51 protein-coding genes and 1 riboswitch (2 of these 52 only partly in view) are annotated in these 56,841 nt (G+C 71.7%); of the genes, 16 read left to right on the top strand and 35 right to left on the bottom strand.

From position 1 onward, the window contains the following. The 5 genes from MM440_RS02895 to MM440_RS02875 all read left to right on the top strand — a co-directional run. On the top strand, window positions 1–215 hold the 3' portion of the coding sequence (locus MM440_RS02895; protein WP_241441674.1) for a universal stress protein. The gene continues 328 nt to the left of window position 1, outside the view; only the last 215 of its 543 coding nucleotides appear in the window; its start codon lies off the left edge, out of view; the stop codon is at window positions 213–215. Window positions 216–225: 10 nt separating this feature from the next. After that, the gene (locus MM440_RS02890) at window positions 226–1,209 is read left to right on the top strand and encodes an LLM class F420-dependent oxidoreductase (RefSeq protein ID WP_241441673.1); all 984 of its coding nucleotides are present in this window, start codon (window positions 226–228) and stop codon (window positions 1,207–1,209) included. Between the two features lie 143 nt (window positions 1,210–1,352). Further along, entirely contained in the window at window positions 1,353–1,796 is a 444-nt protein-coding gene (locus MM440_RS02885; RefSeq protein ID WP_241441672.1) for a hypothetical protein, read from the top strand. Between the two features lie 59 nt (window positions 1,797–1,855). After that, the gene (locus tag MM440_RS02880) at window positions 1,856–3,115 is read left to right on the top strand and encodes a sensor histidine kinase (RefSeq protein ID WP_241441671.1); all 1,260 of its coding nucleotides are present in this window, start codon (window positions 1,856–1,858) and stop codon (window positions 3,113–3,115) included. Next, window positions 3,112–3,843 carry a response regulator gene (locus MM440_RS02875; protein WP_241441670.1) on the top strand — a complete coding sequence of 244 codons (732 nt, stop codon included), beginning with the start codon at window positions 3,112–3,114 and terminating at the stop codon, window positions 3,841–3,843. The genes MM440_RS02880 and MM440_RS02875 overlap by 4 nt, the downstream gene beginning before the upstream one ends. Here the strand turns inward: MM440_RS02875 and MM440_RS02870 are convergent. Then, complete coding sequence (locus MM440_RS02870) at window positions 3,834–4,256, bottom strand: pyridoxamine 5'-phosphate oxidase family protein (protein WP_241441669.1); 423 nt, start codon at window positions 4,254–4,256, stop codon at window positions 3,834–3,836. The two genes, MM440_RS02875 and MM440_RS02870, sit on opposite strands and share 10 nt — an antisense overlap. Window positions 4,257–4,319: 63 nt before the next feature. After that, window positions 4,320–4,772: a hypothetical protein gene (locus tag MM440_RS02865; protein WP_241441668.1), complete on the bottom strand. Its 453-nt coding sequence runs from the start codon at window positions 4,770–4,772 to the stop codon at window positions 4,320–4,322. 166 nt (window positions 4,773–4,938) lie between these two features. On the opposite strand from MM440_RS02865, the gene MM440_RS02860 reads away from it, so the two are divergent. Next, entirely contained in the window at window positions 4,939–5,307 is a 369-nt protein-coding gene (locus tag MM440_RS02860; protein WP_241441667.1) for a nuclear transport factor 2 family protein, read from the top strand. Window positions 5,308–5,323: 16 nt separating this feature from the next. On the opposite strand, the gene MM440_RS02855 is transcribed toward MM440_RS02860, so the two are convergent. From MM440_RS02855 to MM440_RS02845, 3 genes are read right to left on the bottom strand one after another with little or no spacing between them, the layout of a single operon-like run. Then, window positions 5,324–6,268: a transglutaminase family protein gene (locus tag MM440_RS02855; protein ID WP_241441666.1), complete on the bottom strand. Its 945-nt coding sequence runs from the start codon at window positions 6,266–6,268 to the stop codon at window positions 5,324–5,326. A gap of 1 nt (window position 6,269) precedes the next feature. After that, window positions 6,270–8,900, bottom strand: a complete 2,631-nt coding sequence (locus MM440_RS02850; protein WP_241441665.1) for a circularly permuted type 2 ATP-grasp protein — start codon at window positions 8,898–8,900, stop codon at window positions 6,270–6,272. Window positions 8,901–8,917: 17 nt separating this feature from the next. After that, window positions 8,918–12,481, bottom strand: a complete 3,564-nt coding sequence (locus tag MM440_RS02845; RefSeq protein WP_241441664.1) for a transglutaminase family protein — start codon at window positions 12,479–12,481, stop codon at window positions 8,918–8,920. A gap of 126 nt (window positions 12,482–12,607) precedes the next feature. On the opposite strand from MM440_RS02845, the gene MM440_RS02840 reads away from it, so the two are divergent. Together MM440_RS02840 and MM440_RS02835 are read left to right on the top strand one after the other, a co-directional pair. Continuing rightward, complete coding sequence (locus MM440_RS02840; RefSeq protein ID WP_241441663.1) at window positions 12,608–14,227, top strand: nucleotidyl cyclase domain-containing protein; 1,620 nt, start codon at window positions 12,608–12,610, stop codon at window positions 14,225–14,227. Next, complete coding sequence (locus MM440_RS02835) at window positions 14,227–14,886, top strand: LON peptidase substrate-binding domain-containing protein (protein WP_241441749.1); 660 nt, start codon at window positions 14,227–14,229, stop codon at window positions 14,884–14,886. The genes MM440_RS02840 and MM440_RS02835 overlap by 1 nt, the downstream gene beginning before the upstream one ends. An 89-nt stretch (window positions 14,887–14,975) precedes the next feature. Here the strand turns inward: MM440_RS02835 and MM440_RS02830 are convergent, their stop codons facing one another. The 7 genes from MM440_RS02830 to MM440_RS02800 form a co-directional block, all read right to left on the bottom strand. Next, complete coding sequence (locus MM440_RS02830; protein ID WP_241441662.1) at window positions 14,976–15,818, bottom strand: transglutaminase-like domain-containing protein; 843 nt, start codon at window positions 15,816–15,818, stop codon at window positions 14,976–14,978. Next, the gene (locus MM440_RS02825) at window positions 15,815–16,540 is read right to left on the bottom strand and encodes an HAD family hydrolase (RefSeq protein WP_241441661.1); all 726 of its coding nucleotides are present in this window, start codon (window positions 16,538–16,540) and stop codon (window positions 15,815–15,817) included. The genes MM440_RS02830 and MM440_RS02825 overlap by 4 nt, the downstream gene beginning before the upstream one ends. An 82-nt stretch (window positions 16,541–16,622) precedes the next feature. Continuing rightward, the gene (locus MM440_RS02820) at window positions 16,623–17,441 is read right to left on the bottom strand and encodes a sirohydrochlorin chelatase (protein ID WP_241441660.1); all 819 of its coding nucleotides are present in this window, start codon (window positions 17,439–17,441) and stop codon (window positions 16,623–16,625) included. Window positions 17,442–17,562: 121 nt separating this feature from the next. After that, window positions 17,563–18,189: a PQ-loop repeat-containing protein gene (locus tag MM440_RS02815; RefSeq protein WP_241441659.1), complete on the bottom strand. Its 627-nt coding sequence runs from the start codon at window positions 18,187–18,189 to the stop codon at window positions 17,563–17,565. A 48-nt stretch (window positions 18,190–18,237) separates the two neighbouring features. Further along, window positions 18,238–19,674 carry a glycine hydroxymethyltransferase gene (locus tag MM440_RS02810; protein ID WP_241441658.1) on the bottom strand — a complete coding sequence of 479 codons (1,437 nt, stop codon included), beginning with the start codon at window positions 19,672–19,674 and terminating at the stop codon, window positions 18,238–18,240. Window positions 19,675–19,753: 79 nt separating this feature from the next. After that, window positions 19,754–20,479 carry a class F sortase gene (locus MM440_RS02805; protein ID WP_241441657.1) on the bottom strand — a complete coding sequence of 242 codons (726 nt, stop codon included), beginning with the start codon at window positions 20,477–20,479 and terminating at the stop codon, window positions 19,754–19,756. Window positions 20,480–20,683: 204 nt separating this feature from the next. Continuing rightward, window positions 20,684–21,493, bottom strand: a complete 810-nt coding sequence (locus MM440_RS02800) for a hypothetical protein (RefSeq protein ID WP_241441656.1) — start codon at window positions 21,491–21,493, stop codon at window positions 20,684–20,686. Window positions 21,494–21,772: 279 nt separating this feature from the next. On the opposite strand from MM440_RS02800, the gene MM440_RS02795 reads away from it, so the two are divergent. Continuing rightward, a complete protein-coding gene (locus MM440_RS02795) occupies window positions 21,773–23,062 on the top strand; it encodes an IS256 family transposase (RefSeq protein WP_241441655.1) in 1,290 nt (429 codons plus the stop codon). Window positions 23,063–23,931: 869 nt separating this feature from the next. Continuing rightward, window positions 23,932–25,980, top strand: coding sequence for an NAD(+) synthase (locus tag MM440_RS02790; RefSeq protein WP_241441654.1), 2,049 nt, complete (start codon window positions 23,932–23,934; stop codon window positions 25,978–25,980). Here the strand turns inward: MM440_RS02790 and MM440_RS02785 are convergent. Continuing rightward, complete coding sequence (locus MM440_RS02785) at window positions 25,956–26,882, bottom strand: LysR family transcriptional regulator (RefSeq protein ID WP_241441653.1); 927 nt, start codon at window positions 26,880–26,882, stop codon at window positions 25,956–25,958. The two genes, MM440_RS02790 and MM440_RS02785, sit on opposite strands and share 25 nt — an antisense overlap. A gap of 126 nt (window positions 26,883–27,008) precedes the next feature. Between MM440_RS02785 and MM440_RS02780 the strand changes: the two genes are divergently transcribed. Continuing rightward, complete coding sequence (locus tag MM440_RS02780) at window positions 27,009–27,728, top strand: aspartate/glutamate racemase family protein (protein ID WP_241441652.1); 720 nt, start codon at window positions 27,009–27,011, stop codon at window positions 27,726–27,728. Between the two features lie 618 nt (window positions 27,729–28,346). Here the strand turns inward: MM440_RS02780 and MM440_RS02775 are convergent. The 3 genes from MM440_RS02775 to MM440_RS02765 all read right to left on the bottom strand — a co-directional run bounded on the left by MM440_RS02775 (window position 28,347) and on the right by MM440_RS02765 (window position 32,330). After that, on the bottom strand, window positions 28,347–30,641 hold the full coding sequence (locus MM440_RS02775; RefSeq protein ID WP_241441651.1) for an immune inhibitor A domain-containing protein: 2,295 nt from the start codon (window positions 30,639–30,641) through the stop codon (window positions 28,347–28,349). A 155-nt stretch (window positions 30,642–30,796) separates the two neighbouring features. Beyond that, window positions 30,797–31,234, bottom strand: a complete 438-nt coding sequence (locus tag MM440_RS02770) for a PhzF family phenazine biosynthesis protein (protein ID WP_241441650.1) — start codon at window positions 31,232–31,234, stop codon at window positions 30,797–30,799. Between the two features lie 22 nt (window positions 31,235–31,256). Continuing rightward, entirely contained in the window at window positions 31,257–32,330 is a 1,074-nt protein-coding gene (locus MM440_RS02765; RefSeq protein WP_241441649.1) for an EamA family transporter, read from the bottom strand. Window positions 32,331–32,514: 184 nt separating this feature from the next. Between MM440_RS02765 and MM440_RS02760 the strand changes: the two genes are divergently transcribed. Then, window positions 32,515–33,060, top strand: a complete 546-nt coding sequence (locus MM440_RS02760; protein WP_241441648.1) for a CGNR zinc finger domain-containing protein — start codon at window positions 32,515–32,517, stop codon at window positions 33,058–33,060. Window positions 33,061–33,418: 358 nt separating this feature from the next. On the opposite strand, the gene MM440_RS02755 is transcribed toward MM440_RS02760, so the two are convergent. From MM440_RS02755 to MM440_RS02710, 10 genes are all read right to left on the bottom strand, one after another. Beyond that, window positions 33,419–34,411 (bottom strand): glycoside hydrolase family 26 protein, encoded by a 993-nt coding sequence (locus MM440_RS02755; protein WP_241441647.1) that lies wholly within the window; start codon window positions 34,409–34,411, stop codon window positions 33,419–33,421. A 220-nt stretch (window positions 34,412–34,631) separates the two neighbouring features. After that, the gene (locus MM440_RS02750; protein ID WP_241441646.1) at window positions 34,632–34,820 is read right to left on the bottom strand and encodes a hypothetical protein; all 189 of its coding nucleotides are present in this window, start codon (window positions 34,818–34,820) and stop codon (window positions 34,632–34,634) included. Window positions 34,821–34,827: 7 nt separating this feature from the next. Further along, window positions 34,828–36,003, bottom strand: coding sequence for a glycosyltransferase family 2 protein (locus MM440_RS02745; protein ID WP_241441645.1), 1,176 nt, complete (start codon window positions 36,001–36,003; stop codon window positions 34,828–34,830). 299 nt (window positions 36,004–36,302) lie between these two features. After that, window positions 36,303–36,698 carry a hypothetical protein gene (locus MM440_RS02740; protein ID WP_241441644.1) on the bottom strand — a complete coding sequence of 132 codons (396 nt, stop codon included), beginning with the start codon at window positions 36,696–36,698 and terminating at the stop codon, window positions 36,303–36,305. 39 nt (window positions 36,699–36,737) lie between these two features. Beyond that, the gene (locus MM440_RS17220) at window positions 36,738–37,769 is read right to left on the bottom strand and encodes a transglycosylase SLT domain-containing protein (protein ID WP_241441643.1); all 1,032 of its coding nucleotides are present in this window, start codon (window positions 37,767–37,769) and stop codon (window positions 36,738–36,740) included. 439 nt (window positions 37,770–38,208) lie between these two features. Continuing rightward, complete coding sequence (locus MM440_RS02730; RefSeq protein WP_241441642.1) at window positions 38,209–39,387, bottom strand: transglycosylase SLT domain-containing protein; 1,179 nt, start codon at window positions 39,385–39,387, stop codon at window positions 38,209–38,211. Window positions 39,388–39,741: 354 nt separating this feature from the next. Beyond that, a complete protein-coding gene (ribH, locus tag MM440_RS02725; RefSeq protein WP_241441641.1) occupies window positions 39,742–40,266 on the bottom strand; it encodes a 6,7-dimethyl-8-ribityllumazine synthase in 525 nt (174 codons plus the stop codon). A gap of 2 nt (window positions 40,267–40,268) precedes the next feature. Beyond that, window positions 40,269–41,510: a 3,4-dihydroxy-2-butanone-4-phosphate synthase gene (gene ribB, locus MM440_RS02720; RefSeq protein WP_241441640.1), complete on the bottom strand. Its 1,242-nt coding sequence runs from the start codon at window positions 41,508–41,510 to the stop codon at window positions 40,269–40,271. Continuing rightward, a complete protein-coding gene (locus tag MM440_RS02715) occupies window positions 41,507–42,211 on the bottom strand; it encodes a nicotinamide mononucleotide transporter family protein (protein WP_241441639.1) in 705 nt (234 codons plus the stop codon). The genes ribB and MM440_RS02715 overlap by 4 nt, the downstream gene beginning before the upstream one ends. Beyond that, window positions 42,208–42,822, bottom strand: coding sequence for a riboflavin synthase (locus MM440_RS02710; RefSeq protein WP_241441638.1), 615 nt, complete (start codon window positions 42,820–42,822; stop codon window positions 42,208–42,210). Before MM440_RS02710 ends, MM440_RS02715 begins: the two co-directional genes overlap by 4 nt. Before the next feature lie 116 nt (window positions 42,823–42,938). Next, window positions 42,939–43,066: riboswitch (FMN riboswitch) on the bottom strand. A 77-nt stretch (window positions 43,067–43,143) separates the two neighbouring features. Here MM440_RS02710 and MM440_RS02705 point away from each other — a divergent pair. After that, window positions 43,144–44,382, top strand: a complete 1,239-nt coding sequence (locus MM440_RS02705; RefSeq protein WP_241441637.1) for a glucose-1-phosphate adenylyltransferase family protein — start codon at window positions 43,144–43,146, stop codon at window positions 44,380–44,382. On the opposite strand, the gene MM440_RS02700 is transcribed toward MM440_RS02705, so the two are convergent. From MM440_RS02700 to MM440_RS02685, 4 genes are all read right to left on the bottom strand, one after another. Continuing rightward, on the bottom strand, window positions 44,324–45,382 hold the full coding sequence (locus tag MM440_RS02700) for a carbohydrate kinase family protein (protein WP_241441636.1): 1,059 nt from the start codon (window positions 45,380–45,382) through the stop codon (window positions 44,324–44,326). The genes MM440_RS02705 and MM440_RS02700 overlap by 59 nt on opposite strands. A 62-nt stretch (window positions 45,383–45,444) precedes the next feature. After that, window positions 45,445–46,269 (bottom strand): ATP-binding cassette domain-containing protein, encoded by an 825-nt coding sequence (locus MM440_RS02695; protein ID WP_241441748.1) that lies wholly within the window; start codon window positions 46,267–46,269, stop codon window positions 45,445–45,447. Between the two features lie 53 nt (window positions 46,270–46,322). After that, a complete protein-coding gene (locus MM440_RS02690) occupies window positions 46,323–47,333 on the bottom strand; it encodes an ABC transporter permease (RefSeq protein ID WP_241441635.1) in 1,011 nt (336 codons plus the stop codon). A 1-nt stretch (window position 47,334) separates the two neighbouring features. Next, window positions 47,335–48,357: a substrate-binding domain-containing protein gene (locus tag MM440_RS02685; RefSeq protein ID WP_241441634.1), complete on the bottom strand. Its 1,023-nt coding sequence runs from the start codon at window positions 48,355–48,357 to the stop codon at window positions 47,335–47,337. 187 nt (window positions 48,358–48,544) lie between these two features. Between MM440_RS02685 and MM440_RS02680 the strand changes: the two genes are divergently transcribed. Continuing rightward, on the top strand, window positions 48,545–49,546 hold the full coding sequence (locus MM440_RS02680) for a LacI family DNA-binding transcriptional regulator (RefSeq protein ID WP_241441633.1): 1,002 nt from the start codon (window positions 48,545–48,547) through the stop codon (window positions 49,544–49,546). A gap of 1 nt (window position 49,547) precedes the next feature. Here the strand turns inward: MM440_RS02680 and MM440_RS02675 are convergent, their stop codons facing one another. Genes MM440_RS02675 through MM440_RS02665 form a run of 3 tightly spaced genes read right to left on the bottom strand, consistent with a single transcriptional unit; the run spans window position 49,548 to window position 51,903 of the window. Continuing rightward, entirely contained in the window at window positions 49,548–50,045 is a 498-nt protein-coding gene (locus MM440_RS02675; RefSeq protein WP_241441632.1) for a GNAT family N-acetyltransferase, read from the bottom strand. After that, window positions 50,045–51,283 carry a multidrug effflux MFS transporter gene (locus tag MM440_RS02670; protein WP_241441631.1) on the bottom strand — a complete coding sequence of 413 codons (1,239 nt, stop codon included), beginning with the start codon at window positions 51,281–51,283 and terminating at the stop codon, window positions 50,045–50,047. Before MM440_RS02670 ends, MM440_RS02675 begins: the two co-directional genes overlap by 1 nt. Next, window positions 51,280–51,903, bottom strand: coding sequence for a nucleoside/nucleotide kinase family protein (locus MM440_RS02665; protein ID WP_241441630.1), 624 nt, complete (start codon window positions 51,901–51,903; stop codon window positions 51,280–51,282). Before MM440_RS02665 ends, MM440_RS02670 begins: the two co-directional genes overlap by 4 nt. 46 nt (window positions 51,904–51,949) lie before the next feature. Here MM440_RS02665 and MM440_RS02660 point away from each other — a divergent pair, with 46 nt between their 5' ends. After that, complete coding sequence (locus MM440_RS02660) at window positions 51,950–52,810, top strand: SMP-30/gluconolactonase/LRE family protein (protein WP_241441629.1); 861 nt, start codon at window positions 51,950–51,952, stop codon at window positions 52,808–52,810. 59 nt (window positions 52,811–52,869) lie between these two features. Here MM440_RS02660 and MM440_RS02655 read toward each other — a convergent pair whose 3' ends face one another. Then, entirely contained in the window at window positions 52,870–54,348 is a 1,479-nt protein-coding gene (locus MM440_RS02655) for an NAD(P)/FAD-dependent oxidoreductase (protein ID WP_241441628.1), read from the bottom strand. A gap of 194 nt (window positions 54,349–54,542) precedes the next feature. Beyond that, window positions 54,543–56,276 (bottom strand): arginine--tRNA ligase, encoded by a 1,734-nt coding sequence (gene argS / locus MM440_RS02650; protein WP_241441627.1) that lies wholly within the window; start codon window positions 56,274–56,276, stop codon window positions 54,543–54,545. 67 nt (window positions 56,277–56,343) lie between these two features. Between argS and MM440_RS02645 the strand changes: the two genes are divergently transcribed. Beyond that, window positions 56,344–56,841, top strand: the 5' portion of a protein-coding gene (locus MM440_RS02645) for a DHA2 family efflux MFS transporter permease subunit (RefSeq protein WP_241441745.1). It continues 1,005 nt past the right edge of the window; only the first 498 of its 1,503 coding nucleotides appear in the window; it begins with the start codon at window positions 56,344–56,346; its stop codon lies off the right edge, out of view.

The following is a 56,841-nucleotide window of genomic DNA, read 5'->3' as shown; positions in this document are numbered from 1 at the left end:
TCGTCGACGCCCCGCGCAGCGTCAACCCGAGCTCGGACGCGGTGTTCGCGCGGCGCCTGCTGGACCGGGCGCACTGCCCTGTCGTGGTGATGCCGCCGACCATCTCCGGCGAGCCGCCCACCTGGCTGGCCCACACCGCTCGGGTCCTCGGCGACAACGTGCTCCGGTCCGCCGGCACGGCCGGTCGCCCCGGTCTACCGCCCCTGCAGCCGTAGCGTCTGCGCCATGAGCATCCGCGTGGGCTACCAGATCCCGAGCTTCAGCTACCCCGGGGGCGATCCCCGAGCGATCTTCCCGACGGTCGTGCAGCAAGCCAGGGAGGCCGAGGACGCCGGCGTCGACTGCGTCTTCGTGATGGACCACTTCTATCAGCTGCCCGGCCTCGGGACCCCGGACCAGCCGATGATGGAGGCCTACACGCTGCTCGGGGCGCTGGCCGCCTCGACCGAGCGCATCCAGCTCTCCGCGCTCGTGACCGGCAACACCTACCGCAACCCCACGCTGCTCGCGAAGGCGGTCACCGCCCTCGACGTGATCAGCGGGGGTCGCGCGGTGCTCGGGATCGGGGCCGGCTGGTTCGAGCTGGAGCACCGCCAGCTCGGGTTCGACTTCGGCACCTTCACCGACCGGTTCAACAAGCTCGACGAGGCGCTGCAGATCCTGCAGCCGATGCTGCGCGGCGAGCGCCCGACCGTCCAGGGCCGGTACTACCGGACCGAGGAGGCCATGAACGAGCCGCGGGTGCGTGACGACCTGCCCATCCTCATCGGCGGGTCCGGTGAGAAGAAGACGTTCAAGTTCGCCGCCCGGCACGCCGACCACCTCAACCTCATCTGCGACGACACCCTGATCCCCACCAAGCTCGCGGCCCTCGCGCAGCGGTGCGCGGAGGAGGGCCGGGACCGCTCGACGCTGGAGACGAGCTACCTCGGTTTCGTGTTCAGCGACGACGACGGCGACCGGGCCCGCGCGATGCACGCCGACTACGCCCGGTCGCTCGGCATGGATCTCGACGCCATGCCCGAGGAGGCCCGCCGCGCGGCGACCGCGCGCCACTTCGTCGGCTCGCCCGACGAGATCGCGGCCCAGGTCAAGCAGCGGGTGATCGAGCCGGGCGTCGACGGCTTCGTCTTCAACCTCGTCGCGACGGGACACGTCCCGGGCGAGGTGGCCAAGGTGGCCACGGCGCTGCGCACAGTGATCGAGTGAACCGGTAGCGCTGCCGCCGCGGCCCCGCGGGTGGCAAGGTGTCCAGATGGACTAGTCCTGAGCGTCCATGATCCGAGACGAGCCGGAGAAAGATCCTCCCACGGGTGGATTCTCCGAGCCGTCGGTCATTGGGAGGCTGAGGCATGGTCAGAGATGACGCTCACATCCGGGTCTGTCACGTACGGGAGGACGGGACGACCGGAGAGCTCGTCGCACGGGGGTGGCTGGCCCGGGCTGATCTCGTCGTCCTTGCAGGGGGGACGGCGGGGTCACCCGCACTACCACTTCGAGTCCTCGTCCCGGGAGCCCCGGGCGAGGAGCCAGAGGAGCTCGAGGTCAAGACCGTCCACGCGGGGCAGGGGGCCGCGTGGACGGTCTTTGCCGTGGAGCTGTGGGACCCCAGCCACGCCCGTCCCGTAGACCAGGCGCCGGCCGCGCTGCTCGACCAGCTGCGACCGCACGCCCGCAACGCCTCGCTCGGCGTCGACTCGATCGATGGTGGCGGGGACGACCCGCAGCAGCCACAGCGCGCGGAGGGCAAGCCGTGGTGGTGCCAGGTCTGGCCCAAAGCACCCGGGTGTTCCTGACCGGCCGGCCACCGCGCCCCGGCCTGGTCCTGGCGGAGCGCCCCCGGCACACTGGTCCCGTGGTGGACCTCCTCGTCATCGTGCTGTGCATCGGCTTCGATCTCGTCATGTCGGGATTCCCCACCGAGCTGCGCGCCGGCGGCCACCTGCCGGTGTGGGTGGTGCCGGTCGCGACCACCGTCGTCTACGCGGCGCTGTACTGGCGCAACCGACGCCCCACCGCCGTGTTCACGGTGCTCTGGGCGTTCAGCCTGCTGAGCGCGCTGCTCGTCGCCGACTTCATCCCCTTCGTGGGGCTGTTCATGGCGCTCCTCGCGGCGGGACGCCACCTGCCGCGCCGGGTCAGCGTCGGGTTCGTGGCCATCGCGCTCGCCCCCTTCGCCGTCAACACGGTCAATGCCCAGCAGCACACCCACGCCAGCGTCGCGAGCAGCCTGCTCGTCTTCCTCGTCTGGGTGGTGCTGGCGGTCGGGTTCTGGCTCGTCGGCTATCGCGAGCGGCGGGTCCGGACGCGCCACCAGGAGGCGGAGGAACGGCTGACGGCCGAGGCGCACCGCGCGGTGGCCGCGGAGCGCCAGCGGATCGCCCGTGAGCTGCACGACTCGCTCGCCCACTCGATCACCGCGATGACGCTGCAGGCGGCCGGGGCCAGCTCGCTGCTGGCGCTGCCCGCGGCCACGGGCGCGGGGGGTGCGCGTGTCGCCGAGGCCCACCCTGCCGCCGCCCCCGAGAGCTCGCCCGACGCCCTGCCCGACTCACGGGTCACGGGGGCCCTCGGCTCGATCCAGACCACGGGGGCCGAGGCCATGCGTGAGCTGCACCGGCTGCTCGGGGTGCTGCGCACGCAGGGCACCATCGAGGGCGACGACGGCCTGGGCTACCTGGATCGACACCGGCTGGAGGACCTCGCACCGTTGCTCGCGGCCAGCCGGGCGGGCGGGCTGCAGGTCGAGCTCGTCACCGAGGGGACGCCCGTCCCGCTGGACCCGAGCGTCGACCTCGCCGGCTACCGCGTCGCCCAGGAGGCGCTGGCCAACGCCATGAAGCACGCCGGCCGGGGGGCGACCTGCGGGGTCTACCTCGTCTGGACGCCGGACACGGTCTCGCTGCGGGTCCGCACGACCGCCGGATTCGTGTCCGAGGGCGAGCGGTTGGCCTCGGGCGGCTTCGGGCTGGTGGGTCTCGCCGAGCGAGTAGAGCTCGTGGGCGGGACCTTCGAGGCCGGTCCGGTGGAGGGCGGCTTCATCACGTCCGCGACGCTGCCGACCCGCGACGCCGGATCTGGCGAGATCCCTGTCGTGCGAGAGGAGCTCGCGTGAACCCCCCGGTCGGTGGCGGGACGGCCGGCGCGCCGCCGGACGATCTGGGTGGGCCGATCCGGGTCGTGATCGTCGACGACCAGGAGCTCGTCCGGGCCGGCATCTCGATGATGCTGAGCATCCACCCTGACATCGAGTTGGTCGCCGAGGCGACCGACGGGGCCGGGGCCGTGGCGACGGTGCTCGCCGAGCGTCCCGACGTCGTCCTGATGGATGTCCGGATGCCCGGGATGGACGGGGTCGAGGCCACCCGGCGCCTCACCGCCGAGCAGGCTGACGACCCCGATCACCTGACGAAGGTCCTGGTGCTGACGACGTTCGCCGACGACGACGCGCTCTACAGCGCGCTGCGGGCCGGAGCGAGCGGGTATCTGCTCAAGCACGCCGCCCCGACCGACCTGGCCGCGGCCGTCCGCCGGGTCGCCGGCGGGGACGCCTGGATCGACCCCGTCGTGGCACCGCGGGTCATCACCATCCTGCGCGAGCTCTCGACGGGCTCGCCCTCGCAGGAGCGCGCGATCGAGGCGCTCACCGAGCGCGAGCGCGAGGTTCTGGTGCTGATCGCGCGGGGACGCACCAACACCGAGATCGGGCGTGACCTGGTCATCAGCGAGGCCACCGTCAAGACGCACGTGTCCCGGATCCTGATGAAGTCCGGCTCCCGCGACCGGGCGGCCGCCGTCGCGCTGGCCTACGAGAGCGGTCTGGTTGTCCCCGGTCAGGCCTGAGCTGGGGCGTCGGGGAGCCGGCCGAGCAGCCGGTCTACCTCGACGACGACGATCACGCGCTCGGGGTTGGCCCGCGGCTGCCGGAACCGCTGCGCGTAGAGCTCCTCTGCGGCAGCGAGCGTGGCCGCGTCCCGGGCGACGTGCGCCCGCCCTTCGACGCTCACCCAGTGGCGACCGTCGATCTCGCACAACGAGACTCGCGCGTCCCCGCCGGCCGATTCCACGTTGTGCACCTTCTGCGAGGTGCTCGAGGCGAGGACCAGCAGACGCCGACCGGCGCGGTCGACCACCGGCGCGACGGGCACCGTGTGCGGGGTGCCGTCACGGCGCAGCGAGGTGAGGCTCGCGTAGCGTCGCTCGCCCCAGAAGTCGTCGAGCCGCGGGTCCTGCCAGTCCAGCCGATGGGTGCTCACCGGCCTATCGTGCCCTGCGCCGGGGGTCGGCGGCCGGCGTCGGGTGCCGGCGTGCGGATCAGGTCAGCGGACGGGGAGCCCCTGGGCCACCCAGGCGGCGACGTCTCCGTCGACCACGCGGACGAGCAGCCGGTCCGCGGTGTGGGCCGCACGCAAGGTGCGCGCGGCCCGCTCGGCGAGCTGCGGCGTCGCGGCGAGGATGGTCACGTCGAGCGGCTGGTCCTCTTCGCGCAGCATCGTCTCGCCCGCCGCGACGGCGACGGCCGTGGCGAACCGGCGGGGCCAGTCGAGCAGCTGCTGGGGGAGCGTCAGCACGTCACCGGTCAGTGCCTCGTCGACCCGCGCCTCGCGGCCCTCGTGCACCTGCACCAGCAGGGTCCGACCGTAGAGCGCGCGCTGGAAGGCCATCCGCGGGCACACCGACTCGCTCGGCCGCGCCGCACGGGGGCGACGCGTGGTCGTGAACAGCGAGGTGATCTCGGCGGCAGAGGGGGCGAGGCCGGGCTGTGCGGTCATGGCACCACTGTAGCGTCGCAACGTTACCGTGTCCATAACTTAGTATTATGGGGTGCGTGGTTCGAGCGGACGCGGCCGCAATGGCAGGATGGGTGCGACGCACCCGATGCAGCACGCCATCAGCAGCGCGCTGCAGCAGCACGTTGCAGCACCCCCAGGAGGTCTGATGTCCGGCCAGCGCGACGCCCAGGCGGCCACCGTGGCGGCGTACTACACCTACGTCGACGCCGACGACGTGTCGGCGCTCGTCGACCTGTTCGCCCCCGACGCGGTCTACCGCCGGCCCGGCTACGAGCCGATCCAGGGGCACGCGGGGCTGCGGGAGTTCTACACCGGGGAGCGGGTGATCGTCTCCGGGCGCCACCAGGTGCAGACCATGGTCATCGAGAGCGACACCGCGGCGGTGTCGGGGACCTTCGAGGGCGAGCTGCGCGACGGGTCCAGCGCGAGCCTGGAGTTCGCGGACTTCTACACCTTCGACGAGACCGGCCGGTTCGCGAGCCGGCAGACCTTCTTCTACGCGCCGCTGGTCTAGCCGCTGGGGGGCGGACTCAGTCCGGGAGCCGGATGACGTCGACGCCGACCTTGAGCGTCGACTTCTTCGACTCGGTGAAGATCACGCCCTTGAGCGGCGAGACGTCCCGGAAGTCCCGGCCCCAGGCCGTGACGATGTAGCGCGAGTCGGCCAGGTGGTCGTTGGTCGGATCCAGGTCGACCCACATCGACCCGCCGCCGGGCCGCGGCACCATCACGCTCGTCCACGCGTGGGTGGCGTCGGAGCCGGCGAGCTTGGGCTTGCCGGGTGGCGGCACCGTCTCGATGTAGCCGCTGACGTAGCGGGCCGGCAGCCCGTGCACGCGCAGGCAGGCGCTCGCGAGGTGCGCGAAGTCCTGACACACGCCCTCGCGGGAGGTGATGATCTCGGGCAGTGTGGTCTTGGTGGTCGTGGCGCCCTTGGTGTAGCGGAAGTCGCTGTAGATCCCTCGCGTCAGCGCGAGGATCGCCTCGCCGAGCGGTCGGTCGGGCCACAGGTGGCTGCTGGCGTACTCGTGGACCTCGGCCTCGAAGCTGACCAGCGGCGAGGGCAGCAGGTAGGTCTCGGCCTCGACCGGGTCGACGAGCGGGTCGGTCCGCAGCCGCTCGGCCGCGGAGGCGACGGTGAACGCGTCGAGCTCGTCGAGATCTACTGCGGGCCAGTCGACCTCGACGACGCTCCTCTTCGTGACGACCAGGCTCTGGTGCGGGCGCAGGATCTCGACGTAGTGGCTGAAGTTGCCGAAGAAGTCGACGTGCTCGCCGAGCACGTCCGGCTCGGGCTCGATGGAGATGTCGTGCGACTGCACGGCCTGGTGCGGCGTGAGCCGGGGACGCAGGCACGCCCGACCGTAGGACGCGGTGACGTCGTCGTCGTAGGTGTAGGCCGTCTCGTGGCGCACCTCGTAGCGGCGCGGTGTGTGGTGCTCGGGACGCATCGTGGGGTTGGACTCGATGGCCATGTCAGCGCCTCCCCATCAGCTCGGCCACCATGAACGAGCGCTGCGGCGCCTGGTGGACGAAGTGCGTCGCCTCGATGTCGTCCGCGAGCGAGCGCAGCCGCTGCTCGAGCGCGATCAGCAGGTCGACCAGGTCGAGCCGGCCACCTTGGCACACCTCGTCGATGTCGACGGCGCGCAGCATCGTGACGATCTCGCGGATCTCGGTCGCGAGCCGCACGTCGGGGACGATCGACAGGTCCTCGCCGAGCCGGTCCATCTGGTAGGCCACGGACCGGGGGTTGGTGCCGTCGAGCAGCAGCAGGTCGACGGCCGAGCCGATCGGCGTGGCGGGCCCCAGGCCGGCGGCCATCCGCCGACGGTGCGTGATGACGCTGTCGCACGCGCGCAGCACGGCCTCGGTGAGCTGGCCGTCGACGATCGGCGGTCGCTCGATCGCCAGCGTGTTGCGCAGCAGTCGGGTGATGACCTGGGCACGCTCGATCCGGCGGCCGGCGTCGATGAAGGCCCAGGTCGAGTCGCGCACCAGCCCCTCGGCGACGATGCCGGACAGGGCCAGCAACGACTCGAGGCTCTTGGCGCCGACCGGCTGGATCTGGCTCTCGCTGCCCTCGGCGAGCGCCTCGGCCAGGGTGCGGTCGAGCCGGGACAGCACCGACCAGATGTCGGAGGAGAGCTGCTCGCGCACGTCGGAGGCGGTCTGACCCGCCCGCCGGGCGTAGAACGCGACCGACCCCACGACGTCGGGTGCGGTGAGCAGGGTGCGCAGGTGCTCGAACGGGTGGGCGAGCCGATCTTCGGCGCCCACCCCGGTGAAGCCCGGACGCACGGTGGTCACCTCGGTGACCGCCTGCAGCGTCGCGGTCATCGCGCTGAAGCCGGGGGTGCTCGGGCGGTTGATGTTGTCGGCGGCGAGGTTGTCGGCCACCACGAGCAGGCGGGTCGTCGCCTCGGCGCGCTCGGTGTAGCGGCCGCACCAGTAGAGGTCCTCGGCGCTGCGGGGGGCGAGGGTGATGCCGCGGGTCTGCGCGGGCTGCGGCGCGAGGCGCACCCGGCCGAGCTCACCCGCGTCGGTGCGGTCGCGCTCGCGGTGCTCGGCGTCGGGGGACGACAGCACCCAGACGTCCTTGGACAGGGCGCCGGTCTGGTTCGTGACGAGCAGCGAGTTCGCCTCGGTGGCGACGCGGCCGAGACCTCCGGGCATGACGTGATATCTGCCGCCCTCGGCGAGGGCGAAGGTGCGCAGCACCAGGCTGCGGGGCTGCAGCCCCGACGGCGTGACGATCGGGGCGGTCGAGAGCGGCATCGGCTCTTGCGCCGTCCAGGCCCACGGCTGCGCCTCGATCGAGCGGCGGTGGTCCTCGAGCTCGGCGGCGGACAGCTCCCACCCGAAGATGTGTGGTCGACCGGAGGCTCGCGAGATCGGGCGGAGCACCAGCTGGTCGAGCCGGGCGAGGACGTGTCGGCGGGCGACGTCGTCACCGCACCACCAGGTCTCGGCGTGCGGGAGCTCCAGGTCCTCGCCGAGCACCGTGCGGGAGACCTCGGCGAGGTAGGGCAGCAGGGCGGGGTTCTCCAGGACGGCGGCGCCGAGCGGGTTGACGACGCTGACGACCCCGCGGCGGGTGGCCTCGACCAGGCCGGGCACCCCGAGCCGGGACTCGGGCCGCAGGTCGAGGGAGTCGGAGTAGTCGGCGTCGACCCGCCGCAGCATCACGTCGATCGGCTCGAGGCGACCGGTGGTGCGCAGCCACACCCGGCCGCCGCGCATGGTCAGGTCGTCGGACTGCACCAGCGGGCGGCCGAGCAGCGTGGCGGTGAAGGCCTGGTCGAACGCGGTCTCGCTCCAGACCCCGGGGGTGAGCAGCACAACCCGGGGCCGGTCGTCGGTGTGCGGGGCCACCTCGTCGAGCGCCAGCTGCATCCGGTCGAAGAAGCCGCGCAGCCGCCGGATGCCGGTGCTGCGGTGCAGCCCCTCCATGGACCGGGCGATGAGCCGGCGGTTGGCCATGGCATAGCCCGCCCCGGACGGAGCCTGGGTGCGGTCGCTCAGCACCACCCACGCGCCGTCGCCGCTGCGGGCGAGGTCGGTCGCGTGCAGGAACAGCTGGCGCTCGGTGGGGAGCCGGGTGCCCACGGCCGCCGAGAGGAAGCCGGGGTGACCGAGGACCGCGGCCGCCGGGATCCGGCGCTCGCGCAGCAGCCGCTGCGAGCCGTAGAGATCAGCGAGGACCAGGTCGAGCAGCCGGGCCCGCTGGTCCAGGCCCCGCTCCAGGGCGGCCCACTGCGCGGCGTCGATGATGAGCGGCAGCGGGTCGACCTCCCACTGGCGGCCGGCCGCACCCTCGGAGCCGGAGCCGTAGGTGATGCCGTCGTCCTGCACCAGGCGGCGGACCGCGGCGCGGCGCGCCATCAGCCCGGCCGCGCCGAGGGACTCGATCGTCTCGGCGAGGTCTATGGCCTCCGGGCGCACCGCGGAGCCGTCGACGAGCTCGTCCGACACGGAGGTGACCGGCGGCGCCGGGTGGCGTAGATCCGCCGCAGCAACTCCGCTGGCGTCGTGGCGGACTCGAGCCCGGTAGGCGTCGAGGAGCCCGGATGCGCCGAGGTCCGGGGCGCTGCTGGTTGCGCTCACTCCCACACCCTAGATCGTCAGCGGTGGCCCCTGTCGAACCGGCGCAGGTCCACCGTGACGGGATACTCACCCGTCGCGGTGCTCTGCGGTCCGATCAGGGCCTGCGTGGTCGGCCAACCGGTCATGTCGATGGGGCCCGTGGTGTGCCCGTGCGCGTGGAACCGCGAGGCGCGGCGCGACTCGGCGGCCGCCGCGTTGACGGGGTAGTCGTCGTAGGCCCGGCCGCCGGGGTGCACCACGTGGTAGGTGAAGCCGCCGAGGGACGTGCCGTTCCAGGTGTCGACGAGGTCGAAGACCAGCGGCGAGTGGATGCCGATCGTCGGGTGCAGCGCCGACGGCGGCGCCCACGCGCGGAACCGGACGCCGCCGACCTTGGCCGAAGCCGGGGCGCCGGCCGTGGACTCCGAGCCCAGCCCCCAGCCCGCACCGGCGGTGGAGACCAGCGGCACCGGGACGCCGTTGCAGGTGACCACGTGCCGGCCCTCGACCAGGCCCTGGACCGCGATCTGCACGCGCTCCACCGAGGAGTCGACGTAGCGCGAGGTGCCGGTGAGCGACACCTCCTCGCCGAGGACGTGCCACGGCTCGATCGCCTGGCGCAGCTCCAGGTGCACGCCGGCCACGTCGACCTCGCCGAGGCGGGGGAAGCGGAACTCGAGGAACGGGTTGAACCACGCCTCGTCGAACTGCGGCACGGCGGTCCCGTCCGGGCCCTCGGCTGCCGTCTCGGCGAGGTAGCGGTTGAGGTCGGCGACGACGTCGCGCAGGTCGGCGGCGGCGAACGCCGGCAGCAGGAACCGGTCGTGCAGCCGGGTGCCCCAGTTGATGAGCGGCGCGCGGTAGGGCTCGTCCCAGAACCGGGCCACGAGGGTGCGCACGAGCGCGGCCTGCAGCAGCGACAGCCTCGGGTGCGGCGGCATCTCGAAGCCGCGCATCTCGAGCAGACCCAGGCGGCCCCGCTCGGAGTCCGGGCTGTAGAGCTTGTCGATGCAGAACTCCGAGCGGTGGGTGTTGCCCGTGATGTCGGTGAGCAGGTGGCGCAGCAACCGGTCGGTCAGCCACAGCTGGGAGGTGCTGCGGCGGGCGCGCCGCTCGTCCCAGGTCTCGTCGACCGAGCGGTCGGCCTCGATCTCGCTCGCCGGATCGTGGTTGACCTGGGCGTCGGCCAGCATCGCGTCCAGCTCGCTGAACGCCAGCTCCAGCTCGTAGAGCGTCTCGGGCCGGCCCTCGTCGACGCGGGGGCTCTGGCTGGTCGGGCCGATGAACTTGCCGCTGAACACGTAGGACAGCCCCGGGTGGTGCTGCCAGAAGGTGATCAGCGAGCGCAGCAGGTCGGGCCGGCGCAGCATCGGCGACTCGGCCGGGGTGGAGCCACCGAGGGTGATGTGGTTGCCGCCGCCGGTGCCGGTGTGGGTGCCGTCGGTGTCGAACTTCTCGGTGGCGAGGCCGGCGTGCCGGGCGTCGTCGAACAGCGTGGTCGTGAGCTCCTCGAGCTCGTCCCAGCTCGACGTCGGCATCACGTTGACCTCGATCACCCCGGGGTCCGGCGTCACGGTGATCGTCTTGGTGCGCGGGTCGCCGGGCGGCGCGTAGCCCTCGAGCACGACCTTCGTGCCCGTCTCGGCCGCGGCGGACTCGATGGCGGCCAGGAGGTCTACGGCATCCTCGAGGCGCTGCAGGGGCGGGAGGAACGCGAAGAGGTGCCCCTCGCGCTGCTCGATGACGAGCGCGGTGCGGGGGGAGGTGTCGATGGGCAGCACCGGCGCCGGCCGCACCGACTCTGCTCCGCCGGAGGGCTCGCCCGAGGGCAGGTCGCCCCGCTCCTCGAAGGTGGACCGCTCGGTCTCCGCGGGGGCCTCGCCCCAGGCCACGGACGACAGCGGCAGGCGCAGCCCCATCGGGCTGGTGCCGGAGGTGAGGAAGACGTGCCGGCGGCGCATCCGCCAGCGGGCGGTGGCCCAGCCCTCGCCGTCGGGGTCGGGGAAGACGGGGATGATCCAGCCGGCGGGCGTGCCGACCGTGGCGTCGTGCCGGTCGACGATGCCCGCGCGTCCGGTCTCGGAGGCGAGCGCCGGGTCGTCCGGCTCGACGTCGTCCTCGGGCCGGTCGCCGCGGGGCTGGCGCGCCTCGGCGAGGACCGTGTCGAGCGGGTCCTCGTAGCCCGGTAGCACCAGGTCGTCGCCGATGCCGAGCCGCGCCGCGATGGCGTGCGCGAGCACACGGGCCTTGTCGGCGGCCTCCGTCGGCGTGTCGAGGTAGGGGCCGGGCGACCACGGCTCGTCCAGCAGCGCGGGGTCGCGCCACAGTGGTTCGCCGTCGGTGCGCCAGGTCAGGCCGATCTGCCAGCGCGGCAGCGGCTCACCGGGATACCACTTGCCCTGGCCGTGGTGGGTGATGCCGCCGGTGGCCCAGCGTCGGCGGAGCAGCTCGGCGAGCTCGGCCGCGCGCTCGCGCTTCTCGGGGCCGTCTGCGGCGGACTCCCACTGCGGGGTCGCGGTGCCGAACGCCGACACGAAGGTCGGCTCGCCGCCCATCGTCAGCCGCACGTCCCGGTCGGAGAGGATCGAGTCGACGTGCCGACCGAGGGCGGCGACCTGCTCCCACTGCTCGTCGGAGTAGGGCTTGGTGACGCGCGGGTCCTCGTGCACGCGGCGGACGGTGTTGGAGAACTCGAAGTCCACCCCGACGAAGTCGGTCGCCCCCGAGATCGGGGCGGCGGCCGAGGGGTGCGGGGTGCAGGACAGGGGGATGTGGCCCTCGCCGGCGAACAGGCCGGAGGTCGCGTCCAGGCCGATCCACCCCGCGCCGGGCACGTAGACCTCGGCCCAGGCGTGCAGGTCGGTGAAGTCGGCGGCCGGTCCGTCGGGTCCGTCGATGGAGCTGATGTCGGAGGTCAGCTGGACGAGGTAGCCCGAGACGAACCGCGCGGCGAGGCCGAGCTCGCGCAGCACCGACACGAGCAGCCAGGCCGAGTCGCGGCACGACCCGAGGGCCTTGGTCAGGGTCTCGTCGGGCGACTGGACACCGGGCTCGAGCCGCACCGTGTAGGCGACGTCGCGCTGGACGGCCTGGTTGACCGCGACCAGGAAGTCGACGATCCGCATGCCGCCGGACTTCTCGCCGTCGGCGTCGACGGTCACCGGTTCGGGCTTCGGGACGTGCTGGTCGATCCACTCGAGCACCTGGGCGCTGGGACCCGACCCCGGTGCGCCGTCGTCGACCCGGCGCAGGTAGGGTTCGAGGTCGGAGCGCAGGTCGGCCGGGTAGCTGAAGGGGACGTGCTCGGCGTAGTCCTCCACGAAGAAGTCGAACGGGTTGATCACCGTCATGTCGGCCACGACACCGACGTTGATCGACAGCTCGCTGGCGGGCTCGGGGAAGACCAGACGGGCGAGATAGTTGCCGAAGGCGTCCTGCTGCCAGTTGATGAAGTGATTCTTGGGCGTGATGTCGAGCGAGTAGGCCTCGATCGGGGTCCGCGAGTGCGGTGCGGGCCGCAGCCGCACCGTGTGGGGGTGGATGGTGACCGGCCGCTCGAAGCGGTAGGTCGTCCGATGGTCGAGAGCCACTCTGATCGTCACGTGCCCACCGTAGGGCTTGAGCGTGCGGTGCGCGTACCTGGGAGGTTTCGGGTGGGTAAACCCACGCGCGACTGCGGGATCGACGACGATCTCGGGAGGGGATCGGACCAGGAGGTGAGGACGGCGGTGGAACGACGGCGACGGTTGCAGTGGCGTCGGTTGCTGTCCTACCAGCTCGGCGGACCCGGACGGGTGTGGGCGGCGACGCCCGAGGCCAGTCGCGTGGGGGCCGCCTGCGTCGTCATCATCGCCGCGACGGTCACCCTCCTCGCGCTGCTCGGCGGCCAGCTCGGGTCCTTCCTCGCCGGCGGCCCGCTCGTCCTCCCGGAGCTGCCGGACGGCTGGTGGGCCGCGCTGCTCGTGGTCTGGGCGATGGTGAACCCCGTCGTCATCCGCACCCGCCTGATCATCAACCTGCTCATGATGGACACCGGCGTGCTGGGCTTCTGGCTGGTCACCCTGCCGGGTCACACCGTGCTGATGCTCTGGCTCGCGGTCGTCATCGTCGTCGAGCTCGCCACCCGCCACATGGTCGCGATCGCGTTCGTCAACATGACGATCGTGGTGCCGCCGCTGCTGACCGCCACCACGATCTACCTGATCGTCTCGACGCTGTGGGGTGGTGCGCTCGGGTCGGCGGTCGGGGTCGCCCTGGCCTGCGCGGCCTACGCCCTCGGGCAGCCCGCGATGATCGACCTGTTCGACCGCTTCCTCGCCAACGCGGGGGAGGTGCGCTGGTGGCAGCACCGGTACGTCTGGGCGATGCTCGGGCCGCAGGTGCTGCTCGGACTGATCGGCTGGTTCGTCGGGACGGTGCTGGCCCCCGGGCCGGTCCGGCCGCTCGTGCTGGCCGCCGCGATGGTCGCCTTCGTCGTCTCGGCGCGCTGGGTCAACAGCCGCTTCGAGAGGCGCCGTCGCGCGGCGCTGGTCGAGCGGGCCGATGCCGCGATGGCGAGCGCCGGTGACATCGACGCCCTGCTGCACGCGCTCGTCGAGCACAGCCAGGAGCTGCTGCGCGGGTCGCACGTGCACCTGCGGCCGTGGCCGCCGCGCTCGACCAGCCGGCTGTCCGGCCTGCCGGTCGTGCGCGGCCAGGACGAGATCTGGCTGGTCGCCGAGCTGGGACCGTTCGAGGGGGTCTACGAGCCGTTCGACCGGGTCGCGCTCGAGGAGATGACCGAGGCCGCAGGCCGCGGCATCGAGCGCCGCGGCGCCGTCGACCGGGCTGCCTGGTCCCGCCGCCGCGACCCGCTCAGCGGGCTCGCCACCGCCGACGTGATCGAGAGCCGGCTGCGCGACATCACGGGCGGCCCCACCGAGCCGATCGGGGCGCCGCCGGTCGCTGTGCCAGCCGTCGTCGTCGTCGACGTCGCAGGCTTGCCGCTCGCCGCCGACGAGTGGGCGCAGACCCGCAGCGTGGCCGCCGAGACGCTCGTCAACGTGCTCGGGCAGAGCATCGGGCAGGCGGTGCCCCGGCCGGCGACGGTCGGTCGGATCGGCGCACGCTTCGTCGTGGTGCTGCCGGTCGCGCGCACCGAGGAGGAGACTCAGCTGGTGGCTGTCGACCTGCTCGCCGTCGTCGGGGGTGAGCTGAAGACCGGGTACCCACCCGTCCCGCTGCGCGCCAGCGTGGGCTACGCCTGCTCGGCGACGCTCGACGGGCCCACCCTCTATGCGCTCGCCGTGCGGGCCGTCGCGCGGGTCCAGCACGGTGGCGGCGGGGCCGTGGTGGGTGAGCGCTGGTGATGCTCCCGCTCTTCCCCCTCGGCACGGTCCTGTTCCCGGGGCGGCCGCTCCCGCTGCGGATCTTCGAGCCGCGCTACGTCGCGCTGCTCGCCTCGGTCATCGGCGGTCGGAACCCCACCCGCGAGCTCGGCGTCGTCACCGTCCGGGCGGGTCGCGAGGTTGGTGCCGGCGGCTTCGTGGCGACGTCCGACGTCGGCTGCTCGGCGGTCGTGCAGCACGCGGCCCCCACCGGGGACGGCGCCTTCGAGGTGCTGGTCCAGGGCGCGCGGCGCTTCCGCGTCGATTCCGTAGACCTCCCCGAGACTCCCGGGGGCGCGGGCTACCAGCGCGCTCAGGTGCGCCTGCTGGACCCGGGTGGCCGCGAGGCAGCCGACCTGGCCGAGCCTGCTCGCCGCCTGCTCACCGCATATCACGGCTACTGCGACCTGGTCGGCGCCCAGCCGCTCGACCTGGCCGACGGTCCGCCCGAGGCCCTCGCGTGGACGGTCGCCGACCTCGTGCCGCTCGCCCTGACGGCGCGCCTGGAGGTCCTGGCCGTGGACGACCCGGTCGCCCGCCTGGAGCTGGTCGGCGGGCTGGTCACGACCGAGATCGACCTGGTCCGCGAAGTGCGGGCGTTCCCCCGCACCCAGCCGCTGGAGGCGCCGACGCCGAACTGAGGCCGCCACCCGGCGGCCAGGGCCCGGCGCGACGCCGAGCCGGCTCAGGGCCCGGCGCGGCGCCGACCCAGGCAACGGTCTACCAGGGTCTACAGGTAGACAACCGCCTGCGGATCCTCGGTAGGCAGCCCGCCGTCGGCGACCGCGGTGACGGTCAGGTCACCGAGGACCAGCCCGCCGGACTGGGTGGTGAGGAAGGACGTCTCGCCGGCGTCCGCGCCGGTCGCGATCCGCACGAGCGACGCGCGGGGTGCGAGCCGCGTCGCGTCGACGACCTGCCAACGGCCGTCGAGCGCCGCCTCGACCACGGCGTGGAAGTCCATCGGCGTCAGCCCGGGGGCGTAGACCGCGACGAGACGGGCCGGGATGCCGCAGGCCCGCAGCATGGCGATGGTCAGGTGCGCGAAGTCGCGGCAGACGCCTTCCTGGGCGAGGTAGGTGTCGACGGCGCCGTCGGTGGGCCCGCTCGAGCCGGGGACGTAGAAGAGGTTCTCGTGGACCCAGTCGACGATCCGGTCGATCAGCTCCTGCCCGGCCAGGCCTTGGAACCGCTTGGACCCGATGATCGCGAGCTTGTCGGACTCGGCGTAGCGCGAGGGCCGGCAGAACTGCACCGCCTCGTAGGCGGTCACGATGCCGCCGGGCGCCGAGCCGCTCGTGGTCGCGGCGTAGTCCATCACCAGCTGCCCGGCGGGGATGCCGTTGGCGAGGTGCAGCCGCCCGCCGAACGGCGCCTCGATCTCCTCGAGCACCATCTGCTGACCGTCGACGGTCACGGTGAGTGTCTCGTCGGTAACGGCGGGACCGGTCGGCGTGGTCGCGACGGCGACCGAGAAGACCAGATCGGAGACCGTGGTCACCTGGGCCTCGACGTGCGCGGTGACCGAGACCGACGTCGGGTGCTGGTTGGTGTCGATGGTGCGGTCGTTCACGGGTGGGTGTCCTCCTTCGGAGCGGTGGTGCTCGCGGTGGTGCTGCGCGGCGAGATCTGCACGAGCAGGTCCTCGGTGAGCTCGTCGAGGGAGCCGATGACAGCGGCGCAGCGGTCGAGCACGTCCTGGGCGGGTGGGTGGAAGTGCGGCGGCAGGGCGATGACGGTCATCCCGGCCGCGAGCGCCGACCGGATGCCGTTGGTGGAGTCCTCGATCGCGGCGCACCGGGTGGGGTCGACCCCGAGCAGCTGGCAGACCCGCAGGTAGCCGTCCGGCGCGGGCTTGCCGGCGGCGACCTCCTCGGTGGACACGGTGGCGCCGAAGAGGTCGGTCACCCCCATCTCGTCCAGCGCGGCCGTGATGAGCACCCGCGGCGAGGAGGTGGCCAGCCCGATGGGCCGCTCGGCCGCCATCCGACGCACGGCCGCGACGGCGCCCGGGACGAGCGTCAGGTCGCGGTGGTACTGCTCGACCATGGCGTCGATGGTCTCCTGGGCGGCCTCCTCGGGGGTGCCGGGCAGCCCGACGGTCTCGACCAGGTAGGAGCTCCACTCGGGCGTGCTCATGCCCATCATCGCCTGGGTCGCGCCGTCGGGCCACGGCCGGTCGTGCCGGGCGGCCAGGTCGCGGCGGATGTCGTCCCACACCGCCTCGGTGTCGGTCAGCGTGCCGTCCATGTCGAAGACGAACGCGTCGAACGGGGTCTGTGCGGGAGCGAGCATGACGCCATCCTCTCCCGGTCGCGGCGGCGGGGGCGGATCCGTCCAGCACGGGTCACGCGGTGACGCGGTGCGCCGCCGCGGGTCACGCCGTGACGCGGTGCACCCCCGCCGGCCACGGCACCTCGCGTCGCCCCGTGGCGAGCTCGGCGTCGCGCTCCAGGCGCACCCGGCCGGTCTCGTAGCGCGACTCCACCAGGGACACGAGCGTGGCGGTGCAGGTCAGCGGCCTGGCCACCCGGTCTACGGGGACGTCGCGGAGCGACTCGGTGAAGGTGTCCTCGGTGAGGACGTACGGCGCGAGCACGACCGCCCGGTGCGTGGGGGTGCGGGCGGCTTCGAGCGTGGCCGTGACCGTGGCGGCATCGGGCCGCTCGGCGACGAGCACCCGGCCGGGCCAGCTGCGGCGGACGTGCTCGGCGACCAGCTGCAGGTCGTCGGCCGCACCCGGGTGCTCGTGCGGACCCGCGATGATGATCGTGTCGCCGAGCTGCGCCCCGCAGGAGTAGACCCGGTCGAGCAGGATGCTCGCGAGCATCGGGTCCGGCCCGAGCACCCCGCCGCTCACGACGCCGCGGGCCGGGACGGGCGTGAGGAGCTCGGGCGGCAGCTGCGGCAGGCGTGCGAGCAGCAGCGGCACGAGCACGCCCTGGCGGCCGCGGCGGTCGAGGTCGACCACGATCTCCTCGAGCGAGGGCCACATCCCTGCGGGCTGGGCCACGTGCACCTCGATGCCCGGGCGTCGCCCGGAGATCGCGCGGACCAGGCAGTCGAGCATCGCCGTTCGATGCCGGGACGGTGGCGTCGTCTGCACGAGGACGAGATCCGGCGCCCGGGTGGGCGCCCCGGTGACCCGTGCAGGCACCCCGCCGCCCCGGGCTCGGACGGTTGTCGGCAGACTCATGACGGCCTCCCTGTGGTCGCGCCGCTGGTGTCCGCCCACGCTAGTTCGGTCGGGTTTCGGCGGGGCTCACGTCGTGTTTCGGCCAGGAAACGAGGTCCTCACCGCCGTCGGCTCGGCGCGACTACGGCAGCCGCCGCACCAGCCGATCCTCGTCGGCGGGCTCGAAGCCCACGCCCAGCAGATAGCTCCGGTGGCCCGCGGTCGCGGGGTGGGCGACGACCTCGCGCACGCCCAGGTCCTTCAGCGCTGCCGCGCCGGCCCCGTAGATCCATCGGCCGATCCGCGAGTCACGGTAGGCCGCCATGACGTAGTCCAGGCGCAGGTCGAGGACCGACCCGTCGGGGTCGGTGCGGCGCCCGACCAGGGCCCCGGCGGGCAACCCGTCGCGGGTGAGCAGCAGCGCGACGTCCTCAGGGTCTACCCGCGTGAAGCCGGGCTGGGACCGGGTGATGTCGCGCTCGTGGGAGTGCAGGAAGTCCAGCAGGAAGGGCGCATCGGCGGCGATCGGGACGGCGCCGAGGTCGCGGCCGCCGCGGCGCAGCTCCTGGCGGAGATACCAGACGTTGATGCCGGCGATGATCGCGTTGGACACCACCACCGGCCAGCTCCCGATGAGCAGTCCGTAGACCACGAACGTCACCGACCCGACGAGCGAGATGGTGCGCAGCCGCACGACCGAGCGCATCGCGAGGGACACGACGATCAGGGCCGACGCGAGATAGCCGATCAGCTCCGTCGTCGAGAACATGCGCCCAGGCTAGCCACCTGGACGCCACCGCATGGGCTGGTCGCCGGGTCAGACGCCCTCGACCGTCGGGTAGAGCGGGAAGCCCCTGACCAGCCCGGACGCCTTGGCGGAGACGTCGTCGGCCACACCGGACGCCAGCTCGAACTTGCCCTTGGCCTGGGCACCGGTCTTGGTGACACCCGCCTTGGTGTGCTTGAGGACGGTGTCGATGAGCTCGGCGACCTGGTCCATCTCGGCGGTGCCGAGGCCGCGCGAGGTGAGGGCCGGAGTGCCGAGCCGCACGCCGGAGGTCCACCAGGCGCCGTTGGGGTCGTTGGGCACGGAGTTTTTGTTGGTGACGACGCCGGACTCGAGCAGCGCCCCCTCGGCCTGCGCGCCGGTGATGCCGTAGGACGTGACGTCCATCAGCACGATGTGGTTGTCGGTGCCGCCGGTGACGAGCTTGGCACCGCGCTTGAGCAGCCCGTCGGCGAGCGCCTGGGCATTGTCGCACACCTGCTGGGCGTACTCCTGGAACGCGGGCTGCCGCGCCTCGGCGAAGCACACCGCCTTGGCCGCCATCATGTGGCCGAGCGGGCCGCCGAGGACCATCGGGCAGCCCTGGTCGACGTAGTCCTTGAAGGTCTCGTCGCACAGCACCATGCCGCCGCGCGGGCCGCGCAACGACTTGTGCGTGGTGGTGGTGACGATCTGGGCGTTGGCGACCGGGTCCTCGTCACCGGTGAACACCTTGCCCGCCACCAGCCCGGCGAAGTGCGCCATGTCGACCATCAGGGTCGCGCCCACCTCGTCGGCGATCTCGCGCATCTTGGCGAAGTTGATCCGCCGCGGGTAGGCCGAGTAGCCGGCGACGATGATCAGCGGCTTGAACTCGCGCGCCTGGGCCGCGACCGCGTCGTAGTCGAGCAGCTGGGTCGTGGGGTCCGTCCCGTAGTTGTGCTGGTAGAACATCTTGCCCGAGATGTTGGGGCGGAAGCCGTGGGTGAGGTGACCGCCCGCGTCCAGGCTCATGCCGAGCAGGCGCTGGTTGCCGAGCTCGCTGCGCAGCTGCTCCCAGTCGGCCTCGCTCAGGTCCTTGATGCTCTTGGCGCCGAGCTTCTCGAGCGCGGGGGACTGCACCTTGGCGGCGAGGATGGACCAGTAGGCCACGAGGTTGGCGTCGATGCCCGAGTGCGGCTGGACGTAGGCGTGCTGCGCGCCGAACAGGGCCTTCGCGTGCTCGGCGGCCACGTCTTCTACGGTGTCGATGTTCTTGCACCCGGCGTAGAACCGGTGGCCGCTCACGCCCTCGGCGTACTTGTCCGACAGCCAGTTGCCCATCGCGAGCAGCGTCGCGGGGGACGCGTAGTTCTCGGAGGCGATCAGCTTGAGCGACTCGCGCTGGTCGTGCAGCTCGTCGCGGATGGCTCCGGCGATGCGCGGCTCGACGGCCTCCACGGCCTGTAGCGCGTTCTGGAAGGCAAGGGACTCGGGCGACGTGCTCACGGCTGGCTCCTCGGTCGACGACGGCGTCGCCGAGTCTACTCATCTCGCCGTGCCGGGCGCCCGCCCGGTTCGGGTCCCGTCAGGCCGCGGGCACCGGCACCAGCCGGACCAGGTCGTTCTGGCTGTGCTCGGAGGTGTCGCAGGTCAGCAGCACGAGGTAGCGCGGGCCGGTCGTGGCGCTCACCCAGCCGGGCAGCGAGTGCTTGTTGACGCCGGGGCTCACCAGGTCGACCTGCCAGGTCTGGCCGGCGACGCTGACGCGATCGCCGCGGTGCAGCTCACGGACGTACTCCAGGGCGCCGGCCGAGCTGTCGCTGTAGGTCGCGTGGCCGAGCACCACGGTCGACCCCTGCTGGGCGGCGAAGTCGTTGCTGCCGGTCCACCGGCAGGTCGTCATGATGTCGGACGGCGGCGTGACCGTGCCGTTCTGCGCCGCGCAGGTGGTGACCGGAGCCGACACGTGCAGCACCGGGATGCTGATCGTGCGCGAGCCGTCGTCGCGCACGGGGGTCGTGGCGGTGGTGGCGGGCGTGTTGGTCGCCGCCTTGGTGGCCGGCGTCTTGGTGGTGGCCTTGGTCGTGGGTGCCGTGGTGGCCGGCGTGCCCGCGGGGGCCGTGGTCGGGGAGGTGGCCGAGGTGCTGCTGGAGGTGCTGGCGCTCGCGGTCGAGGCCTCGGTGCCCGTAGCGGCGGCGGTCGCCGCGCTCGGGTCGCGGTGGCTGGGCTGGGCGCCCGCCAGGTCGAGACCGCAGCCGCCGAGCAGGGTCGCGGCCAGCGCGGCGCCGGCCAGTGCCTTGAACGTCTTCACGGGTTCTCCTGCTGCGGTTCTCGGTGGGTCTTCTTGTCGGGTGGTGCTGTGGTGGTGCTGTGGTGGTGGTGCTGCGGTGCGGGTGCTGCGGGGTTGAGGTGCTGCTGTGGTGCGAGGTGCTGCGGTGAGCTCTGGCGGGGTCCGCGCGAGGGATGGACCCCGCCAGAGCTCGGTCAGGCGCGTCGCGTCCGGCCGTCCTGGTGGTCAGGAGTCCGTGCGGCGACGGGCGACCGGCACCAGCGCGATCGCGCCGACCAGGCCGGCGAGCGCGAGGGCGGAGCCCAGCTGGTCGGACGACTCGCCGGACACGCCCGCGTCGAACACCGGCATCGCGGTGGTCGTGGCGGAGGCGGCCGGGGCGGCGGTCGTGCTGCTCGTGCTCGTGCTGACGGTCACCGTCACGGACGTGCCCTGCGGCGTGACGACGACGGGCTGGTGCACGACCGGCTTGTGCACGACCGGCTTGCTCACCACGGGCTTGTCGACGACCGGCGTGGTGACGACGGGCGTGGTGACGACCGGGGTGGTGGGCTTCTCGGTCGGCTCCGGCGCCTGCGGGGTCACCGGGGTCTCGGGCTGCGGCGCGGGGGTCGGCTCGGTGCAGTCGCCCTTGCCGTGGTGACCCTTGCCGTGGTGACCCTTGCCGTGGTGACCCTTGCCGTGGTGACCCTTGCCGTCGTGGCCCTTGCCGTCGTGGCCCTTGCCGTCGTGGCCCTTGCCTTGGTCGCCCTTGCCTTGGTCGCCCTTGCCGTGGTCGCCCTTGCCGTGGTCGCCCTTGCCGTGGTCGCCCTTCGAGCCGTGGTCCTTGGTGTCCTTGGCATCCGTGTCCTTGGCGTCACCCTTCGGAGCGACGTGGTCGCCTCGGGAGCCCGGGTTGGTGGCGGGCGAAGCAGTGCTGGCGTGGTCGCCGGCCGGCTGCTCACAGGCGAGAGCGGTGCCGGCGATACCCAGGAGCGGGCCGCAGGCCAGCGCGGCAGAAGCAGCGATGCGAACGGTCATGCGCGAGCGAGTCATGATTCCTTCTTTCCCCTTAGAAGCCCAGAGCGTTTCGCACCCTCTGGAATGCCTCTCACAGGCCTGGCCGGACCTTGCGGCCCTCCCCCCAAAACCTGGCAAGAAGCTGAATCCCCCTGGCTGTCAGGGTGATTCGAGGCGGACCGAGGAGCAATGATCAGAACCTGTGGATGGCTCTCGGCCGGGTGACGTGAAGGAACGCCCCTTCCCGAGGATGATCGAATTCAGAGTTCACTGATCAGGACCGGCGTTGGCGCGTCGGTTCGGGAAGGCGCGTCCATGTTCAAGGTAGTCCACGAGGAGTCTGAGCCCAACGTCCACACCCCGTCTGCGGTGGGTGGGTCGCTGCTCGACGAGCTCGCCCGGGATGGTGCACGGCAGATGTTGGCCGCGGCGCTGCTGGCCGAGGTCGCTGCGTACGTTGAGGCGCACCGACACGAGGTCGACGAGGACGGTCACCGGTTGGTGGTCCGCAACGGGTTCCACGACCCGCGCCAGGTCGCCACGGCCGCCGGGGCGGTGCCGGTGCGTCAGCCGCGGGTCAACGACAAGCGCATCGACGAGAGCACCGGCGAGCGGAAGCGGTTCTCCTCGGCGATCCTGCCGGCCTGGGCGCGGAAGTCCCCGGGGGTGGCCGAGGTCCTGCCGTTGCTGTACTTGCACGGCCTGTCCAGCGGGGACTTCGTGCCGGCGTTGGAGCAGTTCCTCGGCTCGACGGCTGGCTTGTCCGCGGCGACGGTCACGCGGCTCACGACCCAGTGGCAGGACGACGCGTCGGCGTTCGGCAAGCGGTCGCTGACCGAGTCCGACTACGTGTATCTGTGGGTCGACGGGATCCACCTCAAGGTCCGTCTGGAGCAGGACAAGGTGTGCCTGCTGGTGATGATCGGGGTCCGCGTCGACGGCACCAAGGAGCTCGTCGCGATCTCCGACGGGTTCCGCGAGTCCAGCGAGTCGTGGGCCGACCTGCTGCGCGACTGCAAACGCCGCGGGATGCGCGCCCCAGCGCTGGCAGTCGGCGACGGCGCCCTCGGGTTCTGGAAGGCGCTGCGCGAGGTGTTCCCGGACACCAAGGAGCAGCGCTGCTGGTGGCACAAGGTCGGCAACGTCCTCGCCGCGCTGCCCAAGTCGGCCCATCCCGGCGCGAAGGCTGCGCTGGCGGAGATCTACAACGCCGAGGACAAGCCCCACGCGATCGCTGCGGCGAAGGCTTTTACGGCCGACTACGGCGCCAAGTGGCCCAAGGCCGTCGCCAAGATCGTCGACGACCTCGACGTGCTCTTGGCGTTCTACGACTACCCCGCTGAGCACTGGATCCACCTGCGCACCACGAACCCGATCGAGTCGACGTTCGCCACCGTTCGGCTCCGGCAGCGGGTCACCAAAGGCCCCGGCTCCCGCGCTGCCGGCATCGCGATGGCGTTCAAACTCATCGAGTCCGCCCAGCACCGGTGGCGCGCCGTGAACGCGCCCCACCTCGTCGCACTGGTCCGTGCCGGCGCCCAGTTCAAGAACGGCAAGCTCGTCGAACGCCCCGACGAATCAGAAGGTGAGGCTCACGCCGCGTGACACGCCAATCCACAGGTCTTGACTATTCCTCCGGACCGAGCAGTCCGTCGCCGTCGCACCCTGCTCGCCTCCGTTGGTGAGCGGAAGTCCGTCGGCTCTTCGAGCATGGCTTCTTGGCCGGGTCGGTGGCAGGGAAAAGGCGTCGGGAACGACCGATGAGACGGGCCCTTTCACGGTTCGTCAGGAGTCATTACTCAGCGTTGACGAACGCTTTGATCTGCACCTTTGTCCGACTCTTTCCGGAAGAGGGTGCGGCATTCAGGCAATGTCGTCACGCAATGATTTGCGATCATCACAGAAGGTGATCGGCGCGCTGGCGGCTTGTCCCTCGGACGGCCGTTTGTCCCGTCCGCCCGTTCCGTCCCGAGCCCGGCAGGGTCTCCTCCGCCTGGGCAAGACAGTGGCGGTCTGCACGTCAGATGTGACGAGCAGACTGCCACTGTGTTGGGGCGGCACCTGTCCGGGTTTCTGCTGGCGGCTCGAGATGGCGGTTGGTGACGCCCGCCCCGTCGAGATGGCACTTCGGCACTGAGATGTCCGCTGCAACAGCCGTTTCGGTGGCTAGCTGCCGTGTCGGCCGGTCGGGCGTGCGCAGGTGCCGTGTCGGTGGTCAACTGCCGTGTCGACGTCGGTGTCGAGGTGTCGGGGGTGCGCAGCGGCGGTGTCTCCACGTCCTGGGCAAGACAGTGGCGGTCTGCACGTCAGATGTGACCAGCAGACTGCCACTGTGTTGGGTCGACGGCTGGCCCTGGCTCTCGGTGCCGTGTCGCTGGCCGGTTTCCCGTCTGCCCGTTCTGTCCGCCATCCCCGCCTGGGCGCCGGCCCCGCGCTACCACTGGTGGCGCGGACGAAGGTGCGATGCTTGCGCCATGAGCTTCCACTCGGTCTACGAGCACGGCTTTGCGCGCGTGGCGGCGTGCACGGTCCCGGTGCGTATCGCCGACCCCGTCGCCAACGTCGCGACGATCCTCGAGCAGGCGCAGGTGTGCCACGACGAAGGTGTCGCGGTCGCGGTGTTCCCGGAGCTGAGCGTGTCGGGCTACGCGCTGGAGGACCTGTTCTTGCAGGACCCCCTCCTCGATGCCGTAGACCGTGCGCTCGGCTCCCTGGCCGAGGCCAGTCGCGAGCTGCTCCCGGTCCTGGTGGTGGGCGCCCCGCTGCGCCACGGCGCGCGCCTGTTCAACTGCGCGGTGGTGGTGCACCGCGGCGAGATCCTCGGCGTCGCACCGAAGTCCAACCTGCCCAACTACCGCGAGTTCTACGAGAAGCGGCACTTCGCGCCCGGCGACGACCAGCAGGGCGAGTCGATCACGGTTGCGGGACGGAGCGTGCCGTTCGGGCCCGACCTGATCTTCAGCGCGACCGACGTGCCTGGGCTGACCTTCCACGTCGAGATCTGCGAGGACATGTGGGTCCCGGTGCCGCCGTCCGCCGAGGCGGCGCTCGCGGGGGCGGCGCTGCTGCTCAACATCTCCGGGAGCCCGATCACGGTCACGCGGGCCGACTCGCGGCACGCGTTGTGCCGCGCCGCCTCGCTGCGGTGCACCGCCGCCTACGTCTACGCGGCCGCGGGGGAGGGCGAGTCGACGACGGACCTGTCCTGGGATGGGCAGACGATGATCTACGAGAACGGCGCGCTGCTCGCCGAGACCGAGCGCTTCCCCGCCGGTCCGCGCCGGTCGGTCGCCGACATCGACCTGGACCTGCTGCGCCAGGAGCGCATGCGCCAGGGGAGCTTCGACGACAATCGGCGCACCCACCGGGACCGGCTCGACCGCTACCGCACCGTAGACCTCACGCTCGATCCGCCGCGCGACCGCGACCTCGGGTTGAGGCGTGAGATCGACCGCTACCCGTTCGTGCCCAACGACGAGTCGCGGCTGGCGCAGGACTGCTACGAGGCCTACGCCATCCAGGTCGCCGGGCTGGAGCAGCGGCTGCGGGCCATCGGTCAGCCGAAGATCGTCATCGGGGTGTCGGGCGGCCTCGACTCCACCCACGCGCTGGTCGTCGCGGCGCGGGCGATGGACCGGCTGGGGAGGCCGCGCAGCGACATCCTCGCCTACACGCTGCCGGGGTTTGCCACGTCGGATCACACGAGGAACAACGCGACCCGGCTGGCCGAAGCGCTCGGCGTCTCGTTCGACACCATCGACATCACGCCGGCGTCGACGCAGATGCTCAAGGACCTGGACCACCCCGCCGGGCGCGGCGAGCCGGTCTACGACGTGACCTTCGAGAACGTCCAGGCCGGTCTGCGCACCGACTACCTCTTCCGGCTCGCCAACCATCTCGGCGGCATCGTCCTCGGCACCGGCGACCTGTCCGAGCTGGCGCTGGGCTGGTGCACCTACGGCGTCGGCGACCAGATGTCGCACTACAACGTCAACTCCGGCGTGCCAAAGACGTTGATGCAGCACCTGATTCGTTGGGTCATCTCGAGTGGCCAGTTCGACGACCAGGTCGGCGCGATCCTGCAGAGCATCCTCGACACCGAGATCACGCCCGAGCTCGTGCCGACCAAGGAGGGCGAGAAGCCGCAGTCGACCGAGGCGTCCATCGGCCCCTACGCGCTGCAGGACTTCACCCTCTTCCACGTGCTGCGGTTCGGTTTCCGCCCGTCCAAGGTCGCGTTCCTCGCGGAGCACGCCTGGCGCGACGCCTCGGTCGGCGAGTGGCCCGCGGGTATCCCCAAGGACGAGCGACCCTCCTACGACCTCAAGGAGATTCGTCACTGGCTCGAGGTCTTCATCAAGCGCTTCTTCGCGTTCAGCCAGTTCAAGCGGTCCGCGATGCCCAACGGCCCCAAGGTGTCGGCCGGCGGGTCGCTGTCGCCGCGCGGCGACTGGCGTGCCCCCTCCGACGGCAACGCGCGAGTCTGGCTCGACGAGCTCTACGCGGGAGTGCCCGAGGAGTGAGCGCGTCTGGCCGCGGAGGGGGTGCCGAACGCGACGAGCTGGCTGAGCACCGCCGCGACGGCCGGCACGGCGTCGGCCCCCGGTCGGTGCGCGAGGTAGAGCTGGCGCGGGCTCACGCCCTCGACGGCCGTCACGTGCACCTCGGGGTGCTGGAAGGCGTCGAGCGCCGTGCGCGGCAGCAGCGACACCCCGAGCCCGTGCGCCACGAGGTTCTGCACGACCACGTAGTCGTCGCTCTCGTGCCGGACGTCCGGCTCGAATCCCGCTGCGGCACAAGAGCGCAGCAGATGCGCTCGGCAGCGCTCGCAGCCCGCGATCCACTCCGCCGAACGCAGCGCGCGTAGGCTCGGCCGCCGCCTGGTCGCCAGCTGGTGCTCGCGCGGCAGCACCAGCATCGACCGGTCGCCTCCGGCGGGGACGAGCACGAGATCGGTGTCCGCGGCGACGTCGTCGTCGTAGCCGAACACCAGCGCCACGTCGACGTCCCCGGCACGGACCGCGTCCAGAGCCTCGGGCGGCTCGGCCTCGGTGAGGTGCACCACCACCCCCGGGTAGATCCGCCGCAGGCGTTCCAGCGCCGGCGGCACCCGCACGGCGGCACCGGAGGGGAACGCCGCGAGTCGCACCGTGCCCGCGCGCAGCTGGGCGAGGTCGGCGAGCTCGGCGGCCGCCACCTGCAGCCGGGACGCCACCGCGTCGGCATGGGCGAGCAGGGCGCGACCGGGCTCGGTCAGGGTCACCCCACCCGAGCCGCGGACCAGCAGCGCCGACCCGACCTCGCGCTCGAGGGCCTGCAGGTGCTGGCTGACCGCCGGCTGGGTCCAGCCCAGCTCGCGCGCGCCGGCACTGATCGACCCGGCTCGGGCGACCGTGCGGAAGATGAGCAGCCGCCGAGGGTCCATGGTCGTCAGTGTGACACGACCTCAAGGATTAGAAGGTAGATGAACCTCAGGGTCAAAGCCTGGCTTATGGCCTGTGCAAGCAAGTCGGGGCTTCCGGCCGGCCGACGGACCCGCCAGGATCGAGGCATGAGGACCATCGGCCTGATCGGCGGCATGAGCTGGCACTCCAGCATCGAGTACTACCGCGTCATCAACGAGCGGGTGGCCGCCACGCTCGGCGGACTGCACAGCGCGCGAGTCGTGCTGGACTCCATGGACTTCGACGAGATCCGCGAGTTCCAGATCGCCGAGGACTGGGTGGGGGCCGGCGAGCGCCTGGCGCAGAGCGGTCGTCGTCTGGTGGCGGCCGGTGTCGACCTGCTCCTGATCGGCACCAACCTCATGCACAAGGTCGCTCCCGCCGTCGAGGCGGCGGTCGACGTGCCGTTGCTGCACATCGCCGACGCCGTCGGCGCCGAGGCTCAGCGGCGGGGCATCTCGACCGTCGGCATCCTCGGGACGAGCTGGGTGATGGGCGAGAGCTTCTACGCCGATCGCCTTGCGCGCCAGGGGATCCGAGCCATCGCGCCCCATCCCTCCACCCACGCGGTGGTGGACCAGATCATCTTCGGCGAGCTGACCCAAGGGATCGTGCGCGAGGAGTCCCGCACGGTCTACCGGCAGGTAATCGAGGGGCTGGTCGCCCAAGGCGCCGAGGCGATCGTGCTGGCCTGCACCGAGATCGAGCTGCTGGTGCGCCCCCAGGACAGCCCCGTGCCGCTGATCGACTCGATGCGCACCCACGCCGAGGCCGCCGCGGCCTACCTGCTCGAGGACGTTCTACTGCCTGCGAGCGCCCAAGCCTAAGTCGCGGGGTGCCGGGGCGCGGGGTGCTTTGGCGTGGGGTGCTGGGGCGCGGGGTGCGTGGAGCCCCGCCCTTCGGGCCTACCATCCGGCACTCGCACGCTCGCGCCTCCCGCCAGGCCCGCCACGGCCCTACGGGCGGGGCCCCACACCCCCCGCTCGTCGACCTGGGCCCGGCCCTTCGGGCCTACCATCCGGCACTCGCACGCTCGCGCCTCCCGCCAGGCCCGCCACGGCCCTACGGGCGGGGCCCCACACCCCCCGCTCGTCGACCTGGGCCCGGCCCTTCGGGCCTACCATCCGGCACTCGCACGCTCGTGCCTCCCGCCAGGCCCGCCACGGCCCTACGGGCGGGCCCCCACCCGCCTCCTCGGCCCCGCTCAGCGACCTGGAACCCCTCGGCACGCTCGCGTCCCCGTTGACACTGCAGATGTCGGACACGACACGCCGATGCTGTGTCCGACATCTGCGGTCTCGCTGCCTGAGGCCCAGCGCCCCCACGCCCGCAGCCCCGACGACCGCCCGACCGGCCCCCACAACGCCGTTGCCCCGGCCCCCGCGAGGGGGACCGGGGCAACGAGCGCGTGCTGCGATCTGCGGGATGCGATCTACGGACGCGTGCTACTTCGTGAAGGAGACGCGCACCTGCATGGAGTCGCCCTGCTTGGAGGTCGAGACGACCTCGAGGCGGGTGCCGGAGCCGGCCACCTTGGTGGACGACAGCGGGTTGGCGGCGGACCAGTAGCGGTTGACGTCGGAGTCGTCGAAGACCGGGATGGCCCGCTGCGACGGGACGTTGACCGCAGCGCCGTTGCGGTGGAAGGTCACCGGGTCGGTGGCCTCCTGACCGAACGTCGCGTCGAAGGGCTGACGGCGGTTGCCCAGCAGTCGACCGTCGGGGAAGACGATCGGCGCCGGGCGGGCATCGACGGGCAGCGTCAGGCCGCCACCGGGGTGGGCGGTGGTGTTGTTGTCGCTGTAGAGCCCGTTGACGTACCAGACCAGCAGACCGTTCTGGTAGGGGAACCGCTCGACCCGCTTCGGCTGCGTGGTGGCCCAGCCGAAGTTGTAGGGGCCGGTCTTGAGGAACTGGTCGTAGCCGTTGTAGGTGCGGTTCTCGGCGAGGTAGTAGTTGGGCTTGGCCTCGGAGTAGGACGCACCGACGCGCAGGAAACCGTGCGCCGTCCAGGCGGAGGTCGCGGACTCGACGTCGTCGACCGTCGTGGTGGTGCCGACGGTCGTCGCGATGTCGTCGATCAGGGCGCCGCGCAGGTGCACGCCACCGTCCGAGGTCGCGTGGAAGCGGAACTGGACCTTCTTGCCCGCGTACGCGCCGAGGTCCCACGACTTCTGGACCCACGCGCCCTTGGACGAGCCGGTGATCACCGGGTTGAGCGCCTGCCAGGAGGCGCCGTTGTCGGCGGAGACCTCGGCCTTGAGGAAGTCGTAGCCGTTCTCGATCTCGTAGTTCAACCAGGCCGACACCGAGCCGGACGTCGCACCCGTGAGGTCGATCTCACGGTTCAGCGAGTTGTTCATGTCGTCCGCCGAGCCGCTCCACCACTGGTTGGCGCCGGAGTGCGGCGCCGGCAGGTTGGTGACCTTCTGGACGGGCGGCAGGTTGACCAGGATCGCCTGCGGCATCTTGCCGGTCAGGTCGGCCGGGCCGAGCTTGACCTGCGTGGCGGCGCCGTGCTGGACGGTCTGGTAGTCGAGCCAGCCGAGCTGGAGCTTCTCCCACGGGCCCATGTAGCCGGGCTCGGAGCCGATGTCGACGGTGCCGTTGTTGAGCCACGACCCGGCGCTCATGAGCGTCCAGAAGCCGGTGCCGTTGTCGCCGCCGGCGGTGTCGTAGAGGTCCGGCAGGCCGAGGTCGTGACCGAACTCGTGGGTGAAGACGCCGAGCCCGCCGTTCTCCGGCTCGGTGGTGTAGTCACCGATCCAGATGCCGCTGTTGCCGAGCTGGACGCCACCTTGCTTGTTGAACGCGGGGCCCTGGCTTCCGGCACCGTTGGGGTAGGCGTACCAGCGGTGCGACCAGATGGCGTCCTCGCCCTCGGCGCCGCCGCCGGCCTCCTCGCCCTCACCGGCGTGGATCGCCTGGAAGTGGTCGATGTAGCCGTCCGGCTCGTTGAAGTTGCCGTCCTGGTCGTAGTCGTAGCGGTCCACAGTGTCGAACTGCGCGAGGTAGGCCTTGATGTCGGCGTCGCTCTTGCCGGCGGCCTTCTGAGCGTTGTACCAGGCCGTGGCGGTGTCGCCGACGAAGGACCAGTAGCCCTCGCCCTCGCTCGTGCCGTCGCCCGCGACCGGGTTGTGGCCGTAGCGAGCCTCGTTGTAGGGCAGCTTGACCCAGTCGGAGACGTCGCCCTTGGCGAGGAAGCGGCCGTTGGACTGCTTGAGGTAGAAGTCCTTGAACGAGTTGGTCGCCCCGAACATCAGGTCCGTGTAGTGGGCGCGGTTGTAGTCGGCCTGCCAGATGGTCGAGTTGTCATAGTCGGGGGAGGTGATGGGCGAGCGCACCGGCTCCGGGATCTGGTTGTGCAGCGGCCCCGGCGTCCCTCCCTGGGCCGGCTTGGTCTGGGTGCCGAACTCGGCGAGGATCGTGAAGATCGACTCCTCGCGGTTGACGCCCAGCTGGACGTACTGGCCCTTGCCGACCCGGACGGTCTTGCCGCCACCGGCCGTGGAGGTGACGTCGGCGGTCCCGGCGACCAGCTGGTCTACAGCGCGCTGACGCAGGGCGCGCTGCTTGTCGCCGAGCGGGTGGGACTTGTCGTCGACCTTGGCCGACTGCTGCACCGCGGGGTCGGGGGTGTCGACCGAGGGGGCTGCCGAGGCGGAGAGCGAAACTGGAATGGCCGTCAGTGACGCCACGATGGCGGCACCGGAGGCCAGCCCGACGATACGTCGGATCATGGTGCTCCTCAGGGGAAGGGGACCAGTGAGCGTGGTCCCGCAGCCTCGATGCGCACCGTGAGCTTCAGCGCACACCGTAGATGGGTGAGGTCACTGTAGACGCGCTGAGTCGCGCCGGGAAGGTCCTGAGCCGACAGATTTACGGACACCTCCGCTCAGAGGGTGACCGTGCCCCGCACCCGGTCGTGCACGGGGCCGCCGATCCAGACGGTGCCCTCGTCGACCTCGACCCGGATCTTTCCGCAGCGCCCGAGCATCCTGTCCTGCTGTGCCGAGTAGCGCTGGGGCACAAGGCCTTTCGCGGTGAGCCACTGCGCGATCGCGGCGTTCAGCGAGCCCGTGACCGGGTCCTCGGGCACGTTGTCGCCCGAACGCCAGGGCGCCGTCGGCGTCCACCCGCACCCTGACCAGGCCGGCGCCGCACTCCTGGACGACCTCGCGCGCCGTGCTCCCGGTGTGCGTGCGCCACACGTGCGCCGAGCCATCTCGTCGTCGTCGAGCGTTTCGGCGTCGAAGACCACCGCGAGCGGGTTGCCGCTCAGGGCACGCGCGGCGAAGACGTCGACCTGGGCGAACGGATAGGTGCGGGTCACCCGCTCAGGCTGCCGCTCCCGGTCACGCCCGGCAAGCCGGAGCGGGGGCGGCAGCCGCGTCGGCGGGCGGCGGCTCGGCTGCGGACGAAAGGTCCGCGGCAGGGTCTACGGCGATGTCGGCGACCCGACCCTCGTCCGCCTTGACCGCTGTGGCGCCGAGCAGGATGAGCAGCCCACCGAGCAGCTGCGTGGGGGCCGGGAGCTGGCCGAGGGCGACCCACGCGAACAGGATCGCGAAGATCACCTCGCTCAGCGAGACGAACGAGCTGACCTTGGAGCCGAGCAGGCGGGTGGCGAGCAGCCCGATCGTGTAGGACAGGACCGCCGTCAGCACGACCAGGGCTGCGATCGGCACCAGCGGAGGGACCGTCGCGCCGAGCAGGTGCACCGGAGCGCTGGACCAGACGAACGGGAAGAAGCCGAGCGCGCAGGCGGCACCGAGCACGACCGCCGCGACCCACATCCCCGCACCGACCAGGGTGAGCGCCGGCACGCCCTCGAGGGGCTTGGCGCTCAGCAGGAAGTAGGCGGCCGAGCACAGCGCGGCGATCAGACCCCAGCCGAGGCCCACCGCGCCGATCGAGACGCCGTGCAGCACGTCGAGCACGAGGGCGAGCCCGGCCACGGCCAGCCCGGTGCCGGCCAGGGTCAGCGGGCGCGGGCGGTGTCCGTGGCGCAGCCACAGCCATCCGACGATGAGCACGGGCGAGGTGTACTCCATGAGCAGCGCCACCCCCACGCTCAGCTGGCTCACGGCCATGAAGTACGCGAGCTGGCTACCGGCGACGGCGAGCAGGCCGTAGCCCGCGACCGTGCGCCAGGCGGCGAGCAGCGGCCGCCACCGACCCCGCAGCGCGCGGACGGCCGGGATGGTGAGCAGCAGCGCGGCACCGACGATGCGGGCCGTGACGGCCGCCGCCGGGCTCCACCCGGCGTCGATCAGCGAGGTCGCGAACGTGCCCGCCGTGCTGAAGCAGGCGCTCGCGACCAGCGCGAGCAGCAGCCCGGTCGCCATCGGGCGGCTGGTCGAGGCTCGCCTCAGGGCGGAGCGGGGAGACAACGATGCGCGGTGCGCGGTGACGGTGGTGGCAGCCATACGACCCTCCTACGATGACGAGGTGTGCTCCGTGCCTGGCGTTCGGGCGGCGTTCCGGGCCGGGTTCGGCGCACGAAAAAAGCCGGGCACGAGGCCCGACGACGGGTGGGAACACATCATGAGTGAAACGGCGTTACGCTCATTACTCTCGCCACTGTAGACCCGCCGACCGTCAGGAGTCAAAATGCCGTTCACTCATGACACCGAGTCGGCCCTGCAGGCCGCCGCCGCGCTGGTCAACACCACCCGCGACCCAGCCGACGACGCCCTCGCGACCCTGGCCGACCTGGACGAGTTCGTGCGCGACAACGAGTACTCCGGCACCCGCGCCCACGACCGCGCCGAGCTCGTCGCCGTGCAGTCGCTGCGCTCTCCCGTCGGCCACCTGTGGGACCTGTCGACCGAAGAGCTCGTCGACACCGTCAACGCCATGCTCGTCGACACCGCCGCCCTGCCTCAGCTGGTGCGCCACGACGGGTGGGACTGGCACCTGCACGCCACGCCGTCCGACGCCCCGCTCGCCACCCGCATGAAGGTCGAGATCGCCATGGCCCTCGTCGACCTCGTCCGCGCCGGCGAGACCGACCGGCTCAAGCGCTGCGCCGCCGACGACTGCTCCGGCGTCCTCGTCGACCTGTCCCGCAACCGGTCGCGCCGGTTCTGCTCCACCACCTGCAGCAACCGCGTCGCCGCTGCCGCCTATCGGTCCCGGTGCTCGCAGCGCGCCTGACCTGGCCTTGTCCGCGGCGGTCGTGGGGGCCCGGCCCTACGGGCCTACCATCCGGCGCTCGCCAGCTCGCGCCTCCCGCCAGGCCCGCCACGGCCCTTCGGGCCGGGCCCCACGTCCCCCGCTCGGCTCCCGCCAGGCCCGCCACGGCCCTTCGGGCCGGGCCCCACGTCCTCCGCTCGGCTCGCTCGGGCCGGTGCGCGTGCGCTTCGGAGTGATTCACGCCGTGTAGAACGTGCAAATCGCCTGGTTTGGGCCATGAATCAGTCCGAACGGCACGGGTGTGCCGCCTCGGGTCTGCGCTACCCGGGCCTCGCCCCTCGGGCCGCGAGAGCCGAGCGTGGTGGTGCGACGGAGGGAGCTACAGCGCCAGACTCGGGCGGGTGACGGGGGTGCGGAGGGCCTGGGCGAGGCCGGTGGCGGCGGCGGGGGAGCTACGGACCAGCCAGTTGCGCTCCTTGTTGGCGTCGAAGAGGACGACGGCCTGCACGGCGGGGAAGCCGGTGCGCAGGGCGGCGTGCATGTCGAGCCACCAGCGGGCCTTGGACTGGCCGGCCGGGGCCGAGACGGCGGGGCCGGCGCCGCGGCTGGTCGGGTCGGCGGACGAGATCTCGCAGATCCACACGGGCGCACCGGGTTTCAGGGCGACCAGGCGGCGGTACTGCTCGGTGTAGATGTCGGTGAACGACCGCCAGCGCAGCCCCGCGCCGTCGCCCCAGTTGTAGCCGTCGAGGCCGAGCACGTCGACGTAGCCCGCGCCGGGCCAGATCGAGCGGATGTCGGTGGTGCCGGCGTAGGTGTCGGTGGTGGGGTTGAAGACCCACCGGACATTGGTGACGCCCTGCTGGCGGAAGAGGGTGACGACCCGGCGCCAGGCGGCGTTGAACTGCGCGGGCGTGCCGCCGCGGGCCTTCTGCTGGCCGCCGGCCGGGAGCGGCTGGTGGGCGGCCCAGTCGCCGTTCATCTCGGCCCAGGGGCGCAGCGCCACGGTGCCGCGGTAGGCCTTCAGCCGGGTGGCCTGTTCCTTGAGGATGGCGTCGCCGTGTCCGGCGGCCCACCAGGCGTAGCCGCCCCAGTCCTCGAGCGACCAGGAGACGAGCAGGATGCGCCCCGAGCCCAGCTGCACGTCGCCGGGGTAGGGCCAGGTGTCGCCCTTGCCGCGGAAGATGCTGGCGATCGACATCGGCCGACCGATCGTGCGGCCGGTCTCGGTGAGCAGCGCGGGCTTGGCATCCATGCCCTGGGTCCACGACCCGTAGTGGATGGGCGTGCCGGCCACAGCACCGGGAGCACCCGCGGCACCCGCAGCACCGGGAGCAGCGGCAGGAGCGGCGGCAGCGCTGGCGTCAGTCATGAATGACCCTCCCATCGCGCCCGTGGCCAGCGACGCCCCGAGCCCCTGGAGCAGGGTGCGGCGCGACAGGAAAGGTGACGGTGAGTGACCTGACATGTACTAAGAGTGACATAGCGATCACCGTCCGTGCATGGATGAGGAAAGTGGAGGCAAAGAAGTGAGCCGTCGGTCCCGGGGAGGAGGGAGGGACCGACGGCTCGGTGTGACGCTGAGCCCTGGATCAGAGGGACAGCATCTCGGCGCGCTCGCGAGCGGCCTTGTTCCGGAACACCGGGGCGACGCGCTTCACGGCCGAGAAGGCGGCGATGAGAGCGAACGTGCCCATGGCGTAGTAGAGGTTGTCGAAGCCGGCGTAGGTCAGACCTCCGGCGGTTCCGGCAGCGAAGACGGGAGCAGGGTTGTTGTACATGGCGTGGTCACCATTTCCTTTCGGTGCGGATCAGTGCGTCGGCGTATGCCTTGGCGTGGGTTGCCTGCAGATACAGGTCGAAGGGCAGCTCGTACATCGTGAAGGCGGCGAGCTGATGGCGAAGCCCCTTGTCGCGAACGGTGATGAACCGCTCCAGCATGAAGATGAGGGTGATCCCCATCCACAGCCACTGGACGTGGAACGCGCCGAGGGCGATGGTCAGCGTCCGGTCGCTCAGGTAGAGCACCGTGATGACGACACCGAGCATCGTGAGCAGCTGACGGCCCCAGTAGGCCGCCGTGATCTTGGTGAGGCCGTACTGCACGCAGTTCTCGACCGCACCTCGCTTCCAGCGAAGTCGCTGGTTCCACAGCTCGCGCCAGGTCGGCATCGCCTCGGTGGTGAGGGTGCAGCTGGGTGGAGCGAGCAGCTCGTAACCGAGGTGCATGATCGCGAAGGACAGCTCGTTGTCCTCGGTCAGCACCCGCGGGTCGTAGATCCCTCCACGCCCGTCGCCCTCGGGGAGCCGGCCGTCGAGCCGGGCTCGCGACAGGTCCTGGAGCATGCGCGCCCGGAACATCGCGGCGGTGCCGGTCACGACCAGGCACTTGCCGTCGAGGCGGCGGACGTCTCGGGCGTAGCGGGCGTACTCGCTGTCCTGGAGGTGTTGCAGCAGAAGGGAATTCGCGTTCCAGGTCGAGCGGGCGAGGTGAGCGCCGGCACCTTCGTCGGGTGAACCCTCACGCTGGACGGCGGGCTGGGCACGGAACGTGCCACCGACCGCGCCGAGCTGCGGGAAGGCCGTGAGATAGCGAGCGGCGTTCTCGAGGAACGCGTTGTCCAGTGCCGAGTCGGCGTCCTGGACGAAAACCAGGTCGTCGTCGCCGAGCGTGTCGAGCAGCTCGTGCAGCACCTGGTTGAGGGCGCCGGCCTTCTTGTGGACGTTGTCGACCGTCTCGACCACGCTGACGCCGGCGGCGCGAGCGAGCTCGACGGTGCGGTCGGTGCAGTTGTCGGCGATCACCGTGACCGTCGCCGGCTGGTAGGTCTGGGCGCGCAGGGCGGCGAGGGTGGCTTCGATGCCCGCCTCTTCGTTGTGCGCCGGGACCAGGACGTGGACGCGGCCGAGTGGCGCCGTCCCGACGGCCGGTGCGGCCGCGCTGGTCACTTCGTCGATGCTCATTGTTGGTCTCTCCCCAGGACGAGCACTCTCGGGATTGAGAATGCTTTCTTGAAGCCCACCGAATCCCTGATCCGAATTCTTGGTGGGCATCCCCTCCACCAACAAAGTAGGGAGCGGGGAGAGCACGGACGGTCGACTTGATGGATGGTTCAACCGTTCACAACGGACTATGACGCGTCGCACCGAGTCACATACACAGCGTTATGCACTGGGTGATATGAGCATTGTACGTCCGATTTGCTGGGGTCTGGACCGCGCTTTTGTTGGACGCATTGTTCAGGCCCCGTCACGCAGTGTTGTCAGGGCAGCTCGAACGGACCTCGCCCCGGCCGCTTGGCGGGCTTGGGCCGCCGGGTGGCCGAGACGTACGCGCGATCGTCGTCATGGCGCTCGCACAGCCGGCGCGGCAGCCAGGCCGGCGACAGCGGAGCCAGGGTCGCGACCAGCACGGCGACGGCGACCAGCCCGAGGACCATCAGCGCCACCGTCGACCACCAGCCGTGGTGCAGCAGCGGCACGGCCAGCACCACCGCGGTGAGCACCAGCCCCAGGCCGATCAGCGGGGTGGCCAGCAGCAGCACCCGCTCGCGGTCGTCCCAGGTGGAGCGCCCGTGGGCGAGCTCCGGTCCGGTCCAGCACCAGGCGCCCAGGCCGAGCAGCAGGACACCGAGGACGAGCAGCACAGGCACGAGCATGGGGCTACCGTAGCCGTCGCGCCTGGACGCCTCCCACGATCAGTACGGCCGGTAGGGCTGGCCCGCGAGCACGGCCGCGACGCCCGGGATCTGCGCGAGCGAGCCGTAGCGGTTCACGCCGTAGCGGGCGCCGGCGATGATCTGCGCGACCGGGTCACCCTTGAGCTGGTAGCCCGGGAGCGCCCACGCCCTGAAGGTCGCCCCGATGGTCTGCATCAGCCCGAACGACGGATCCCCCTTGAGCGCGTTGCTGTCGGTGAGGTTGATGGCCGTCGGCCGGCCCGCCGACTCGTGATCGATGATGATCGCCAGGTGCAGGGCGTCGTCGCTCCCGCGCGGGAAACCGGTCTTGTAGAGGACCGCGAGCGCCTCCGCGATCCAGGTGCTGACCTCCTTGGAGACCGGCCGCCCGGTGCCCGGCAGCGTCGTGCCCGGCTTGATCGAGGTCACGACCTGCCCGTCGGAGGTGGCCACCCGCAGGCCCGACTCCAGCTCGGCGGCGAGCGCCAGCTGGGAGGTGGCGCGCGCCGAGGCCACGGCACTCAGCAGCCGCTGCTCGTCGAGCTGCTGGCGGGCCCGCCACGCGGCGAGGGCGGCGGAGACGTCCCGGTCGTAGGTCATCGAGGCGCGCACCGTGGTGATCGCCTTCTGCAGGGCCAGCACGTTGCCACCGTGCATGCGCGCCGCCGCGGCCAGTGCGGTGGCGGCACCCTGGTGGGCAGTGAGAGCGCTGTCGGCGGCGAGCGGGGCGTCGATCGCGTCGTCGAGCGCGCCCGCGAGCGCACCGAGCACGCCGACCTCGGACACCTGCTTGGTCCAGGCCTCTCGTCGCTTCGGGTCCGAGCCGGTCTGCTGCACCGCGTCAAGGGCCTGCTGCGGGAGGCTGGCGACCCGGTCCTGCGCCGCGCGCAGCGCCCCCTCGGTGCGCGCGGCGCGCGCCTTCGCCGTGAGGTAGCCCGTGCGGCTGCGTTCGAAGGCCGCCTCCGCCGTGCGCAGCCGGGACCGCACGATCATCGTCGGGGCGCTGTCGGCGTCGGTGATGACGAGCAGCGAGGGCTCGAAGGTCGGCACCAGGTCAGGGTTCGTGGTGGGCAGCGACCCGCTGGCCACCTGGCTGCCCGTCCCCGTGACGCCGCCCGGGTTCAGCGGGTCGCTCGGGGCGGGAGTCGGGGAAGGCGTCGGGCCGGGGCCTGATCCGGTTGGTGCCGCCGGCTCGCCGTGGCTGGTGCCGGTCGGGGCGGGCGTCTGTGCGGGCGTCTGAACCGGTGTCTGGGGTGATGACTGGGCCGGCGTCTGCGCTGGTGCCGGCGGCGGGTCGGCGGTCCAGGGACCCAGGCCGGCGAGGGCGACGGCAACGCTCAGCGCGAGTGCCGTGCCGTGCCCCGCCATGTCCGCCCCCGTCCTGCTGCCGGCCCCACCCTGCCGCACCGGGGCCTCGTGGCCGACCGGCAGGTCTACCGTATCGCCGACGGCGGGCCGGTGCGCCGGCTCGAGCCGGATCAGCAGGGTCTCAGTAGGGCAGGTAGCCGCCGCCGGAGTTGGCGCTGGCCACGCCGGGCACCTTGGCGAGCGAGCCGTAGGTCTGCACGCCGTAGCGGGCACCGGCCATGATCTGGTGCACGGGGTTGCTCCGGTCCTTGGCGCCGGGGAGGGCGAACGCGTCGAAGGTCGGGCCGATGGTCTGCATCAGACCGAACGACGGGATGCCCTTCGCGGCGTTGCTGTCGTAGTTGTTCTGCACGGTCGGGTCACCGCCCGACTCGTTGAAGATGATGATCGCGAGGTTCGCGGCGTCGCCCGGCTGCACCGGGTAGCCGTTCTGGTAGAGCGTGGTGAGCGCCTGGCCGATCCACCGGCTCACCTCGGGGATCACGACATAACCGCGCCCACCGGGCACGGGCGTGCCCGGGGCGATGGACGGCGCCGTGCGGCCGCCGGGCAGCGCGATCAGGCTCCCGTCCTTGAGCGCCTGGGCCCGAGCCGCCTGCGCGCGGACGGCTGCGGCGGCGGTGTCCCTCGCCACGAGCGGGGCGATGGTCTGCTTGGCGTTGTTGACCGCGTAGATCGCGGCGCGGTGCGCCGTGGCGGCCTCCACCGTGCGCTCGCGAGCGGCCGCGAGCTGGTTGCTGGCGAGCGTGGGCGTCGCGCCCGTGGTCTGCCCGGTGGCGAGCTGGCGCCTGACGTCCTGCTGGCGCTGGGCCTCGACGCCGCGGGCGGCGAGGTAGGCCGCGCGGGTCTGGTCGTAGCCCGTGACGGCTGCGGCCAGGCCGGCCCGAGCCGCCTTGGTCGCAGCCGAGTCGTTGGCGGTGACGGTGAGCAGTGCCGCCGGGACGGCGGTCCCCTGGTCGACGTTGATGGCCGTGAGCCCGCTCGCGGCGAACGGCGAGGCGGCGGCCACGGTGATCGCGCCGGCCCGGGCGGAGGAGCGGGAGGTGCCGGTCGTCGTGGCCCGCTCGAGCAGCGCCTCGGAGGTGGCGATGGACGTGCCCCGGGTGGTGGTGGGGCTGCTGCCCTCGGCGGCGGCCGAGCTCAGCGCGCCGACGGCCGGGTTGGCGATGGCCGCGACGGCGGCCACGCCGACGAGGCCGAGGGTGACGGCGTAGGGGGCGGTGGTGCGGCGGTGCCGGGCACGGGTCGAGGCCGGCTTGCGGGCAGGCGTGGACGCGGACGAAAAGGCAGGGAGGCGCATGAGTACCGTTCGGTGCGGGGGCAGGACGTGGCCACCTCCTGCACGATCTCTCGGCACCGTGCTCGGGGGTCGGTCGGCGCCGGTGAGGGAGGCGTCGACCGGTCAGGCAGGCAGTCCAAGGGCCGCTTGCGCAACGGCGCGCGTGGCGGGAGATGGTACCCGTAGTGCACGTGGTCGTCGCGGTGGCAGCACGCGACGAAGATCTCATGCAGGTTACGGATTCGTTATCAACGGTACGCGACGAAAGTCCAGCGGGCCAACCCGTGGATGCGATATAGAGACTGATCCCACATCGATCCTCACGCTGTGTCCATCAGAGCTCGACGCACGGTGCACGAATCGGGTGGGAGTGGTCTACGAGATGGGGGCGCGGAGGCGCCGGAGGGTGAGCGCGGTCGCGATCGCGGCGGTCGCCGCCTCGTGCCCCTTGTCCTCCGTAGACCCCTCCAAGCCGGCGCGCTCCAGCGCCTGGGCGGCGTCGTCGCAGGTCAGCACGCCGAAACCCACCGGGACCTGGCTGCGCACGGCGACCTCCGTGAGGCCCTGGGTGGCGGCCTGGCAGACGTAGTCGAAGTGCGGCGTGCCACCGCGGATGACCACCCCGAGCGCGACGACCGCGTCGACCGCCGGCCCACCGCCCTGGGGCTGCGCGAGCGCGGCGCAGACGACGGGCAGCTCGACCGTGCCGGGGACCCGCACCAGGTCCACCTGGGTGACGCCCGCCTCGGCGAGCGCCCGCTGCGCACCCGCGATCAGGCCGTCCATCACCTGCCGGTGCCAGGACGCGGCGACGACGGCGACCCGCAGGTCGGCGGTGTCCGCGGTGGCTGTTGCGGCCAGCGTGGCGGCGGCGAGGTCGGGGGAGCCGGAACCGGCCATGGTCAGCCTCCGTGGGCGAGGGGTCGGGGGTCGACCGGGTCGGGCAGCAGGGCGTGGCCCATCCGGTCGCGCTTGGTGCGCAGGTAGTGGACGTTGGCCGGGTTGGGGGTCACCTGCAGCCCCTCGACGACCGGCACGGCGATGCCCGCGTCGGCCAGCGACCGCGCCTTGTGCGGGTTGTTGGTCAGCAGGCGCACGGCCTCGACGCCGAGGTCGTGCAGGACCGCGGCGGCGGCGCCGTACTCCCGCGCGTCGACGGGCAGGCCGAGCTCGGTCTGCGCGTCGACGGTGTCGAGCCCGGTGTCCTGCAGCGCATACGCGCCCACCTTGGCGAGCAGCCCCACCCCGCGGCCCTCGTGACCGCGCAGATAGACGACGGCTCCCGGCTCGGCGGCGATCCGCTCGAGGGCGAGGTCCAGCTGCGGGCCGCAGTCGCAGCGCAGCGACCCGAAGGCGTCGCCGGTCAGGCACTCGGAGTGGACCCGCACGACCGGCGGGACCGCGCTCGACCCCAGCCCGTGCGGGCTGAGCAGCGCGAGGTGCTCGGCCCCGGTCAGCAGGTCCCGGTAACCCACGGTCGTGAACCGGCAGTGCGCGGTGGGCAGGCTCGCCCGCGCGACCTCGCGGACCCGGTCGTGGCGCTCGCGGTAGCGCACCAGGTCGGCGATCGTGAGCACCGGGAGGTCGTGCGCGCGGGCGAGCTCGATCACGGCGGGTGCCCGCATCATGGTGCCGTCGTCGTGGCACAGCTCCGCGATGGCTGCGACCGGTGCCAGCCCGGCGAGCCGGGCCAGGTCGACGGCTGCCTCGGTGTGGCCCCGCCGCTCGAGCACCCCGCCCGGGCGAGCGCGCAGCGGCACGACGTGCCCGGGGCGGATCAGGTCCGCCGGCGTCGACCCCGGGTCGGCGAGCACCTGGATGGTGCGGCACCGGTCGGCCGCGGAGATCCCTGTCGTGACACCGGTGCTCGCGTCCACGGTGATCGTGTAGGCCGTGCCCAGCGAGTCCTCGTTGCGGGAGACCATGAGCGGCAATTCCAGTCGGTCGGCCAGCTCGTCGGGCATCGGGGCGCAGACGTAGCCCGAGGAGTGCCGGATGGTCCATGCCAGCCACTGCGGCGTGAGCGTCTGCGCGGCGAGCACCACGTCGCCCTCGTTCTCCCGGTCGAGGTCGTCGAGCACCAGCACCGGCCGGCCGGCCCGCAGCGCCGCCAGCGCGGCCTCGACCGACGCGAGCGTGGTCATGGCGCGGCGTCCACGAGCGGCACCGTCGTGGGCCGCTCGGTCCGAGATGCCTTGAGCCACACGAAGAATCCGTAGATCACGAACGCCGAGTAGACCGCGTAGAGGGCTGCGGAGGGCAGGAAGCCCGAGTGCAGCAGCAGCGGGATGCCGACGAGGTCGACGCCGATCCAGGCGAGCCAGAAGTCGTTCCACCCGCGCGCCATGGCATAGGTCGCGATCATCGATCCCACGAAGATCCAGGCGTCGCACCAGAAGTACCAGCGCGGCGCGGGCCAGCCGGCGCCGATCGCGGAGAACACCCACTGCAGCAGCACCACGCCGGCCACCCACACGCCGAGGTAGGCGAGACGCTCGCGGCTCGTCGCCCAGCGGGGGACCACCGCGGGGGCGTCCTTGCCGAGGCCCCTGCTGGTCTGGCGCCAGCGCCACCAGCCGTAGACGCTCGTGATGATGAAGAACACCTGCCGGAACGCCTGGCCCCACATCGTGTGGTGCTGCGGGTTGGTGAACCACACCCCGAAGAACACCGTGAAGAGCAGGGCGTTGCCGATGATGCCCACGGGCCACGCCCAGATGCGGCGCTTCATGCCGCCCACGGCGGAGGCGAATCCGAAGAGGTTGCCGACGATCTCGCGCCAGAAGATCGGATATCCGGCGATGACGAGAGTGGCGTTGAACGCGCTGTCGAACCAGCTGGTCACGGGTGCTGCTCCTCGGTGAGGGCGCCGGCGGCGACGAGCCGCTCGACGTACTTGGCGATGACGTCCACCTCGAGATTGACGGTGGCGCCGATGGTCTTGCGCCCCAACGTGGTCAGGGCGAGGGTGGTGGGGATCAACGACACCGAGAAGGTGTCGTCGGTGACGGTCGAGACCGTGAGCGAGACGCCGTCGACGGTGATCGAGCCCTTCTCGACGACGTAGCGCGAGAGCGACGGCGGCAGCGAGATCGTGACGACCTCCCACCGGTCACCGGCCTGGCGGGCCGTGATGGTGCCGGTGCCGTCCACGTGCCCCTGCACGACGTGCCCGCCGAAGCGGCCGTCCGCGGCCATGGCGCGCTCGAGGTTGACCGGCGAACCGGCCTGCAGCGCACCAAGACTCGACCGCTGCAGGGTCTCGGCCATGACGTCTACGGTGAACGACTCGTGGTCGTGGTCGACCACCGTGAGGCAGACGCCGTTGACCGCGATGGACGCACCGTGCAGGGCGTCCGCGACGACCAGCGGCCCGTGCAGCCGCAGCACGGCCGAGTCGTGGCCGTGCTCGATGGACTCGACGCTGCCGAGCTCTTCGACGATGCCGGTGAACATTGGTTGCCCCTCGTGCTCTGCCTTGCTGACGGCGAGCTCCGGGGTCTCAAGAAGGGTTGCCGCACTGCGGAATTCCTCAGCACACCAACCGACGGGCGCTCGCCTACGAGCACCCGCGCGTGATCCTCCCATCCGGACTCTCACCGTCGGTCCTGGAGTTTCACCAGGTCAACCTCGCACTGGCTGCGCGAGGGTCGCGGACTGTCACCGCCGGCTCGGACTTTCACCGACCCCGGAACACGTTGTGGGGTCAGTATGCCACCGGACGCACGTCGCGTCGCCGATCCTGCTCGACGGATGGACCTGTGCCTAGGCTGAGACATGAGCCGAGTCCCCGCACCCGACGCCCCGACCGTGCTGGCCCTCGTCCAGGCCGGGGGCCAGGGCTCCCGCATGGACGTCCTCACCCGCGAGCGGGCCAAGCCGGCGCTGCCGTTCGCCGGGTCCTACCAGCTGATCGACATCGCCTTGTCGAACCTCGCCAACAGTGGCATCGACGACGTGTGGGTGTCGGTGCAGTACCAAGCGAGCTCGCTCGACGAGCACCTGCAGAGCGGGCGGCCGTGGGACCTGGACCGCACCAGCGGGGGCTACCGGCGGCTGGTGCCGGAGGAGGGCCGCGGCGGTCACCCGGGCTTCTCGACGGGCAACGCCGACGACCTCTACCGCCTCTCGGACCACCTGCGCGCCCACGAGGTGGACCTGCTCGTGCTCGCCAGCGCCGACCAGGTCTTCCGGCTGGACCTGGCCGAGGTGATCCAGCAGCACCTGGCCCGTGGCTCGGAGTGCACGATCGTGACGACCGAGGTCAGCAAGCGGGACGCGAGCCACAAGGCGGTCGTCGTCAGCGACGCGACCGGCCTGGTCACGCAGGTCCTCGAGAAGCCGGCCAAGCCGCCGACCGGCACCATCTCCGCCGAGGTGCTGGTCTTCGACCGCGAGCTGGTGCTCGACCTCGTCGACGCGCTGCACCGCGAGCTGGACGGGGACGACGAGGGCGCGAGCGGGCTCGGTGACCTCGCCGAGCACCTGCTGCCGCGGCTGGTCGCGCGGGGTGCCACGCACGCGTTCGCGCTGCCGGGCTACTGGAGGGACATGGGTAGACCCGAGGCCTACCTGGGCGCGCACCGCGACCTGGTGCGCGGCCGGGTCGACCTCTTCGACGACCTGGGCTGGCCGATGCGCAGCAACCAGCCCGACACGATGCCGGCGCTGGTGCGCTCGGGCGCCGTGATCGAGGACTCCGTGCTGGCGCCGGGCTGCGTGGTCGCCGGCACGGTCCGGGGCAGCGTGCTGGGTCCGGGCGCGCTCGTCGAGCGCGACGCCGTCGTTGAGGACAGCGTCCTGCTCGCCGGGGCACGCGTCGAGGCGAAGGCTCGGGTCAGCACCGCCGTGCTCGACGAGTCTGTCGTCGTCGGGCGGGGGGCTGAGGTGGGGGCCTTGCACACCGGCCGTCGGCTCCGTGACGAGGACGTGACGCTGGTCGGGCGGGACAGCGTCATCAGCCGTCGGCAGACCATCCCGGTCGGGTCTCGGTTGGAGCCGGGCACGACGGTCTGACGTCGGGCTCGGGCGCCGCCAAGGTGGGCGGTGCGGCCAGGGCAGGCAGGGTGGACAGGTGGCGCAGCCACGCCCGGGCGCCGGCGTGCTGCACCCGCAGCGTCGCGACGTCCGTGGCCAGCTCGAGCGCGGGCGCCAGGGCACGCTCGTGCAGCACCAGTCCTGCGACGAGGGCGCCGTGGAAGGTGTCTCCGGCCGCCAGCGTGTCGAGCGCCGTCACCCGCTGCGGCGTCAGCACGCCGTGCAGCGCCTCCCCTGGCCGCGTCGGTGCGAGGCGCGCGTGCGCGGACCGACGCCAGCAGCCGGGGTCGCCGCCGTCGGTCATGATCGCGGCGCCGGCGCCGGCCTCGATCGCGTGGTCCAGCGCGGCCTCGAGGTCGAGCCCGAGACCATCGGCGTAGTCTGCTGAGCCCGCCAGGATGTCGAGCCGCGAGATCCATTGCTCCGCATGCGGTTTGACGCTCCCCGCGTCGAGCACGGTGACGGCGCCGTCCCGACCGGACGCGATCGTGAGTGCCTCGTCGGCCGCCACCGGGTGGTGCCCGTCGAGCAGCAGCACGTGCGCGGCGGCCACGATCGCGCGGGCCTCGTCGGTGAGCGGGATGTCGGTCGTGCTGGCGTCCGTCGCGACGACGGTGCGCTCGCCGTCCGGGTCGATCAGGGCGGTGGAGACGGGCAGCTGGTGCGGCTCGCCCACCCCGACGCCCTCGGTGGGGTCGCTCACCAGGTCCACCACCTCGACCCCGTGGGTGACCAGGTCGTCCCGCACGATCCGGGCGGCGGGCGACCCGCCGAGCGCCGACACGAGCACCACCCGCACGTCGGTGCGGCCCGCCGCCCGCAGGACCGCAGCCGTCGTGATCGCGGCGTTGGTCGCGGGACCGCCGGCCACGAGCTCTACGTCGTCGCACCAGGACTTCTTGCCCCTGGGCGGATGCCCCGGGACTCGTTGCACGACATCGAGATTCGCCATCCCGAGGCAGACCACCACCAGGTCCATGAGTTGCTCCTCCCGGGTGCGCTGTGGGGCCTCGCGGTGTGCCCGCGCGGCCCCACAGCAGACTAGCCGTCGACGGCCACGGCGTGACCCTGCTCGTCCACCTCGGCGCGGTGACCGGAGGGGTCGACCAGGGCGCCGTCGGAGTCGAGGCTCAGCGCGCCGGTCATCAGCGAGACGACCTCGCTCATGGTGTAGTCGCCCGGCTGGACCAACGCCGCGCGACGGCCGAGCCGGTGCACGTGGATCCGGTCGGCCACCTCGAAGACGTGCGGCATGTTGTGGCTGATCAGGATCACCGGAAGCCCGCGGTCCCGGATCCGCCGGATCAGGTCCAGCACCTGGCCCGACTCCTTGACGCCCAGCGCGGCGGTCGGCTCGTCCATGATGACGAGCTTCGTGCCGAACATCGCTGCGCGAGAGACGGCTACGGCCTGACGCTGGCCACCGGACAGGGTCTCGACGATCTGGTCGATGTTCTGCACCGTGGCGACGCCGAGCGCGTCCAGCTGGTCCTGGGCGGCCGCGCGCATCGCCTTGCGGTCGAGCATCCGGAAGACCGACCCCCGCACCCCGGGCTTGCGCTGCTCGCGCCCGAGGAACAGGTTGGACGAGATGTCCATCGCCGGGGCCACCGCGAGGGTCTGGTAGACCGTCTCGATGCCGGCCTTGCGGGCGTCCAGCGGGGAGTGGAAGCGCACGGGCGATCCGTCGAGGCGGATCTCGCCCTCGTCCGGCACGATCGCCCCGGACAACGCCTTGATCAGGGTGGACTTGCCGGCGCCGTTGTCGCCGACGACCGCCATGATCTCGCCGGGCAGGAGCTCGAAGTCGGCGCCGCGCAGCGCTGTCACCTTGCCGTAGCGCTTGACCAGACCCGTCGCCGCCATGACCGGCTCGGCCGCCCCAGGTTCTACCCGATCCTGCTCGTGCTGCTGGGTGCTCACAACGCCCTCCTTCGCGCCCACTGGTCGAACGCGACCGCGGCGATCACGAGCAGACCGGTCGCGACGTCCTGGTAGAGGCTGTCGATGCCGGCCTGGGTGAGGCCGCTGCGCAGGACGGCGACGATGAGGGCACCGACGAGGGTGCCCCAGACGCCACCGCGTCCGCCGAACAGGCTGGTGCCACCGATCACCACAGCGGTGATGCTGTCGAGGTTGCCGGTCTGGAAGGCGTTCGGGTCGGCGTTGGGGATGCGGCCGAGCGCCTGCCAGGCGGCCACGGCGTAGATCAGGCCGGCGACGACGTAGACGCTGAAGAGCGTCTGGCGCACGTGGATGCCGGTCAGCCGGGCAGCCTCCTCGTCGTTGCCCACCGCGTAGACGTGCTTGCCCCAGGCGGTGTGCGACAGGGCGTACCAGACGATGCCGAACATCGCGAGCATCACGAACATGCCTGGTGTCACGTAGAACTGACCGAACAGGTAGCTCCCCTTGCCGAGGTAGCCGAGCAGGTCCGACGTCACCGGCCACGAGTTCCCGTCGGAGTAGAGCCGACCGAGCGCCGTGACGACGGTGAGCAGACCCAGCGTGACGATGAACGGCGGCAGCTTCAGCCGGGTGACGAGCGCGCCCGACACCGCGCCGATCACGGTGCACACCGCGAAGCCGGCGACCAGGGCGAGCAAGGGTGGCTGGCCCTGCGCGGCGAGCTTGGCGAACAGCAGGCTGCCGAGCACCATGATCGCCGCGTTGGCGAGGTCGATGCCCGCGGTGAGGATGACCAGCGTCTGACCGAGCGCCAGCGTGGCGATGACGATCGTCTGCTGGAGCACCAGGGACATGTTGTCGATGTTCATGAAGGTGCTCGACGTCAACGAGAAGATGACGACGGCGATGGCCAGCGCGATGAGCGGGCCCAGCGTGGGGGAGCGCAACCAGAGGTCAGCCAGCCCGCGGCGGTCCTCCTTGCTGGGAGCGGCCGCGGGCGGCGCGGTGGTGGTGCTGCTCATCTCAGCCCCAGCAGTTCTGCAGACCCCACGCGGTGTCCTTGATGTCGAGGCCGGCGACCGGCTTGTCGCTGATGACCTGGGCGCCCGTGTCCTGGAAACCGCTCGGCTTGCTGCCGTCCTTGGCGAACTTCACGACCGCGTCGACGCCCTGCTCGGCCATCTTCTTGGGGAACTGCATGACGGTGGCGAGGTACTTGCCGTCCTTGACGTCCTGCACGCCCTGGCAGCCGCCGTCGATCGAGGCCATCGTGATCTTCGACTGCAGGTTCTTGGCCGAGATCGCCGCGTAGGCACCGCGCGCCGCCGGCTCGTTGATCGTGTAGACCGCGTTGACGTCGGTGCTGCGCTGGAGCAGGTTCTCCATCGCCGCCTGAGCCTTGTTCTGGTCGCCGTTGGTGTTGGCCTTGCCCACGATCTGCGGGCTGCCCTCGGCCACGCCGATGCCCTGCAGGAAGCCGCGGTGGCGCATCTCGTCGACGGTGCCGCCGGCCGTGCCGTCCATCATGATGATCTTCGGGGCCGTGACGCCCAGGGTGGCCTTGACGTACTTGCCCTGCAGCTCGCCGGCCGTGACGTTGTTGGTCGCGTAGGTCGCGTCCACCGCGTCCTTGGGGTCGGTCTCGGTGTCCAGCGCGATGACGACGATGCCCGCGTCCTTGGCCTTCTTCAGCGCGCCCAGGATACCGGTCGAGTTGCTCGGCGTGATGAGGATGCCCTTGACCCCCTGCTGGACGAGGTTCTCGATCGCGGCGACCTGTCCCTCGTTGTCGCCGTCGAACTTGCCTGCGAGGGCGATGAGCTCGGCGTTCTGCTTCTGGGCCTCGGCCTTGGCCGAGTCGCGCAGCTTGACGAAATAGGGGTTGGTGTCGGTCTTGGTGACCAGGCCGACCTTGACCGTCCCGCCGGCGGCGGAGCCCGTGGCTCCCGAGCCGCTCGAGTCGGTCGACTTGGTGGAGGTGCACGCGGTGGCGGCGATGGTGACGATCGCGGCGCTCGCGCAGACGGTGCGAAGCGTGGAGCTCATCGTGTAGTTCCTTCGGCAGCTGCCCTGGCTCCGCTGCCAGGGCTCGTGGCGGTCAACCTATGAGGTAGCCCCCGCCCTGTCCTGTTTTGCGCAAAGTCTTGCGCCTCCCGCGTGCGGTGGTGAGGATCGCTGACAGAGAGCTGGCGACGTGGTGACGTGGTGACGACGACTGGGTGATGACGACGACATGGTGACGATGACGACGGTGGCCGCGATGGCGCACGTCTCGGTGAGCACGGTCTCCCACGTGGTCAACGGCACCCGCCCGGTCTCGCCCGAGACGCGCAGCCGGGTGCTCCAGGCCATGGACGCCCTCGGGTTCGAGCACCACCCCATCGCCCGGTCGCTGCAGTCCGGGTCGGCGCGCACCATCGGCCTCGCCCTCACCGCGGCGTCCAACCCCTACTGGACCGACCTGGTCTCCGGCATCGACCTCGCCGCCAGCGCGGCCGGGCTGAGCCTGATCATGGTGGACACGCGGGATGAGCCCCGGCACGAGGCGACGGTCGTCGCGAACCTGCTCGCCCACCACGTCGACGGCCTCATCGTCGCGCCGTCGGGCGGGTGGGAGGGCCAGCTGCTGCCGATGCTGCGGGACCGCGCCACGCCCTACGTGCTCATCGACCGGACCGGCCCGGTGCGCGTTGACCAGGTCGCGGTCGAGAGCGAGCAGTCCAGCGCCGCGGTGGTGGAGCACCTGCTGGTCCAGGGGCACCGGCGGGTCGCGGTGGTCACCGGCGCACCGGGGTTGTCCACCTCGGAGGACCGCGAGCGTGGCTACCGGCTGGCGCACGCCAGGCTGGGGGTCCCGGTGGACGAGGCGCTGGTGGTCTGCGGGGGGTCTACGGAGCATGGCGGTCGGTCGGCGACCCTGCGCCTGCTGTCCGAGATCGACCCTCCCACAGCACTGTTCACGAGCAACAACCTGATGACGATCGGGGCGCTGGGCGCCCTGCGCCAGCTCGGTCGGCGGGTGCCCGACGACCTGGCGCTGGTCTCCTACGACGACTTCAGCTGGGCCGAGGTCTTCAGCCCGTCGCTCACCACCGTCGCCCAGCCCCTGCGCGACCTCGGCCGCACCGCCGTCCAGCTCCTCGTCCGCCGGCTCAACGACCCCCAGGCGCCCACCCAGATCGTGCGCCTCCCCGCCGAGATCCGGCACCGCGAGTCCTGCGGCTGCCTCGCCTGACCTACAGGCTGATCCGGTAGCGCCGGACGGGGCCGTGGTCGGTCGTCCGGACGCCCTCGAGGACGCCGCCGTGGTGCTCGATCGTGCGGGCGGAGGCGACGTTGTCGTCGAGGCACATGAGGAGGAGGGTCTTGAGGCCGAGATCCCGTGCGACACAGAGCATCTCGCCGAGCGCCCAGGTGGCGACGCCGCGGCCGCGTGCCGATGCCCGTAGGCCGAAGCCGATGTGGCCGACCTCGTCCTCGCGGGGGTGACCGTGGCGCAGGACGATGCCCCCGAGCACCCGGTCGCCGTCGACGATCCAGCGGTAGACCGTGACGCCGGGCCCGCGGTCATGGGCGGTCAGCCGTGCCACGAAGGAGCCGAAACCCTCGGGGGTGACGACGTCGTCGGTCGCGCGGATGCCGAAACCGTCCTCGTGGTAGCCCGGACCCCACTCGAGGTGCGCCTCCAGCCAGGCGCCACGGAGGCCCACGGTCGGCTCGACGAGCTCCGGCATCACGACTCCGCCGGCAGGGGCGTGCGAGAGAGCTCCCAGCGCCAGAGCGCCCAGCCGAGCAGGACGAAGCCGAGACTGGTGACGGCGAGCGAGAGCAGCGACCCGGAGACGAACGGCACGATGGCGCCGGCGAGCAGCGCGTTGAACATCAGCTGGGCGAACGAGCTGACTGACGCGGCGCCGCCCCGGCGGGCGGGGAACAGGTCGAGCAGCCGCAGCTGCATGACCGGGAAGACAAGCGCGATGCCGAACGCGATCACGGTCGGACCGATCAGCGCCCAGGGCATCGGGGCCAGGCCGAGCAGCCCCACCGTGGCGTTGAGCACGCCGGCGCACGCGGCGATCAGGAACCCGCGCGAGACCAGGGTCGACGACGGCATGGCCGTGGCCAGCCGCCCCGTGAGATAGGCGCCGATCACCATGCCGCCGATCATCGGGACGAAGAACTTCCAGAAGTCCTGCGGCCCTTGGTGCAGCAGCTCGACGACCAGGATCGGTGCCGCAGCGATGTAGAGGAACTGGCCGGCGAAGCCGAATGTCATTGCTGCCGTAGTCCGTTGGAAGTCGGCGTCTTTGGCGATGACCCACAGCCCGGACAGCAACGGCCGGACCTGCAGCGCCGTGCGAGCGGCCGGCGGGTGCGTCTCGGGGAGGGCGACGAGCACCCACCCGGTCATCAGCGCGCCGAACGCCACGAGGAACCAGAAGATCCACGGCCACGGGCCGAACGCGAGGATCCAGCCGCCGACGATGGGCGCAACGGCGGGCGCGAGGCCGAAGATCATCACGATGTGACTCATGACGGCCTGCGCGCGCGGCCCCTCGAAGCGGTCGCGCACCACCGCACGGGCGACGATCTGGCCTCCACCGGCGCTCAGCCCCTGCAGCGCGCGGAAGGTGATCAGCATCGGCAGCGAGGTCGAGAGCGCACAGCCCACCGACGCCAGCACGTAGACCGTGATGCCGGTGACGATGACCGGCTTGCGTCCGACGGCATCCGAGATCGGACCGTGGAACAGGCTCATCGCGCCGAACGCCAGCAGGTAGACGCTGGTGACCTGCTGCATCGCGGCGGTGTCGGCACCGAGCTGGGCGCCCATGGCAGGGAAGGCCGGGAACACCGTGTCGATCGAGAACGGCCCGAACATCGACAGGCCGGCGAGCAGGATGGTCAGCCCGAGCGCACCCCTGTCGCGCGGGCCCCCGCCGAGCGCGCCCCCGCCGGGCACCGCCGTCACGTGACGACGAACGCGTCGGCCCGGTGCCGGGTGGCCTCGACGACGCGGGCGTTGACCCCGTCGCTGCCGGTGGTGGAGCGCTCGATCGCCTCGGCCGTCGACCGGCCGAACCACTCGTGCCGCGCGACGAGGCGCGACAGGCGGACGTCCTCGGGGACGTCGACGTACCAGACCTCGTCGCACAGGGTGGGCACGGCCGACCAGGGCGGGGTGTCGACGAGCAGGTAGTTGCCCTCGGTGACGACCAGCGGGGTGTCCGGCTCGATCGCCACGGCGCCGGCGATGGCGTCCTCGATCTCGCGGCGGAACTCCGGCGCCCAGATGGTGCCCGGCTCGCCGGCACGGATCCGGCGCAGCAGGTCGACGTAACCGGCCGCGTCGAAGGTGTCGACGGCGCCCTTGCGCGGCACCCGACCGAGTCGCTCGAGCGTGGAGTGGGCGAGGTGGTAGCCGTCCATCCCCAACCCCACGGCGCCGGGGACGGCGGCCACGAGCGCCTCGGTCAGGGTGGACTTGCCCGAGCCGGGCGCGCCGGTGATGCCGATGACGACCCGGCCGGTCGCGGTCGCGAGCAGATCGCGCGCCCGGGCCACGGCCTGGTCGAGGGTGAGTGGGTGCACCCGGCGAGTCTAGGACCGGCCGGCAGGCGCGGCTAGGCTGGACCGCATGCGAGCCGTCCAGGTCAGTGCCCCTGTCTGCTACCACGGAGAAGGCCCCTGCTGGAGCCCGAGCTGGGGAGGGCTGCGCTTCGTCGACATGCTCGCCGGCGACGTGATGACGCTGCTCGGCGACGGCGCCGTGCGGCGCACCCCGACCGGCTCCGCGGTCACCGCCTGCATCCGCCCTCGGACGTCCGGCGGCGCGATCGTCGCCCTCGAAAGGGGCTTCGCGCTGGCCGCCGAGGAGGACCTGTCCGACCTCACGCCGCTGCCAGAAGTGTTCAGCGACAAGGGGATCCGCTTCAACGAGGGCGGATGCGACCCCGACGGTCGGTTCTACTGCGGCACGATGGCCTACGACCGCACCGAGGGTGCGGCCACGGTCTACCGGCTGGACCCGGGCGAGCAGCACGCTACGCCTGTGATCACCGACGCGACCATCTCCAACGGGTTCGCGTTCAGTCCCGACGGCGCGACCGCCTACTACATCGACACCCCGACCGGTCGCATCGACGCCTTCGACTACTCGCGCGAGCGCGGTCTCACCAACCGGCACCGGCACGTCGAGGTCCCCGAGGACGACGGCCGCCCGGACGGTCTCACCGTCGACGCCGACGGTCGGATCTGGGTGGCGCTCAACGGTGGTGGCAAGGTCCGCTGCTACGGCACCGACGGTCGCGTCCTCGAGCAGGTAGACCTCCCGGTGCGGCTCGTCACAGCCTGCACCTTCGGGGGCGATGACCTGCAGACGCTGTTCATCACGACCTCTCGCGAGAACCTCCCGGACGACGTAGACCCCGAGGCCGGCGCGGTGTTCGCGCTCGGTCTCGGGGTCCGTGGTCTGCCGGTGCTGCCCTTCGCGGGCTGACGCGCCGGCCCTCGCGGGCCGGCACGTCGCCAGCCCGCGGGCCGACCCGTCGCCGGACGTCAGCCCTGCGGGGGCTCGGTCGGCGTGACCGCCTCGTCCTTGGCCGAGGCCGCGGCGGCCGTCTGCTCCTTGTCGGCGGCCGCAGCGACGGCCGCGTCCTTCGGGGCGTGCCGCGGGTCGATCTTGTGCGGCTCGGTGGTGCCCTGGATGGTCGGCTTGAAGTCCGGGCCCAGCTGGCGGACGGCGAGCCGGCCGATGAGCTGCTGACGGGTGGTGGTGCGCTCGGAGCGGCCGTTGCCGAGGAACGCGATCAGCCAGTGCAGCAGCGTCGTCGCGCGGTTCTTGAAGCCCACGATGTAGAGCAGGTGCAGGCCCAGCCAGGCCACCCACGCCGGGAAGCCGGTGGCCTCGATCTTGCCGGCCTTCATGATGGCGCCGAAGCGGGAGATGACCGCCATCGAGCCCTTGTCGTGGTACTTGAACGGCTCGGTGACGGGGGTGCCGCCGGGCAGCTCGCCCTTGATCTTGGCGGCGGCGTAGCGGCCGGTCTGGATGGCGACCTGGGCGACACCGGGCAGCTTGTTGAGCGCCATCATGTCGCCGACGACGAAGACGTTGGGGTTGCCCGGGAGGGTCACGTCGGGGTTGACCGCCACGCGGCCATCGCGGCCGACCTCGGCGCCGCACTGGTCGCCGACCAGCTTGCCGAGCGGGCTGGCCTGCACACCGGCGGCCCAGACCTTGCAGCCGGCCTCGATGCGCTCGGTGTGGCCGTCCTTGTACTTCACCGTGACGCTGTTGCCGTCGAGGTCGGTGACCAGGGCGCCGAGCTTGACCTCGACCCCGGCCTCCTCGAGGGTCTTCTGAGCCGACCGCGACAGCCTGTCGCCGAACGCGCCGAGGACCTTGTCGGCGCCGTCGAGCAGGATGACGCGCGTCTGGGTCGGGTCGATGTTGCGGAATTCGCTGCGCAGCGTGGTGCGGGACAGCTCGGCGATCTGACCGGCCATCTCGACACCGGTCGGGCCCGCGCCGACCACCACGAAGGTGAGCAGCCGCTTGCGCTCCTCGGGGTCCGAGGTGAGCTCGGCGACCTCGAACGAGCCGAAGATGCGGGCGCGCAGCTCGAGGGCGTCGTCGACGGTCTTCATGCCCGGGGCGAAGACCGAGAAGTGGTCGTTGCCGAAGTAGGACTGGCCGGCGCCGGCCGCGATGATCAGGTAGTCGTAGTGCAGGACCGTCTCGTGGCTGAGGGCCTCGGCGGTGACGGTCTGGGCGGCGAGGTTGATGTCCGTGGCCTCGGACATGATGACCTTGACGTTCTTCTGCCTCTTCAGCACCTCGCGCGTCGCGGGGGCGATCTCACCGGGCGACAGGATGCCGGTCGCGACCTGGTAGAGCAGCGGCTGGAACAGGTGATAGGTCACCTTGCCGACGATGGTGATGTCGACGTCGGCGTCGGCGAGGGCCTGGGCGGAGAACAGACCGCCGAAGCCGGAACCGATGATGACGACGTGGGGGCGCGAGGCAGAGGCCACGAAGACTCCTTGGAGAGGCACGTTCACGAGGAAGGACCGACGGCGTCGTCGGGCTGGTGGAACCGGCGTGCAGCCGCAGGCACCCCGGTGCCCTGGGTCACACTCATCGACAAGGCTAACCTTCCCTGGTCGCCCCGGCCAATGGTTCGATCGGCGTTGACGTGATATCGGCTTGATCGTTCATACCCTGGGGGCTACATCTGCTCCGGCGCCTCGACCCCGAGCAGGTCCAGGCCCTGCACCAGGGTGCGCAGCGTGAGCGCGCACAGGGTCAGCCGCGACGCCCGGGTCGGCTCGTCCTCGGCCTTGAGCACCGGGCAGGCCTCGTAGAACGAGGAGAAGGCCTGCGCGAGCTCGAACAGGTAGGCGCTGAGCCGGTGCGGCTCGAGCGACGTGCTCACCGCCGTGACGACGCTCGGGAAGTCCAGCAGCCGCAGGGCCAGCTCGCGTTCGGCCGGCGCCTCGAGGCGCACCGGTGCGGTCTGGGTCTCGGGGTCGAGCCCGATGCCGCGGAAGATGGACCGGATCCGCGCCGTGGCGTACTGCAGGTAGGGCCCGGTGTTGCCGGTGAGGGCGAGCATCCGGTCCAGGTCGAAGACGTACTCGGAGTCGTGCGCGACGGACAGGTCGGCGTACTTCACCGCGCCGATCCCGACCTGGTGGGCGACCTCGGCCCGGGTGTCCTCGGGCAGGTCGGGCCGGGCCGCGTCGATGTAGGCCCGCGCCTTGACGACGGCCTCGTCGAGCAGCGCCATCAGCCGCAGCGAGTCGCCCGAGCGGGTGCGCAGGATCTTGCGGTCCGCGCCGAGCACGTTGCCGATCTTGACGTGCGTCGGGACGGTCGAGTCGGGCAGCCAGCCGGCCCGCCGTGCGGTCGCCCACACCATCTCGAAGTGCAGCGACTGGGGCACCCCGACGACGTAGAGGATCCGGTCCACGTGCAGCCGCCGGACGCAGTCGCGGATCATCGCGAGGTCGGTCGTGGCGTAGCCGTAGCCACCGTCGGACTTGCGGATGATCATCGGCACCGGCTGGTCGTCGCGACCGGTGAACTGCGGCAGGAAGACGACGAGGGCGCCGTTGTCCACGGTCGCGATGCCCGCCTCCTCGAGCTCGCGGCACACGACGGGCAGGTCGTCGTTGTAGGTCGACTCGCCGGCGAGGTCGGCGTCGGTCAGCGTCACCCCGAGCGTGCGGTAGACCCGGTTGAGGTAGCGCAGCGACAGGTCGATCAGCGTCCGCCACACGGTGAGCGTCTCGGGGTCACCGGCCTGCAGCAGCACGACGCGGGCGCGGGCCCGGTCGGCGAAGGTCGGGTCGGCGTCGAACTTCTCGCGCGCTCCCTGGTAGAACGCGTTGGGGTCGGTCTCGAGCAGGCGGGCCGTCGGGGAGTCGGCGCCCACGTCGAGCAGGTGCTCGACGAGCATGCCGAACGGCGTGCCCCAGTCGCCGATGTGGTTCTGCCGGATGACGGTGTGCCCGGCGAACTCGAGGATCCGGGCGAGGGCGTCGCCGACCACGGTCGTGCGCAGGTGGCCGACGTGCATCTCCTTGGCGACGTTGGGCGAGGAGTAGTCGAGGGCGACCCGCTGCGGCTCCACGGGCGCGACGCCGAGGCGCGGATCGGCCTGCGCGGCGGTGGCCCGGTCGGCGATCCAGTCGTCGGCGAAGGTGATGTTGATGAAACCCGGGCCGGCGATCTCGGCGGTCGTCGTGAGCCCGTCGGTGTCCAGGTGTGCGACGATCGCCTCGGCCACGTCGCGCGGCTTGCGCCCGAGCTTCTTGGCCAGCGCCATGGCGGCGTTGACCTGCACGTCGGCGAACTGGCTCGGTCGAAGCACCGGGTCGGCGCCGCGCAGCTCGTCGCCGAACGCGGCGACGAGGGCGGACTGGACAGCCGGGGTCAAGGCTTCGATCGGGGAAGGCATGGGTCCAAGCCTAGTGGGCCCCACGTCGAGAGAGAGAACGGATATGTCGAGCGCTCGCACGCCCGTGATGTCACGGCCTCCGGGGCGCCACCGCGCCGCCGTGGAGGTCCAGCCGTGGCCGGCCCTGTGGGCCCTCGTCATCGGCTTCTTCATGATCCTCGTCGACTCGACGATCGTCACGGTCGCGACGGACGCCCTGATGACCGGCCTGGACGCGGACCTCGGCGAGGTCCTCTGGGTGACCAGCGCCTACCTGCTGGCCTACGCGGTGCCGCTGCTCATCACCGGCCGGCTCGGCGACCGCTTCGGTCCCAAGCGGATCTACCTCACTGGTCTGACGATCTTCACGCTCTCCTCGCTCGCCTGCGGACTGGCGCACTCCATCGACCAGCTCATCGCCGCCCGCGTCGTGCAGGGCCTCGGCGCCGCGCTGATGACCCCGCAGACGATGGCCGTGATCACCCGCCTGTTCCCGCCGCAGGAGCGCGGCAAGGCCATGGGCCTGTGGGGCGCCACCGCCGGCGTGGCCACCCTCGTCGGCCCGATCCTCGGCGGCACCCTGATC

The organism is Arsenicicoccus piscis (genome assembly GCF_022568835.1).
Classification (GTDB): Bacteria; Actinomycetota; Actinomycetes; order Actinomycetales; family Dermatophilaceae; genus Arsenicicoccus; species Arsenicicoccus piscis.
Note: the sequence above shows the minus strand (reverse complement) of the source record. Positions and strands in the feature narration are given on the sequence as shown.

Bases quoted from the DNA above. Each gene is read 5' to 3' on its own strand.
- MM440_RS02890 (WP_241441673.1), top strand. From the start codon at position 226: ATGAGCATCCGCGTGGGCTACCAGATCCCGAGCTTCAGCTACCCCGGG.
- MM440_RS02885 (WP_241441672.1), top strand. From the start codon at position 1,353: ATGGTCAGAGATGACGCTCACATCCGGGTCTGTCACGTACGGGAGGAC.
- MM440_RS02865 (WP_241441668.1), bottom strand. From the start codon at position 4,772: ATGACCGCACAGCCCGGCCTCGCCCCCTCTGCCGCCGAGATCACCTCG.
- MM440_RS02860 (WP_241441667.1), top strand. From the start codon at position 4,939: ATGTCCGGCCAGCGCGACGCCCAGGCGGCCACCGTGGCGGCGTACTAC.
- MM440_RS02855 (WP_241441666.1), bottom strand. From the start codon at position 6,268: ATGGCCATCGAGTCCAACCCCACGATGCGTCCCGAGCACCACACACCG.
- MM440_RS02835 (WP_241441749.1), top strand. From the start codon at position 14,227: ATGCTCCCGCTCTTCCCCCTCGGCACGGTCCTGTTCCCGGGGCGGCCG.
- MM440_RS02825 (WP_241441661.1), bottom strand. From the start codon at position 16,540: ATGCTCGCTCCCGCACAGACCCCGTTCGACGCGTTCGTCTTCGACATG.
- MM440_RS02820 (WP_241441660.1), bottom strand. From the start codon at position 17,441: ATGAGTCTGCCGACAACCGTCCGAGCCCGGGGCGGCGGGGTGCCTGCA.
- MM440_RS02815 (WP_241441659.1), bottom strand. From the start codon at position 18,189: ATGTTCTCGACGACGGAGCTGATCGGCTATCTCGCGTCGGCCCTGATC.
- MM440_RS02800 (WP_241441656.1), bottom strand. From the start codon at position 21,493: ATGACTCGCTCGCGCATGACCGTTCGCATCGCTGCTTCTGCCGCGCTG.
- MM440_RS02795 (WP_241441655.1), top strand. From the start codon at position 21,773: ATGTTCAAGGTAGTCCACGAGGAGTCTGAGCCCAACGTCCACACCCCG.
- MM440_RS02790 (WP_241441654.1), top strand. From the start codon at position 23,932: ATGAGCTTCCACTCGGTCTACGAGCACGGCTTTGCGCGCGTGGCGGCG.
- MM440_RS02785 (WP_241441653.1), bottom strand. From the start codon at position 26,882: ATGGACCCTCGGCGGCTGCTCATCTTCCGCACGGTCGCCCGAGCCGGG.
- MM440_RS02780 (WP_241441652.1), top strand. From the start codon at position 27,009: ATGAGGACCATCGGCCTGATCGGCGGCATGAGCTGGCACTCCAGCATC.
- MM440_RS02775 (WP_241441651.1), bottom strand. From the start codon at position 30,641: ATGATCCGACGTATCGTCGGGCTGGCCTCCGGTGCCGCCATCGTGGCG.
- MM440_RS02765 (WP_241441649.1), bottom strand. From the start codon at position 32,330: ATGGCTGCCACCACCGTCACCGCGCACCGCGCATCGTTGTCTCCCCGC.
- MM440_RS02760 (WP_241441648.1), top strand. From the start codon at position 32,515: ATGCCGTTCACTCATGACACCGAGTCGGCCCTGCAGGCCGCCGCCGCG.
- MM440_RS02755 (WP_241441647.1), bottom strand. From the start codon at position 34,411: ATGACTGACGCCAGCGCTGCCGCCGCTCCTGCCGCTGCTCCCGGTGCT.
- MM440_RS02750 (WP_241441646.1), bottom strand. From the start codon at position 34,820: ATGTACAACAACCCTGCTCCCGTCTTCGCTGCCGGAACCGCCGGAGGT.
- MM440_RS02745 (WP_241441645.1), bottom strand. From the start codon at position 36,003: ATGAGCATCGACGAAGTGACCAGCGCGGCCGCACCGGCCGTCGGGACG.
- MM440_RS02740 (WP_241441644.1), bottom strand. From the start codon at position 36,698: ATGCTCGTGCCTGTGCTGCTCGTCCTCGGTGTCCTGCTGCTCGGCCTG.
- MM440_RS02730 (WP_241441642.1), bottom strand. From the start codon at position 39,387: ATGCGCCTCCCTGCCTTTTCGTCCGCGTCCACGCCTGCCCGCAAGCCG.
- ribH (WP_241441641.1), bottom strand. From the start codon at position 40,266: ATGGCCGGTTCCGGCTCCCCCGACCTCGCCGCCGCCACGCTGGCCGCA.
- ribB (WP_241441640.1), bottom strand. From the start codon at position 41,510: ATGACCACGCTCGCGTCGGTCGAGGCCGCGCTGGCGGCGCTGCGGGCC.
- MM440_RS02710 (WP_241441638.1), bottom strand. From the start codon at position 42,822: ATGTTCACCGGCATCGTCGAAGAGCTCGGCAGCGTCGAGTCCATCGAG.
- MM440_RS02705 (WP_241441637.1), top strand. From the start codon at position 43,144: ATGAGCCGAGTCCCCGCACCCGACGCCCCGACCGTGCTGGCCCTCGTC.
- MM440_RS02700 (WP_241441636.1), bottom strand. From the start codon at position 45,382: ATGGACCTGGTGGTGGTCTGCCTCGGGATGGCGAATCTCGATGTCGTG.
- MM440_RS02695 (WP_241441748.1), bottom strand. From the start codon at position 46,269: ATGGCGGCGACGGGTCTGGTCAAGCGCTACGGCAAGGTGACAGCGCTG.
- MM440_RS02690 (WP_241441635.1), bottom strand. From the start codon at position 47,333: ATGAGCAGCACCACCACCGCGCCGCCCGCGGCCGCTCCCAGCAAGGAG.
- MM440_RS02685 (WP_241441634.1), bottom strand. From the start codon at position 48,357: ATGAGCTCCACGCTTCGCACCGTCTGCGCGAGCGCCGCGATCGTCACC.
- MM440_RS02680 (WP_241441633.1), top strand. From the start codon at position 48,545: ATGGTGACGATGACGACGGTGGCCGCGATGGCGCACGTCTCGGTGAGC.
- MM440_RS02675 (WP_241441632.1), bottom strand. From the start codon at position 50,045: ATGCCGGAGCTCGTCGAGCCGACCGTGGGCCTCCGTGGCGCCTGGCTG.
- MM440_RS02660 (WP_241441629.1), top strand. From the start codon at position 51,950: ATGCGAGCCGTCCAGGTCAGTGCCCCTGTCTGCTACCACGGAGAAGGC.
- argS (WP_241441627.1), bottom strand. From the start codon at position 56,276: ATGCCTTCCCCGATCGAAGCCTTGACCCCGGCTGTCCAGTCCGCCCTC.